We start from the raw sequence: 56,920 nt of genomic DNA, 5'->3' as shown, positions 1-56,920 counted from the left end.
CCGGCAGAGAGCCGGCGATAGAAGCGCCCGGTCGGCGTCTCGCCGGTGACGACGAAGAAGTCCGGGCGGAGCAGCTTGTAGGTGACCTTGCGGGGACTGTTCGGATTGACGGCGGTCGCCTTCTCGAACAGTGCGGCGAGGTCTTCGCCCGGCGGCGAGGCGGTGGTGTCGAGCGTGACTTTCTCGTCGGTGCTCTGCCAGCGACTGCCGCCGGAAGGCGTCGCATCCCGTCTCGGGAGGAGCTTCGTCGGGATGCCGATCTGCACGCCGGTCTTCTCATCGACCAGGATGCGGAAGCCGGCCAGGTCGCGCGCCGCTTGCGCAGTCCTTGCGAGCGCGACCCGCTCGGTCGGAAGAAGCACGCCGTCGGCCAGTCCACGCGCGCCCTTGAAGGTATTGATCGCCCGGAAGGTCAGGGGGCCGAAGGCGCCGCTGACCGCGCCGTTGAACTGGCCGGCCCAGATCAGGTCGCTCTGGATCGCCTTGCGCTCGGCCTCGGGCATCGCCTCGAAGCTCGCCTGCGCCGCCGCCATCTGCGGATTCGGAGCCTGCGCCTGCGCACCCGGAGCTTGCGCCCAGGCACCCGCATGCGGCGCACCCAGCAGCGCGAGCGCCAGCGCGGCGGCGCGGGCTCGTCCGATTCGCAGATGGGTCTGGCAGGCGCGGAGCATCATCTCGTCCTCGAGCGGGGGCGGAGCGGCTGCATTGAGCGTCAGAACGCGCTGCGCCGCAACCGTGGCAAGGCAGGTCCGATACGAGTTGTGCCGACTTGCGTCCCGCCGGCGCAACCTGCATTCGCATGACTTGAACGCCGACGGCGCGGTGATAGCCTGCCGGCCCCGTCTCACGCCGTCATCGGCCTGAAGCCTTTGCCGCCGATCCTGGCGGACAGGCCGACGAAGAGGAACGACGATGACCCTGCTTTCCCGTCTCGTGCTCGCCCTCTGCCTGACCTTCTCGGCTGCGCCCGCCTTTGCCCAGAAGGCCTATGTTCGCAACGACCTGCTCGCCGACGGGCAGCGACTGGAGGAGCGGCTGAAGCGCGAGGTCGCCGCCGGGAATCGTTCTGCCCCTGACGCCGTCCGCGCCGGCGAGATCGCGCTCGCCCGCGGCGATGCCCGCTCCGCGCTGCCCCAGGCCAATGCCGCGATCGTCGCGGATGCCGGCAATGCCGCAGGCTGGCGCCTGATGGCGCGCGCCGCCAACGCGATCGAGCCGCGCGACTATCGCGAGCGCTGGGAGCTGCGCGAGCGCGCCATCGCCGCGGCCTATCTCGCCTACAGCCGAGCGACCACGCGCAATGACRAGGCGGCCTCGCTCGGCGTGCTCGCCCAGACCTTCGAAAAGAACGAGTTGTGGCGCCCGGCGCTGACCACCTATCGCCTCAGCCTCGATCTTGCCGCCAACGCCTCGCTGCAAACAGCCTATGAGAGCCTGCGCGAGAAGCGCGGCTTCCGTCTGATCTCCAACAAGACCGATTCCGACGCCGCGAGCCCGCGCGCCTGCTTCGAGTTCTCGGAAGCCTTGGCGCGCGGCCGCGTCGATTTCGCGCCCTATGTCGCGATTTCCGGCGGCAGGAACGCGCAAGGATCGGGCGATTTCGCTGTCAGCGCCGAGGACCGCCAGATCTGCGTCGACGGGCTCAAGCATGGCGAGCGCTATGCCATCGTCATCCGCCAGGGCGTGCCCTCGGCCATTCCCGACGAAACCCTCCTGAAATCGGCCGATTACGAGATCTATGTCCGCGACCGCACGCCCTCCGTGCGCTTCACCGGCAAGAACTACGTGCTGCCGCGCAGCGGCCAGCAGGGAATCCCGGTGGTCTCGGTCAACACCGGCAAGCTCGACCTCGAGGTCATGCGGATCGGCGACCGCAACCTGATCAACTCCGTCCATTCCGACGATTTCCTCGGCCAGCTCGGCTCCTGGTCCGCAAAGCAGATCTCGGGCGATAAGGGCCAGAGCGTCTGGACCGGCACGATGGACGTGAAGTCCGAGCTCAACCAGGACGTCGTCACCGCCTTCCCGGTCGGCGAGGCCGTGGGCGCGCTCAAGCCCGGCGTCTATGTGATGTTCGCCAAGCCCGCGGGCGGGCCGGCGGCAGCGCCTGCCAGCGACGACGGCGATTCCTATGACGACGGCTCGACGCGGGCGACGCAGTGGTTCGTCGTTTCCGATCTCGGGCTGACCTCCTTCACCGGCGCCGACGGCGTGCATGTGCTCGCCCGCTCGCTCGCCGATGCCAAGCCCGTCGCCAATGCGGAACTGCGCCTGATTGCCCGCAACAACGAGGTGCTGGGTACGGCGAAGACGGACGGCAACGGCTATGCCCGCTTCGACGCAGGGCTCGCCAAGGGCCAGGGCGGCAATGCACCCGGCCTCGTCACCGCCTCGTTCGCCGAGGATTACGGCTTCCTCGACCTGAAGCAGACCGCGTTCGATCTCTCCGACCGTGGCGTGAAAGGCCGCGTCGCCCCCAGCGGGCTCGACGCCTTCCTCTACACCGAGCGCGGCGTCTACCGTTCGGGCGAGACGGTCTATCTCACCTCCCTGCTGCGCGACGCCAAGGGCGCCGCTATCACCGGCCTACCGCTGACCATCGTCGTCAAGCGGCCTGATGGCGTCGAGTATCGCCGCCGCCAGGTCGAGGACCAGGGCGCCGGCGGGCGTGCTCATTCGATCCCGCTGATTTCGGGCGCAGCGACCGGCACCTGGCGCGTGCTCGCCTATTCCGACCCGAAGGGGCAGGCGATCGGCGAGACCTCCTTCCTCGTCGAGGACTATGTGCCCGAGCGGCTGGAGCTGACGCTCTCGCCCAAGACGCCGCTCCTGCAGGCGGGCGAGCCGGCGGAGCTCAACGTCGCCGCGCGCTATCTCTACGGCGCGCCGGGTTCCGAGCTAGACGTCACCGGCTCGATGACGATCCGCGCGGCGGGGGCGAGCGCCATCCCCGGCTTCAAGGACTATCAGGTCGGCCTGACCGACGAGGCGTTCGAGCCGGTCCAGAGCGAGTTCGAGGAGAGCGCCAAGACGGACGCCGCCGGCAAGGCGGTGATCACCAACCCCGTCCAGCAGCCCGACACCAACCGCCCGCTCGAGGTCGAGATGACCGTGCGCGTCGGCGAGCCCGGCGGGCGCGCCATCGCCCGCTCCGTCACCCTGCCGATCGTGCCCAAGGGCGCCGCCATCGGCGTCAAGAAGCTGTTCAGGGACGGCGATCTCGGCAACGGCCAGACCGCAAATTTCGAAGTCATCATGGCCACCGGCGACGGCAAGCGCATCAGCCGGGCGAATGTGAAATGGGTGCTCTCGAAGGTACGCCGCAACTACCAGTGGTTCTTCCAGGACGGGCGCTGGAACTACGAGGGCATCAAGACCACCCGCCGCGTCGCCGATGGCGAGATCGCGGTGGCGGAAGCTGCCGGCGCCAAGATCGCCGCGCCGGTCGAGTGGGGCAATTACCGGCTCGACGTGACCTCCGACGGCAACGAGGCGGCCGAGACCTCGGTCTCCTTCAGCGTCGGCTATGAGAGCGACAAGACGGCGGATACGCCGGATGTGCTCGACGTCGCGCTCGACAAGGCCGCCTATGCCGATGGCGAGAGCCTTCAGGTCCGCCTCTCGCCGCGCTTCGGCGGCAAGGCGACACTCGCCGTCGTCACCGACAAGGTGGCGGATATCCGCACCATCGACATCACTGATGGCGGCACCACCGCCTCGATCCCGGTGAAGGCGGAATGGGGTGCGAGCGCCTATCTCGTCGTGCTCGCCCATCGCCCGATGGACACCGCTGCCAAGCGCCTGCCCGGCCGCGCCATCGGCCTCGCCTGGTTCCAGATCGGCAAGGAACAGCGCACGCTGTCTGTCGATCTCGGCGCCCCGCAGCTGGTGCGCCCGCTCTCGACGCTGTCGCTGCCGGTCAAAGTGACCGGCATGAAGCCGGGCGAGGATGCCTTCGTCACGCTGGCCGCCGTCGATATCGGCATCCTCAACCTCACCCGCTACGAGAGCCCGGACCCGAGCAAGTTCTTCTTCGGCCAGCGCCAGCTCGGCCATGAGTTGCGGGATCTTTACGGCTATCTGATCGACGGCATGCAGGGCACCCGCGGCGCGATCCGCACCGGCGGCGACGCTGCGCCGCAGCTCGAGGGCGAGAAGCCGACGCAGGAGCCGCTCGCCCGCTATTCCGGCGTGGTCAAGGTCGGGGCCGACGGCACGGCGAAGATCGATTTCGACATGCCCGCCTTCAACGGCTCGGTCCGCGTCATGGGCGTCGCCTGGTCGGCCGGCCGCACCGGCCAGGCCAGCGCCGACGTGATCGTGCGCGACCAGATCGTCGCGCAGGCGACGCTGCCGCGCTTCCTCGCCATCGGCGACCAGTCGCGCTTCCATCTCCAGGTCGACAATGTCGAGGGACCCGCCGGCGCCTATACCGTCGATCTCGACGTGAAGGGCCCGGTGCTCGTCGCAGCCGACGCCACCCGCCGCACCATGCAGCTCGGCGCCGGCGCCAAGACGCAGATGACGATCCCGGTCACCGCCGCGGGCCTCGGCCGCGCCGAGTTCGACGTCCGGGTCAGCGGGCCGAACGGCATCGGCACGGTGCAGAACCTCGCGGTACGCGTGCAGCCCTCGGCTGCGACCATCGCACGCCGCGTCGTCCGCGCGATCCCCGGCAATGGCGGGGCGATCACGGTCTCTTCCGACCTGCTGGCCGATCTCGTGCCGAATTCCGGCCAGGTCTCGGTGAGCGTCTCGCCCTTCGGTTCGCTCGATGTGCCCGCTTTGCTCAAAGCGCTCGACCGCTACCCCTATGGCTGCACCGAGCAGACCGTCTCGCGCGCGCTACCGCTGCTCGCGGTCAACCAGCTCGCCTCGCTGGAACAGCTCGCGCTCGACGACAAGGCCGACGAGCGCGTCGTCAACGCGATCGAGCGCGTGCTGGCCCGCCAGGGCGGCAACGGCTCCTTCGGGCTCTGGGGCGTCGGCGGCGACGATCTCTGGCTCGACGCCTTCGTCGCGGACTTCCTGACGCGCGCCCGCGAGAAGCAGTTCGCCGTGCCGCAGATCGCCTTCAATCTCGCGCTCGACCGCCTGCGCAACCAGGTCGTCAACACCAGCGAGATCAACAAGGAAGAGGCGGCCGGCATCGCCTATGCGCTCTATGTGCTCGCCCGCAACGGCCGGCCGGTGATGGGCGATTTGCGCTATCTCGCCGACAACAAGCTCGGGGATTTCGCGACGCCGCTCGCCCGCGCCCAGATCGGCGCCGCGCTCTCGGCGCTGGGCGATCGCGGGCGCGGCCGCGCCGCCTTCGGCAGCGCGCTCGCACTGCTGCAGCAGGCAGGCGATGACGGGCTGTCGCGGCCCGATTACGGCTCGCGCCTGCGCGACGGCGCCGGCGTGCTCGCGCTGATCGCCGAGTCGAATGGCGAGCGCGCCGACATCACGCGCGCGGTCTCGATCCTCGACGCCACCCGCAACAGCGCCCGCTACAGCTACACCTCGACGCAGGAGCAGATGTGGATGGTGCTGGCGGCGCAGGCCATGGCCAAGGACGCCGAGGGCATGACGCTGACCGTCGACGGCGCGGCCCGCAAGGGCGCCCTCTACCGCACGATTCCCGCCGGGGCACTGGAGGCGAAGCCGCTCACCATCGCCAATCCCGGCGCGGCCAGCGCACAGGCCGTCATCACCGTGGCGGGCATCCCGACCGCGCCCGAGCCAGCGCTGAACCAGGGTTTCGGGCTGGAGCGCGTGATCTACACGATGAAGGGCGAGCGGGCCGATCCCGCGCGCCTGCGCCAGAACGAGCGCTATGTCGTGGCGCTGACCGTGACGGAAGGCGCGCCGCGCTATGGCCGGCTGCTGCTGGTCGATCCCGTCCCGGCCGGGCTGGAGATCGAGAACGCCAACCTGACGGAGGGCGCCTCGGTCGCCGGGCTCGACTGGCTGAAGCAGGAGGTCTCGCCGGTGCATACCGAAGCGCGCGACGACCGCTATGTCGCGGCCTTCGAGCGCTCGGGCTCGAAGGGCGACAAGCTCTCCTACACCGTCGCCTATATCGCGCGAGCGGTCTCGCCCGGCCGCTACGTCTCGCCCGCCGCCGTGATCGAAGACATGTACCGGCCGGACCGCTTCGGCCGCACGGGCTTCGGCACGGTGGAGATCAGTTCGGCGCGGTGATGACCGGCCCCGGACCAGACCGCCCGTTATTCTCGGGCGAAGCGAAGCGCAGACCCGAAAATCTCGATCAGGAGATGCTCGGGTCAAGCCCGAGCATGACGGCTGACATTCCCGTCATCGCGAGCGCAGCGAAGCGATCCGGGGGCGGCAGGGCGGCGCGCTGGATTGCTTCGTCGGTGGCGCTCCTCGCAATGACGGGCGCCGCTGCCCTCATCCTCTACGCCCGCTCGCTGCCCCCGCTCGACCTCTCGGCCGCAGCCGATCGTTCGACCGTGGTGCTCGACCGCGAAGGCAAGCTGCTCCGCCCCTTCCTCACCAATGACGGGCGCTGGAAGCTGCCTGTCACCTCCGAGGACGTGGACCCGCGCTACCTCGCCATGCTCAAGGCCTTCGAGGACAAGCGCTTCGACGATCATCGCGGCATCGACCCGCTCGGGCTGCTGCGCGCCGCCGGCCAGATGCTGGCGAATGGCCGCATCGTCTCGGGCGGCTCGACGCTGACCATGCAGGTCGCACGCCTGCTGGAGCCGCGCGAGGACCGCACGCTCGCGGCCAAGCTTCGGCAGGCCGTGCGCGCCATCGAGCTGGAGCGGCGCTTCGACAAGGCTGGCATTCTCGACCTCTACCTCACGCTCGCGCCCTTCGGCGGCAATCTCGAAGGCGTGCGCGCCGCGAGCTTCGCCTATTTCGGCAAGGAGCCGAAGCGGCTCTCGACGGCCGAGGCCGCCCTCCTCGTCGCCCTGCCGCAATCGCCGGAGACGCGCCGGCCGGACCGCTTCACCGAGGCCGCCCGCAAAGCGCGTGAACGCGTGCTGGAACGGGTCGAGCAGGCGGGCTTAGCCACCCGCGACGAGGTTGCCACCGCCCGCGCCGAACCGATCCCGACCGCGCGCCGCCCGTTCCCGAATCTCAGCCCCCATATCGCCGAGCAGGCCGTGGCGGAGGCCCCGACCGAGCGCGTCCAGAAGCTCTCGCTCGACGCGCGGCTGCAGGCGTCGCTCGAAGGTCTCGCCCGCGAGCGCAGCCTGGGGCTGGCGCCGCAGGTCTCGATCGCGATCCTTGCCGTCGACAACGACACCGGCGAAATCCGCGCCTCGGTCGGCGGCGTCGACTATTTCGCGGCGGAGCGGGCCGGCTCCCTCGATCTGACGCGGGCGCTGCGCTCGCCCGGCTCGGCGCTCAAGCCGTTCATCTACGCGCTCGCCTTCGACAACGGCATCGCCCATCCCGAGACGATGCTGGAGGACAGGCCGGCACGTTACGGCATCTATATCCCCGAGAACTTCGACATGACCTTCCAGGGCATGGTCAGCGCGCGCAAAGCCTTGCAGCTCTCGCTCAACGTGCCAGCCGTCGAGCTGCTTTCGGCGCTCGGCCCGCAACGCTTCCTCTCGCGGCTGCGCGATGCCGGCATCGCCATCGCCATGCCCAAGGACAGCGGCGCCCCCGGCCTCGCCGTCGGCCTCGGCGGGCTCGGCATCACCCTGCAGGACCTGACCCGCGCCTATGTCGGGCTGGCCCGCGGCGGCGAGCTGGTGCCGCTGCGCTTCCGGGCCGCATCCGCCACTTCCCTCGGCCCTCATCCTGAGGAGCCGCCCTCGGGTCCGGCCTTTGGCCGGCCCAAGGATGAACTCCGCGGCGTCTCGAAGGATGTTCCAGCGCCCTCCGGAGCATCCTTCGAGACGCAAGGCTCACGCCTTGCTCCTCAGGATCAGGGCTCGCATGGCGGAGCTCGCCTCGTCGACCCCGTCGCGGCCTGGTACGTCGCCGACACCCTGCTCGGCGCGCCGCCCCCGCTCAACGCGGTGCCCGGACGCATCGCCTACAAGACCGGCACCTCCTATGGCTATCGCGACGCCTGGGCTGTCGGCTTCGACCGCAAGCACACGATGGGCGTCTGGGTCGGCAGGGCCGACAACGGCGCCGTGCCCGGCCTCGTCGGACGCACCGTCGCGGCACCGATCCTGTTCGACGCCTTCGCGCGGCTCGGCATCGACCCGCGTCCCTTCCCGCAGCCGGCGGATGCGATCATCGCCAGCACCGGCCATCTGCCGCCGCCGCTCCGGCATCTCAGGCAGGACGTGCCCAAAACCGTGACGGCGATGACGACGCCGACGCTCAAGCTCGCCTTCCCGCCGGACGGCGCGCGCATCGACCTGTCCGCCGCCGCCCTCGACGGCAAGGGCCAGCTCAACCTCAAGGCCGCCGGCGGCTCGCCGCCCTATACCTGGCTGGTCGACGGCACGCCGGTGACGGAACCCCAGCGCCGGCGCGAAACGCAGTGGCAGCCACCCGGCAAGGGCTTCATGCGGATTTCCGTGATCGACGGCACCGGCGCGAGCGAGAGCGTGTCCATCAGGCTGCAGTAAGCGCGCCGAAAGCCCCGTCCAGGCGCGCCTGCGGGGTTTCTGGCTTGTGAGCATCCGGGGATGCGCGGAGCCTGGCGGCGTTCGCAGTCGACGGCTGCGTGCCGATGTCGAGTCGATGTCGATGGTGTCGAACAGCGACGACCTCGCGCTGCCCGGCTCCGCGCACGGGTATCTGGGGGTCCGCTTCGCTTGGACGCCCGGCGAGGGCGGAGGCCTGCCTGTTCGGCCTGTGCGAAGTCGGCACCTCCGCGCCTGACGGACCCGCAACGGTCCGGCGCGCGCGAAACCCGCAATCCCCTCCGGCCTGCGATGCCTCGCGAAGCCCCCGGTCGGAAGGGACGCGGGGAGAATAGGCATGGGGCGGAGCAGCGGGGATAAGTTTGCCTGCAATCGGGAGCGTCATGCCCGGGCTTGACCCGAGCATCTCATGCCGAAAGAGGCTCCTGCGCCGTCACGTCCGGCGATTCCCGGGCCTCCGCTACGCTTCGCCCGAGAATGACGTAGGTGCCCTACTCCGCCGGATGCGGGTGCGCCCCGTGCGCCTCGTCATGCGCGCCGTGGCGCGAGCCGTGGACCTTGCGGGCCAGGTAGCTGTAGGCGACCGGCACCACATAGAGCGTCAGCAGCGTGCCGAAGGTCATGCCGCCGACGATGACCCAGCCGATCTGCGAGCGGCTTTCCGCGCCCGCGCCATGGGCGATGGCGAGCGGCACCGCGCCGAGCACCATCGCGCCCGTGGTCATCAGGATCGGCCGCAGGCGCAGCTCCGCCGCCTCCACGAGGGCGTCGATCATCTCCTTGCCCTCCTCGCGCAGCTGGTTGGTGAACTCCAGGATCAGGATGCCGTGCTTGGTGATCAGGCCGACCAGCGTGATCAGGCCGATCTGGCTGTACACGTTCATCGTCCCGCCCGTGTAGTAGAGCGCGGCGAGCGCGCCCGTGAGCGAGAGCGGCACCGAGACCATGATCACGATCGGATCGACGAAGCTCTCGAACTGCGCCGCCAGCACCAGATAGATGAAGCCGAGCGCCAGCAGGAAGACGAGGAAGATGCTCGCGCCCGACTGCTTGAACTCGCGGCTCTGGCCGGAATAATCGACCTGGACCGAGGACGGCAACACGCGGGCCGTCGCATCCTCCAGCACCTTGAGCGCGTCGCCGAGCGAGTAGCCGGGCGCCGGCAGCGCCGTGATCGTGGCCGAGCGCAGCTGGTTGAAGCGGACCAGCTCCTTGGGCGCGACGGTCTCCTCGATCCTGACCAGGCTCGACAGCTGCACCACGGCGCCGCTGCGGCCCATCAGATAGATCGATTGCAGCGCCTGCGGCGTGTTGCGCTCCGAACCGGCGACCTGCAGCATCACGTCGTACTGCTTGCTGTTCATGTTGAAGCGCGTGACCTGGCGCCCTCCGAGCAGCGTCTCCATGGTGCGGCCGATGACATCGACGCCGACGCCGAGGTCGGCAGCGCGCTGCCGGTCGATCGTGACCCGGATCTGCGGCTTGTCGAGAATCAGGTTCGTCTCGACGTTCGAGAGCGCCGGAGAGTCGGCGACCTCCCGCATCAGCTGATCGACATAGCTCTTGAGCTGCGCATAGCTCTCCGAAGAGCGCAGCACGAACTCCACCGGCTTGCTGTTGGCGTTGCCCTGGCCGAGCGAGGGCGGGTTGTTGGCGAAGAGGCGGATGCCGGGGATCTGTCCGAGCTCGCGGGTAATGTCGGCGACGAGATCCTGCTGCTTGCGCTCGCGCTCCTCCCAGGGCTTGAGCCGGGCAATGGCGATGGCACGGGTCACGTCGGGGAAGCCGACGATGACGAGATAGGTATCCACCTCCTGGAGCTTGCTGAAATACTCCTCGACCCGCCGGGCGTAGCTCGCCGTGAAGGACATGGTCGCCCCTTCCGGCGCGACGCCGATCACGTTGATCGTGCCGCGATCCTCGACCGGCGCCAGCTCCGCGCGCAGATGCGTGAAGAAGTAATAGCCGCCGCCGGCGACGCCGACCGCGAGCAGGACGATGAGCGGGCGCACCGTCAGGGCGGCGCGCAGCGAAGCCTTGTAGCCCCGCGACAGCCCCTGGAAGCCACGCTCCAGCACGTTGTACAGCCAGCTATGCTTGTCGTGGTGGCGCAGGAGCTTGGCGCACATCATCGGCGTCAGCGTCAGCGCGACGAAGCCCGAGACCAAGACCGCGCCGGCGAGCGTGAGCGCGAACTCGATGAAGAGCTTGCCGGTGCGGCCGGTCGAGAACGCCATCGGCGCATAGACCGCCACCAGCGTCAGCGTCATCGCCACCACCGCGAAGGCGATCTCGTTGATGCCGCGGATCGCCGCCTTGGTCGGCTCCAGGCCGTCCTCGATATGGCGGTGGACGTTCTCCAGCACCACGATGGCGTCGTCGACGACGAGGCCGATGGCGAGCACCATCGAGAGCAGCGTCAGCGTGTTGACGGTGAAGCCGAACGCATACATCAGCGCGAAGGAGCCGATCAGCGAGACGGGGATCGTCACCAGCGGAATCAGCGTCGCCCTGAGCGAGCGCAGGAAGACGAAGATAATGAGGACGACGAGGACGATCGCCTCGATGATCGTCTGGAACACCGCCTTGATCGAGCGGTCGATGAAGATCGAGCTGTCGTAGGAGACCGCGATCGACATGCCGTCGGGCAGATCCTCGATGATCCCCGGCAGGGCGGCGCGCACGCCGGACGAGACGTCGAGCGGGTTCGCGGTCGCCTGCTTGACGATGCCGACCGTCACCGAGGGCGAGCCCTTGAACCAGGCCGCGTTGCGCTCCTCGAGCGCGCCGAGCTCGACGCGCGCGAGATCCTTCAGCTTGATCGGGAAGCCGGCGGCATCCTTCACCACGATCTCGCGGAACTGCTCCGGCGTGACCAAGCCGGTCTGCGACAGCACGGTGAACTCGCGGTCGCTGCTCTCGATCCGGCCCGACGGAATCTCGATGTTCTGGGCGCGAACCGCCGCCTCGATCTGCTGGACGGTCACGTCATAGGCCGAGAGGCGCGAGCGATCGAGCCAGATGCGCATCGCATATTGCCGCTGGCCGAGGATGCGGACCTCGGCGACGCCCGTGATGTTCTGGACGCGCTCGGCGATGAAGCGATCGGCAAAGTCGGTCAGCTCGAGCGGGCTATGCCGCGTGCTGGTCAGAGACAGATAGAGGACCGGCTGCGAATCCGCCTCGACCTTGGCGATGATCGGTTCGTCGATCTCTTCCGGCATGCGCCCGCGCACACGGCTGACGCGGTCGCGCACGTCCGACGCGGCGACATCGGGGTCGATGTCCGGCCGGAAGCGCACCGAGATCTGGCTGCGTTCCTGGCGGCTGGCCGAGGAGATGATCTCGATGCCCTCGATGCCGGCGATCGAGTTCTCCAGGATCTGCGTGACCTGGGTCTCGATGATCTCGGCCGAGGCACCGCGATAGATCGTCTGCACCGAGACGATCGGCTCGTCGATATTCGGATACTCGCGGACGGTCAGGCGGCCATAGCAGACGATGCCGATCAGCATCACCAGCAGGCTCAGCACCGTCGAGAGGACGGGCCTGCGGACGAAGAGTTCGAAGAGGCTCATCAGAGCTGGCTCGTCTGGACAGGCTTTTCCTTGATGGAGATGGTGCTGCCGTCACGCAGCCGCATCTGACCGGCGGTGATGATCTGCATGCCGGGCTTCAGCCCGCTGACCACCTCGACCTTGCCGGGCAGCCGCTTGCCGAGCTCGACCGCGACGCGGCGCGCCTTGCCGTTCTCCGCCACGTAGATCATCTTGCCGACACCGTCCGGGACCACCGCCATCTCGGGGATGATCATGGCGTTCTCGCGCTGGTCGACCGTGATCGACAGCCGGGCGAAAAGGCCGGGCTTCAGGGCGAGGTCGCCGTTCGGAACGTTGGCGCGCAGGCGGATCGCGCGGCCGTTGACGTCGACGACCGGGTCGATCGCGAAGATCTGGCCCGTGAAAGTCCGGTCCGGAACGGCATCGACGCGCACCTGGACGGGCTGGCCGACCTTGACGCGGCTCAGATAAATCTCCGGCACCCGGAAATCGACCTTGATCGGGTCGATGCTGGTCAGCACGATCAGCGGCTTGCCGACGGAGACATAATCGCCGATGCCGACCGAGCGCAGGCCGACGACGCCGCTGAACGGCGCGACGATGGTCGATTGCGCGAGCTTGGCCTTGGCAAGCTGGACGCGCGCCTCGCTGGAGGCGAGCCGCGCCGTCGACTCGTCGAGCGCGACCTGCGTGCCCGAGCCGCGCTGCACCAGCGCCCTCAGCCGCTCGTTGGTGTCGCGCGCCAGCCCGAGATCGGCCAGCGCCTGCTTCAGCTCGGCATCGAGGATGGCGGTATCGAGCTTAACCAGATCCTGACCGGCCTTGACCCGCTCGCCCTCCTTGAAGCCGAGAGCGACGACGCGGCCGGCGATTTCGGAAGCGATGATCACGGATTCATCCGCGGCGAGCGTGCCGAGAGCCTCGACCTCCTCGTTGACGGTCATCGTCTCGACGGAAGCCACCTCCACCGGCACGGCGCGCGGCCCGGAAACGGCGCTGGCCTGGGCCTGCTGCGTGCCGGCACGCTGGTTGCGGTAGGCGTAAGAGCCGCCGCCGGCGAGCGCCGCGACCACGACGAGGAGAACAAACCGCTTCATAAGACTGGACGCTCCGATACCGCGCGACTATCTTAGACTGGACAGTCTAGTTTGATAAGAGGCCACCTGCGCGGGGGAGCATGGCTGATACCCCTCTCCGCCGTCACCGGGCGACCTCTCTCAACGAACCGGCAGACGCCGAGGCAAGACCCGTGCCGAAACCCCTCCGGCGAAACGGCACCAAGACCCGCCTGCTCGACTCCAACCAGACCGAAACGAACCCGGCCAAATCCCCTTCCGCCGAACGCGCGCGCCCCGACAAGCACGACGCCATCACCCGCGCTGCCGCCGAAACCTTCCTCGCGGAGGGGTTCGAACGCGCGAGCCTCGACCAGATCGCCCATCGGGCCGGTGTTTCGAAACAGACGATCTACAGCCATTTCGCCGATAAGGAAGCGCTGTTCAAGGCGATTTGTGYCGGCCTCACGGAAACGTTGACTCTGCCGCTCGAGCAGGCGTCGCCCGCCGCCGATCTGCGCAGCGCCCTGGTGCGCCTGGGCGAGGACATGCTCAAGCTCATGCTGCGCCCGGCCTCCCTCGATCTGCACCGGCTGGTGGTCAGCGCCTCGCCGCGCTTTCCCGAGCTCGGCCGCGTCGCCTATGAGGCTGGCGCCAAGAGAATGAGCGCCGCGATCGTGACGCTGCTCATCGAACGGTCACGCGTCGGCGACGGCGTCGCCCGCCCGCTCGGCCTCGCCGAAGCTGATCTCCTCGCCGAGCAGTTCGTCGGCATGCTGCGCGGCCTGCATCAATTGCGCGGCCTTCTCGGGGTCAAGCCGATGCCGGCCGCCCAACGGAAAGCCTATGTGCGCGCCTGCGTCGATGCGCTGCTGAACTCGCTCTGACAAGGCCTTCGGGGCCGCCCAACCGCGCTTTCGGCCACTGTCACGCCGCTGTCATCAGCGGCCGCTAGCTCTCGTCGCCATGGAGACGCGTTGCCCCCCCGGCTTGGGCCGGACGGGGCTGCGCTCATGCCCGCATCGTGCGCGAGAACCCACCACATGCTGCGTATCGAAGGTCTGACCAAGCGCTTTGGCGACAAGAACGCTGTCGACAATGTCTCGCTGTCGATCCCGAAGGGAGAGATGGTTGGCGTGATCGGCAGGTCCGGAGCCGGCAAATCAACCCTGCTGCGCATGCTGAATCGGCTGGCCGAGCCAACCTCCGGCCGGATCGCCTGCGAGGAGCAGGAGGTCACGGCGCTGAAGGGGGCCTCGCTGCGGCGCTGGCGCCGTGACACGGCGATGATCTTCCAGCAGTTCAACCTCGTCGGCCGCTTGGACGTGCTGACCAATGTGCTGCTCGGGCGCCTGAACCACCGCTCCGCCGCCCTGACCCTGGTCAAGAGCTTCTCGGAAGACGACAAGATCCGCGCCATTGCGGCGCTCGAGCGTCTCGATATGGGGCATCTGTTGGCACAGCGCGCCGAGACCCTGTCCGGCGGCCAGCAGCAGCGCGTCGCCATCGCCCGCGCGCTCGTCCAGGAGCCGCGCATCATCCTCGCTGACGAGCCGATTGCCTCGCTCGACCCGCGCAACACCCAGGTCGTCATGGACGCGCTGTTCCGCATCAATCGCGAGGACGGCATCACCGTGATGTGCAACCTGCACGACCTCGACATCGCTGCGAAGTATTGCGACCGGCTGATCGGCATGTCGGCCGGCAAGGTGGTGTTCGACGACGTGCCGCAGGCGCTGACCCGCGAGGTCGCGGCCGAACTCTACGGCATCGAGGCCAAGGATGCCGGCGCCGAGGCGCTGGATGCGCTCGACGCCATCGCCGCCTCCGAAGCGAAGCGCGCGCGCCAGAAGATCGCCTGACAAGCGAAGGATCGCCGGCGCGGCCGGAGGCCGCCGCTGCGAGAAGACCAGCCCGACAGCAACCAGGAGCAGACCCAATGCTGACCCGTCGCCATACCCTCAAGCTCGCTGCCGCCGGCCTCGCGGCCGCCGCTGCCCCGGCCTTCGCCCAGGACTGGAAGGCGAAGTATCCGGAGCTCGTCTTCGCGATCATCCCGGCAGAGAATGCTTCGGGCGTCGTCGAGCGCTACACCCCCTTCGTGAACTACCTCGCGAAGGAACTCGGCACCAAGGTGACGCTGCGCATCGCCAATGACTACGCCGCGATCATCGAGGGCCAGCGCGCCGGCAACATCCATATCGGCATGTACGGCCCGGCTTCCTTCGCCCGCGCCCGCATGACCGGCGCCAAGGTCGACGCCTTCGCGATCGAGACCAATCTCGACGGCACCAAGGGCTATCATTCGGTCTTCTACGTGAAGAAGGACTCGCCCTACCAGAAGGTCGAGGACCTCAAGGGCAAGAATCTCGGCCTCGTCGATCCGAACTCCACCTCTGGCAACAACGTGCCGCGCTTCGTCCTCAACCAGATGAAGATCGAGCCGGAAACCTTCTTCTCCAAGGTCGTCTACACCGGCAGCCACGAGAACGCGGTCATCGCGCTGCAGCAGGGCACCGTCGACATCGCCGCCAACTGGTGGAACGACGAGCAGGAATCCAACCTGCAGCGCATGGCCCGCAAGAACATGGTCAAGGCCGACGACTTCCGGATCATCTACAAGTCCGAGCAGATCGTGAACTCGCCGATGGCCTACCTCACGGACCTGCCTGATGACCTCAAGGCGAAGATCCGCGACGCGGTGCTGAACCTCGCCACCAAGGACAAGGCCGCCTTCGACAAGATCTATGAAGGCAAGCAGGGCCCGCTCGTCGCCGTCGACAACAAGGCCTACGACCCGATCATCGAGCTCAACAAGTTCGTCGACGACCTGCGGAAGAAGAAGTCGTCGTAAACAGCACGCACGCGCGCCGTCATGGTCGGGCTTGTCCCGACCATCCACGTCTTCCCTGCCTTTTGCAGCTTTCAAGACGTGGATGCTCGCCACAAGGGCGAGCATGACGGTTGCGGCGCGACTTGGCGCCCTCTCCGGTAACGGACGCTCATGACCCTCGCGATCGACCGCAACGACCCGGCCATCCGGGCCCATGCCGAGACCTATCGGCAGGCGGCCGTGGCCAAGCGCCGGCAGGCCTTGATCGGCGCCGCCGTGTTCATCGTCTGCGTCCTGCTCGCAGCGCGGGGCTCGGAAGTCGATCTCGCCAAGTTCGCCGAGAACATCCACCGCTTCCCGAAATACATCTTCGAGACGCTGCCGACGCTGCGCCTCTCCAGCCTCGGCGCCGACCTCGCCGAGTGGTACTGGGGTCTGAAGGGCTGGCTGAAGCTGCTCTGGCAGACCATCCTGATCGCCTATGTCGGCACCGTGCTTGGCGCCGTCGGCGCCTTCCTGTTCTGCTTCGCCGCGGCTGCCAATCTCGGCCGGTCCGCCTGGCTGCGCTTCGCGGTCCGCCGCTATCTCGAATTCTGCCGCACCGTTCCCGAGATCGTCTTCGCGCTGATCTTCGTCATCGCCTTCGGGCTCGGCCCGCTGCCCGGCGTGCTCGCCATCGCCATCCACACCATGGGCGCGCTCGGCAAGCTCTTCTCCGAGGTGGTCGAGAATATCGACCTGAAGCCGGTCGACGGCGTCACCGCCGGCGGCGGCAGCTGGTGGCAGATCGTGCGCTTCGCCGTCGTGCCGCAGGTGCTCTCGAACTTCGCCAGCTATGCGCTGCTGCGCTTCGAGATCAATGTCCGCGGCGCCTCGATCATGGGCTTCGTCGGCGCCGGCGGCATCGGCCAGGACCTGATCGAGGCCATCCGCAAATTCTACTTCACCGACGTCAGCGCCATCCTGCTGCTCATCATCGTCACGGTGATGCTGATCGACTACGGCACCGAGCGGCTGCGCCACGCCCTCCTCAGCCTGGAGCATGGCCGATGAGCCTCGCCTTCACCACGGCCGAGCGCGCCGATATCCTCACCCGCCACCAGGCTGCGATCCGCGGCTCGCTCAAGACGAAGCTCGCCACGATCGGCACCATCGTCGCCCTGCTCGGCCTCTTCCTCTACGGGCTGACGACGCTCGAGACCTCGCTCTGGAAGATACTCGCCGGGCTCGGCAATCTCGGCTCCTTCGTCGCCCTGATGCTGCCGCCCAATCCCGGTTCCTGGACCCGCGCGCTGATCTTCGTGCAGGCGCTGTTCGAGACGATCGCCATCGCCTTTCTCGGCACCGTTCTGGCGGCGACGCTCGCTTTGCCCTTCGGCTTCCTCGCGGCCCGCAACGTCGTCGCCAACCGCGTGGTGCACTTCCTTGCGCGGCGCTCGCTCGACACGGTGCGCGGCGTCGATGCCCTGATCTGGGCGCTGATCTGGGTGAACGTCGTGGGCCTCGGCCCCTTCGCGGGCATGCTCGCGATCATGACCAGCGATCTCGGCGCGTTCGGCAAGCTCTATTCGGAGGCGATCGAGGCGGCCGACCGCAAGGCGGTCGAGGGCGTCGCCTCCGTCGGCGGCGGGAAGGCGCATGAGATCCGCTTCGGCCTGCTGCCGCAGGTGCTGCCGGTGATCGCGAGCCAGGTGCTCTATTTCATCGAGTCGAACACCCGATCCTCGACGATCATCGGCATCGTCGGCGCCGGCGGCATCGGCCTCTATCTCGCCGAGACGATCCGGACGCTGGAATGGCAGCAGGTTTCCTTCCTGATCCTGCTGGTCCTGGCCGCAGTCTCGGCCATCGACTTCCTGTCAAGCAAGCTGCGCTTCGCCATCATCGGCAAGCGGGCGAGGTGAAACCCCTGCCGTCCTTCTCGGGCGCAGCGAAGCGAAGACCCGAGAATCTCTCGCCGGAAGAGGCGCCCAATCGTCCTGAGATGCTCGGGTCAAGCCCGAGCATGACGGAGCCCTTCAATCCCCGAACGGCTCGATCACCATTTCCACGCGCTCGGCGGCGAAGACGCTCGCGACGAGATGCACCGGCGTCAGGTCCGGCAGCGCATCGACCGCCGTCGAGATCATCACGGCAGCCTCGGGCGCGATCTCGAGCAATTCCGCCTCGCGCTCATCGGCGAGCCGCGCCGTCAGGCGCGTCGACAGGCGGACATAATCCGTGATGCCATAGATCTTGAAGGCAGCCGTGATCGAACCGGCCGCCGCGCGATAAGCCTTGTCGAAATCGGGAAAGCGCTCGACCGAGAGCCAATGCGTGCCCGTGCCCATCGGCACGCCGTCGGCAAGGCTCACGCCGCGCACGCACCAGAGCGGCGTCCCGGTCTTCAGCTTGAGCGCAGTGCAAGCCGCTGTCTCGCCGACGACCACCTCGGCCGAGAGCATGCGGCTGGTGCCGGTGATGCCGAGCCTGCCCATATTGGTGCGCATGCTGACGCGCCGGCCGATCGGATAGGGCAGGCGCGGCGCCGTCACCTGCGTGCCGCGGCCGCGCGAAACCGTCACCAGCCCCTGCTCGGCGAGATGGCGGAACGCCTGCCGCACCGTGTGGCGATGCACGCCATAGCGCTCGGCCAGCGCGACCGAGGCCGGCAGCGTATCGCCGAGCTTGTACTCGCCACGCGTGATCGCCTCCGCCAGTTCGTCGGCGATGCGTCGCCAGGCCGTACCGCCATCCTTTTCCGCGAGTGCTGCGTCCGTCATCAAAATTTCATCCGAAAAGTATAGACCTTTGTCATCAACTCCCCTAGCATAGTCTAGACATTCGGAACTGACCAGCGAGCCCGCGCCGATGAGCCAGAAGACCCCGAGACAAAGCTGGATGGCGACGCTGGCGCGCGCCTCCCGCGCCGAGATCGAAAGCCTGCTCGGCGATCCACCCAACCATGACGTGCTGAAGGCGCCGGAAACCGGCACCGTGATGGTCGAGGGCCGCGCCGGCGGCGCCGGGCGCCGTTTCAACCTGGGCGAGGCGACCGTGACGCGCTGCGTCGTGCGCCTGTACAATGGACGGATGGGCTTCTCCTATGCACTCGGTCGCGACGGCCGGAAGGCAAGGCTCGCCGCCCTGCTCGACGCCCGCCTCCAGGACGAGGCCGAGGGCAGCGATCTGCATCGGGACGTCGCCACGCTCGCCGCGCAGCAGGCATCGGCCCGCGACCTCGCCTCGCGGAAGGCCGCGGCGACCAAGGTCGACTTCTTCACGCTGGTGCGGGGCTCGTGATGTCGGCACAGGGCATGATCGCACCCGGCTTCTCCGAACCGGTCTTCCAGTCACAGGCCGCCTTCCGTGCACTGCTCGCCGCCCTCTCCGAGCCTGGCACGCTGCAGCGCGTGGCGGCCGAGATCACGCCGCCGGAAGGCCTGGCGACCGCGACGGCCACAGCGCTGCTGGCGCTCGCCGACTACGAGACGCCGGTCTGGCTGTCGGAAGCCCTGCGCAACGGCGCGGCCGGCGCCTGGCTGCGTTTCCATTGCGGCGTGGCGCTGGTCGACGATCCCGCGAAAGCCGCCTTCGCCGTGATCGACGGCGCGGCGGGCGAGCCCAGCCTCTCCGCCTTCAATCTCGGCACCGACCAGTTCCCGGATCGCTCGACCACCGTGATCGTGCAGGTCGCGGCGCTGGAAGGCGGCCCCGCCATCACGCTCGCCGGCCCCGGCATCCTCGGCTCGCGCGATATCGCGCCGCAGGGCCTGCGCCCCGGCTTCGTAGAAGAGCTGCGCGAGAACGGCGCGCTCTACCCGCTCGGCGTCGATGTCCTGCTCGCGCATGGCGAGGGCCTGATCGGCCTGCCGCGCTCGACGCAAATCGAGGAGGTTCGCTGATGTATGTTGCCGTCAAAGGCGGCGAGGCCGCCATCCTCGCCACGCATGATCTCGTCGCCGAAGCCCGCCGCGGCGACCCGGCCGTGCCGGAAATCAGCGTCGCCCAGATCCGCGAGCAGCAAGCGCTGGCCTGCGCCCGCGTCATGAACGAAGGTTCGCTCTACGATCAGGACCTCGCTGCTCTCGCGCTGAAGCAGTCGCAGGGCGACGTGATCGAGGCCGCCTTCCTGATGCGCGCCTATCGCACGACGCTGCCGCGCTTCGGCTCTTCCGAGCCGCTCGACACCGCCGCGATGGCGATCCGCCGCCGCGTCTCCGCCACCTATAAGGATCTGCCCGGCGGGCAGGTGCTCGGGCCGACCTATGACTACACGCATCGGCTGTTCGACTTCGCGCTGATGGACTCCCCTGCCGAGATGGCCGGGCTCGACCGGGCCATCTCGGGACGGGAAGGCGCCGGAGCCTCCGTGTCGGGAGATGCTCGGGTCAAGCCCGAGCATGACGGTCTGAAAGCCCCGCTCGACGCTCGCATGCCGCGCGTGCCCGACATCCTCGGCGCAGAAGGGCTGATGGAGGCGGAAGTACCGCCGGAGGGCGATCCGCGCCCCTTCGATCTCACCCGTGACCCCGTCTCCTTCCCGGCCGATCGCGACGTGCGCTTGCAATCCATGGCGCGCGGCGACGAGGGCTTCCTGCTCGGCCTCGGCTACTCCGTGCAGCGCGGTTTCGGCGGCTCGCATCCCTTCGTCGGCGAAGTCCGCGTCGGCGAGGTCGCGGTCGAGTTCGTGCCGGAGGAGCTCGGCTTCGCGGTCGATCTCGGCGACGTCACGCTGACCGAATGCCAGATGGTCAACCAGTTCCAGGGCTCGAAGGAAGTGCCGCCGCAGTTCACGCGCGGCTACGGCCTCGTCTTCGGCCATAGCGAGCGCAAGGCGATGTCGATGTCGCTGGTCGACCGTGCCTTGAAGGCGCGCGATTTCGGCGAAGCCGCCAACTATCCGGCACAGCAGGACGAGTTCGTCCTCTACCATGCCGACAATGTCGAGGCGGCCGGCTTCGTCGAGCATCTCAAGCTGCCGCACTATGTCGATTTCCAGGGCGAGCTCGAACTGATCCGCCGCATCCGCCGGGAGCGCGAGGAGCGGCTTGCACGGGAACAGGAAGCCAAAGAGCCTGATACGATGCCGGAGGCTGCGGAATGACCATCCATCAGATGCCGGCGGACGATGCAAAGCCGGCTTATAACTATGCCTATCTCGACGAGCAGACCAAGCGGATGATCCGCCGTGCGCTGCTCAAGGCCGTCGCGGTGCCCGGCTATCAGGTGCCGTTCGGCTCACGCGAGATGCCGCTGGCCCGCGGCTGGGGCACGGGCGGCATCCAGATCACCGCCGCGATCATTGGCCCGGCCGATACGCTGAAGGTGATCGACCAGGGCGCCGACGACACCACCAACGCCGTCTCGATCCGCAAGTTCTTCGAGCGTACGGCCGACGCCCGCACCAGCGAGGTGACGGAGGAAGCGACGATCATCCAGACCCGCCACCGCATCCCGGAGGCGCCGCTCAAGGCCGGGCAGGTCATGGTCTATCAGGTGCCGACGCCGGAGCCGCTGCGCCGACTGGAGCCGCGCGAGGCCGAGACCCGCAAGATGCACGCCTGGGCCGAATACGGGCTGATGCAGGTCAAGCTCTACGAGGACATTGCCCGCTATGGCGAGATCACCAAGACCTATGACTATCCGGTCATGGTCAACGGCCGCTACGTGATGGCGCCCTCACCGATCCCGAAATTCGACAACCCGAAGATGCATATGTCGCCCGCGCTCCAGTTGTTCGGCGCCGGCCGCGAGAAGCGCATCTACGCGCTGCCGCCCTATACCAGCGTGCGCAGCCTCGATTTCGAGGATCATCCCTTCCGCATCCAGAGCTGGACCCAGCCCTGTGGGCTCTGCGACGCGGGCGACAGCTATCTCGACGAGGTCGTGATCGACGACCAGGGCGGGCGCATGTTCGTCTGCTCCGACAGCCATTACTGCGAGACCCGCCGGGCGGAAGGCCATCGCGGCACGATGCTGGGCGATGCGGCCGCGAGTGGCCTGGTCGATCAGCCGTCATTGCGAGGCGGCGAAGCCGACGAAGCAATCCAGGGGAACGTAGAGCGCTACGATACCGGATTGCTTCGCTCCGCTCGCAATGACGGGCAGGGAGACGCCCAATGACCATCCATATTCCGCTCCGCGAAGCCGACCTCGAGCCAGCGCCCCTGCTCTCGGTCGCCAATGTCAGCCGCTTCTATGGCGAGCGCATCGGCTGCGCCGACGTCTCATTCGACCTCTGGCCGGGCGAGGTGCTCGGCATCGTCGGCGAATCCGGCTCGGGCAAGTCGACCCTGCTGCGCTGCCTCGCCGGCATCGACAAGCCCGACGCGGGCGAAGTGCTGTTCCGCGGCGGCAGCGAGCCGCTCGACATCTACTCGGTCTCCGAACAGGAGCGCCGCCGCCTGATGCGCACGGCCTGGGGCATCGTCCATCAGAACCCGCGCGACGGGCTGCGCATGGATGTCACCGCAGGCGGCAATGTCGGCGAGCGCCTGATGGATCGCGGCGACCGGCATTACGGACAGATCCGCGAGCGCGCGCTCGACTGGCTCCAGCGCGTCGAGATCGCAGGCGCCCGCATCGACGACCGGCCGCGCCAGTTCTCCGGCGGCATGCAGCAGCGCCTGCAGATCGCCCGCGTGCTGGTCTCGGAACCGCGCCTCGTCTTCATGGACGAGCCGACCGGTGGCCTCGATGTCTCCGTGCAGGCCCGCCTGCTCGACCTCTTGCGCGTGCTGGTGCGCGATCTCGGCCTCGCCGCGATCATCGTCACGCATGACCTCGCCGTCGCGCGTCTCCTGACCGACCGTTTGATGGTGATGAAGGACGGCCACGTCGTCGAGCAGGGCCTGACCGACCAGGTCCTCGACGATCCGCACCACGCCTATACGCAGCTTCTCACCTCGGCGGTGATGAGTGTGTGAGGAAGGTAGAGCGTCATTCTCGGGCGGAGCGCAGCGCAGACCCGAGAATCTCATGCAGGAACGGGCGCCCCTCTTTCCTGAGATGCTCGGGTCAAGCCCGAGCATGACGAGCCCTCGCCCGTCACACCCTCGTCACCTCGCCGGCACAAGGCACTGACCCCATGACCACGATGATTCAGGTCGAGAACGTCGCCAAGACCTTCACCCTGCACAACCAGGGCGGAGCGCGGCTGCCCGTTTTCGACAACGTCAATTTCCATGTCGAGGCCGGCGAGGCGCTGGTGCTGGCCGGCGCGTCCGGTGCCGGCAAGTCGAGCCTGCTGCGTATCCTCTACGGCAATTACAGGCCGACGAGCGGCGCGATCCGCATCACCCATGGCGGCCGGCCCGTCGACATCGTCGCCGCCGTGCCGCGCACCGTGCTCGACATCCGCCGCCGCACGCTCGGCTTCGTTTCGCAGTTCCTGCGGGTGATCCCGCGCGTCTCGACGCTCGACATCGTCCGCGACCCGCTGCTGGCGCGCGGCGCCACGCCGGAGACCGCGACCGAGCGCGCCAAGGCCATGCTCGCCCGGCTGAACCTGCCGGAGCGGCTCTGGAACCTCGCGCCGGCCACCTTCTCCGGCGGCGAGCAGCAGCGCGTCAACATCGCCCGCTCCTTCGTCGACCCCTCCGCGATCATGCTGATCGACGAGCCCACCGCCTCGCTCGACGCCGCCAACCGCGATGTCGTCGTCGACCTCATCGCCGAGGCGCGCGCCGCCGGCTCCGCCATCGTCGGCATTTTCCATGACGAGGCGGTTCGCGAACGCGTCGCGACGCGCTATCTCGACATCACCGCTTTCCGGAAGGCCTGACGATGCAAACCGTTCTCACCAATGCCAAGCTCATCCTCGAGAACGAGGTCGTCACCGGCACCATCGCCTTCGACGGGACCGGCATCACGGCAGTCGATCAGGGCAAATCCTCGCTGCCGGGCGCCATCGACGTCGGCGGCGACTACGTCGCGCCCGGCCTCGTCGAGATGCACACCGACAACATGGAAAAGCACTTCATGCCGCGCCCGAAGGTCTTCTGGCCGAACGGGCTCGCGGCAGCGCTCGTCCATGACGCGCAGATGGCCGCGGCCGGCGTCACTACCGTCTACGACGCCGTCTGCGCCGGCACGCCCTTCTCGGCCAAGGACTATCGCAAGGACATCTTCGCCGACGTGATGAAGTCGCTGGCCTACGGCAAGAGCGAGAACGTCTTCCGCATCGACCACCGCATCCATATGCGCTGCGAGCTGACGAGCCCGCAGCTGCTGGAAGACATCGCCCCCTATCAGGACGACGAGCTGGTCCAGCTGGTATCGCTGATGGACCACACGCCCGGCCAGCGCCAGTGGCGCAACCTCGAACATCTCAAGACCTATGCGGTCGGCAACGGCAAGACGGTCCAGGAGTTCGAGGAGGACGTGGTCGTGCGCCAGCGCGAAGGCGCCGCCAATGTCGCGAAGAACTGGGCCGCCGTCGTCGACGTCTTCCGGTCGCGCGGCATCCCGCTCGCCACCCATGACGACACGATTCCCGAGCATGTCGAGGAAGGCGTCGCCTCGGGCGCCGTGATCTCCGAGTTCCCGACCACGATCGAAGCGGCCGCAGCCGCCAAGAAGCACGGCCTCGCCACCGTCGCGGGTGCGCCCAACGTCGTGCGCGGCGGCTCGCATTCCGGCGGCGTCTCGGTCTCGGAACTCGCCGAGAAGGGCCTGCTCGACGGCCTCTCCTCGGACTATGTTCCGGCGAGCTTGCTGCAGGCCGTCGTCAGGCTCAATGCCGAGCACGGCATCGCGCTGCCGGAGGCGATGGGCATGGTGACCTGGAAGGTCGCCGACATCCTCGGCCTCGGGGATCGCGGCCACCTCGAGACCGGGCTGCGCGCCGATCTCGTCCGCTTCAAGGTGCTCGGCGCCACGCCGGTCATCGGTACGGTCTGGTCGAAGGGCGAGCGCGCATTTTGAGCAAGCCGCGCTACGCCGTCTATTACGCGCCCGCTGCCGAAAGCCCCCTCTGGCGCTTCGGCAGCACGACGCTCGGCTATGACGCGCTCACCGGCGAGGAGCTGACCTTTGCCGTTCCGCCCGGCTGCGATCCGGTGCGGTGGCCGGCCTTCACCGAGGAGCCGCGCCGCTACGGCTTTCACGCCACGCTGAAGGCGCCCTTCGAACTCGCCGACGGCCGCAGCGAGGAGCAGCTGCGCGCCTTCGCCCGCAACTATGCGGCCGGCCGCGAGGGCGTGACGCTGGCGGGCCTGAGCGTCACGGCGCTCGGCTCCTTCGTCGCACTGACGCCGTCCGAGCCGAGCGAGGAGCTGCAGCGCTTCGCCTTCACGCTGGTGCAGGCCTTCGAGCCTTTCCGCGCGCCGCTTGAGGAAGCGGACCGGGCGCGACGCCTGAAGAGCCCGCTCACCCCTGCGCAGCACGCCTATCTCGAAGCCTATGGCTATCCTTATGTGGGCGACGCCTTCCGCTTCCACATGACGCTGACGGGCTCCCTGCCAGGCGAGCACGCGGCACCCGTCAAGCAGGCGCTGGAAGCCGCCTATGCGCAGACCCTTCCGGCCGGACCGGTCAAGCTCGACCGTTTCGCCCTGTTCAAGCAGGACGGCCGCGCCGGCCGCTTCCGCCTGATCGATTCCTACCCGTTCGGCTGAGGCGCTCGTCTCGCCATGTCGCTCTGCCATGCCGTTTCCCCGTCATTGCGAGGAGCGGCAGCGACGAAGCAATCCAGGAGGGCCGGGCTGGACATGTCACCCTGTCCTCCTGGATTGCTTCGCTGCGCTCGCAAGGACGCCCCGGTTCGGGCGCTAAGCCGGCAGACGGCCCAGCCCGCGCAAAACGGCGAGCAGCTCTTCGGCCGCCTCGACGACGCTGCGATCGTTCATGATCGTGACGATCTCGGCACGTTCCGCCGTCAGCGGCGCCTCGCGCTTCAGCCGCGCCGCGATATCGGCCTCGCTCTCGCGCCCGCGCGCAGCGAGCCGCTGTGCCAGCACCGGCACCGGGGCGGTGATGTTGAGCACCACCACGCGCTCCGCCAGCCGCTCGGCCGCCGCGATGACCGCGCGGGATATGTTGACGATCACCACAGCGCCCTCGGCGATGCCTGCAAGCTCCGCCGCCGGGATGCCGTAGCTCAGACCATGCGCCCGCCAGCTCAGCGCGAGCTTGCCGCTGGCCTCGGCCTCCCGAAAGGCCGCCTCGTCACAGGAATCGTGATCCTCGGCGCCGGCCATGGCCTGACGCGTGATCAGCCGGCGGGCGAAGCGGAAGCGCGGGTCGCAGGCGAGCCCGGCCCGGCCCGCATCCATCAAGGTGTCCTTCCCCGCCCCGGAAGGCCCGACCACGAGGACGAGCGCGCCCGCTGCTGAAACGGGCGCCGCAAGATCAGGAGAGTGCAAGGACATGGCTGCGAAGAAGCTGGGACTCGAGGCGGTGATCGACCCGACCGCGCAGGTGAGGCAGGCGACGCTCGGGCGCTACACCGAGATCGGCGCGCGCACCGTCTTCGTCGAGTCGACGATGGGTGACTACTCCTATGTCGTGAACGACGCGAATGTCATTTACACGACGATCGGAAAATTCTGCTCGATCGCGGCGATGACGCGGATCAATCCGGGCAACCATCCGATGCAGCGGGCGAGCCAGTCGCATTTCACCTATCGCGCCTCAGCCTATTTCGAGGACGCGCAGGACGACGCCGCTTTCTTCGACTGGCGCCGGGCGCATGCGGTGACGATCGGCCACGACGTCTGGATCGGCCATGGCGCGATCGTACTGGCCGGCCGTAACATCGGTACCGGCGCCGTGGTCGCGGGCGGCGCCGTCGTCACCAAGGACGTCGCTCCCTACACCATCGTCGCCGGCAATCCGGCCCGGCCGGTCCGGCAGCGCTTTTCCGAAGATGTCGCCGAGCGGCTGCAAGCGCTGGCCTGGTGGGACTGGGACCATGCCCAGCTGCGCGGCGCGCTGGACGATTTCCGCCATCTGCCGGTGGAGGCGTTCCTCGACACCTACGAAGCCCTGAAGCAAGGCGCCTGAGACATCCGGCCGCAACCGGATTGACCGAGATCAGCGGGCTCCCTCATCGGCTGTTAACCTCGATCGGCGAGACAGCCGGAAGGTTCGGATCGTCACGGGCCACAGTTGGGAATTTCGGCTTCATGTCCGCATCGGATCACCTCGCCAGGCGGCTGGCGTTCATCGGCCTCGACAGCGCAGCGCAGGGCCATATCCGGGACGCGCGCGAGGCGTTGGGGGCAGCGATTCCGGGGGCGCTCGACGCCTTCTATTCCAAGCTCCGCGAGTTTCCCGAGACCCGGAGCTTCTTCAGCAGCGAAGAGCATATCGAGGCCGCCAAGCAGCGCCAGGTTCAGCATTGGGGCGGGATCGCCACCGGAAGCTTCGACGAGAACTACGTCAACGCCGTCACCCGCGTCGGCAAGGTCCATGCCCGGATCGGCCTCGAACCACGCTGGTACATCGGTGGCTACGCGCTGATCCTCGAGAAGATGCTCGCCAGCATCCTGGAAGCGCGCTGGCCGAAGAACGCGCTCGGCCGGCGCATGTCAGGCGCCGAGGAGCGCGCTGCTGAGGTCGGCGCCATCGTCAAGGCGGCGCTGCTCGACATGGACTATGCCATCACCGTCTATCTCGAGGCTTCGGAAGAAGCTCGCCTCAAGGCCGAAGCCGAGGCGCACGCCATCGAGCAGGCCAAGACGGCCGAGCGCGACCTGGCGATCGCCTGCGTCAGCAAGAGCATGGCCGCGCTCGCCGAGGGCGACCTGACCCATCGCATGAGCACCGAGATCCCGGCCGAATATGGCCAGATCCGCGAGCACTTCAATGCGGCGATGGCGCGTCTCCAGGAGATGGCCGCGACGATCAAGGCGACCTCGGTCGCGATCGCGGCCTCCTCGCAGGAAATCAACAGCGGCGCGCAGGACCTGTCGATGCGCACCGAGCAGCAGGCTTCCGCGCTCGAGGAAAGCGCCGCGACGACCGAGCAACTCGCGGCTTCGGTCAAGACCTCCTCGCAGGCCTCGCGCGAATCCGTCGCGCTCGCCGACGAGGCCGCCAATGTCGCCCGCACCGGCGGCGACATCGTCAAGGACGCGGTCGACGCGATGGCCCGGATCGAGGGCGCCTCGAAGCGGATCTCCGAGATCACCGACGTCATCGACGGCATCGCTTTCCAGACCAATCTGCTCGCGCTGAACGCCGCGGTCGAGGCGGCGCGCGCCGGCGAGGCCGGCCGTGGCTTCGCCGTCGTCGCTGCCGAGGTGCGGTCGCTGGCCCAGCGCTCCGCCGACGCTGCCAAGGACATCACCAGCCTGATCGCCTCCTCCGACGCGGAGGTGGCCGAAGGGGTCAAGCTGGTGCGGCAGGCCGGCCAGACACTCGACCGGATCGTTTCCGCCTCCGCAAAGGTGTCGAGCACGGTCGAGGAAATCGCCTCCGCCGCCGGCGAACAGGCCAACGGCATCGACGAGATGAGCCAGACCGTCAGCCATATGGACGAGATCACGCAGCAGAACGCGGCGCTGGCTGAGCAGAGCGCCGCCTCCGCGCGCACCCTGCTCGACCAGATCGACCAGCTCAATCGGCTCGTCGCCGCCTTCCGGACGGAGCCGCGGCCTCAAACAGGGCGGCGCAGCGCGGCCTGAGCGCCGCGCCTCGGCGCAAGCTCCGCTTATTGATTGTGCGCGAATTCTCTTCGTTCGGCTGATCCCAGCCGAACGGAAAGCGCGCTAGCCCACGAGGCGCCAGACCGAGCTGCGCTTGATCTCGGCGTCCTCCAGCGCGCGCGTCACCGGCACTTCGTAGGTTGCGACCGTCTCCAGACGTCCCTTCGGCAGATAGCTGCGGCCGGGATCACCGATCAGCACCGTCGCGCCGCGGGCGGACAGGGCCGAGAGCCAGGCGATGACGCGCTCGGCCATGTCGCGCTCGTAGCAGACGTCGCCGGCACAGACGACCTCCCAGCCCTCGTCGCGGCCGACGAGGTCGTCGGCCCGCGCCGTCACGGGGACGCCGTTGGCCACTGCATTGATGCCGATCGCAGCGACCGCGAAGGCATCGATATCGCAGGCTTCGACCCGCGCCGCCCCCGACTTTGCGGCAGCGATCGCAACCAGTCCGGAGCCGGAGGCGAAATCGAGGACGCGCCGTCCCGCCACGATCTGCGGGTGATCGAGCAGGTAGCGTGCCAGCGCCTGTCCCCCGGCCCAGGCAAAAGCCCAGAACGGTGGCGGCAGGCCGATGACGGCAAGCTCCTCCTCGGTCTTCTGCCAAAGCTCGGTCGCTTCCTGCGCGACATGCAGGGCGATCTCAGCGGCATGCGGCACCGGCAGCAGCCGCGTATGCGCGCGGATGAAGCCCTCCCGATCGAGCTTCGACCCTGCCTCGCTCATGCGACCTTCTCCGTCGCAGGCGCGGCGAGAAGCCCCTGGTAGAGCGCTTTCACGGCATTCATCACGTCGCGCTCGGTATGGCCGTCGAGCAGGCGGGCACGGGCATTCGCCCCCATCCGCTCCGCGAGGCCCGGCGCCCGGGCGAAGACGGTCAACGCCTTGGCCAGCGCCGCGGCGTCGTCGGCCGGCACGACCATGCCATCCTGTCCCTCGCGGACGAAGCTGCGGCAGCCCGGCACATCGGTCGTCAGGATCGGCCGGCCGCATGATGCGGCTTCCAGAATGGTGCGCGGCAAGCCTTCGCCGCCGCGCGAGGGCAGGATGCAGAGATGATGCGCCTTCCAGACCGCCTCGACATCCCGCGTCGGGCCGGCCCAGTTGATGCCGGGCCGCGCGGCCCATTCCTTCAATGTCGCCTCGGGGATCGCCTTCGGATTCGACGGATCAGGCGCCCCATGGATGGTGAGCTCGACCTTCGTCCCCTCGGCACGGGCGAGCCTCACCGCCTCGACCGCGAGATCGACGCCCTTGGACCAGAGCATGCGCGCCACCAGCGCGACCTTGAGCGGCGGCGCAGGCGGCATCGGCGACGGCATCAGAATCAGCGGATCGACTCCGGCCCCGCCGACGATCGCGACCTTGCCGGCATCGTGCGGATCGAGCCCGAGCGTAACCGGATCGTCCGGGTTCTCGAAGAGGAAGCGCACCTGCCGGCCGTCGATCGCGCCGCGCAGCCAGGCGATCGCGGCGAAGCGCGCCGCAGCGGCCAAGGCCCCTTGCTTTGCGCCGAGGAAGCCGAGGCCGGTCAAGGCATAGACACGTCGGTCGATGCCGGCGAGCTTGCCGGCCAGACCGGCGAGCGCGATCGGCTTCAGCGCGATGCAATGCAGGACGTCGGGCTTTTCCGCCGCGATCAGCCGCCTCAGCGCAGCGATCTGCTTGACCAGCGCACGCGGATCGAGGCTGCGCCGCTCCGCCTCCAACGCGATCAGCCGCGCCCCGGTCGCTTCGATCACGCGCCGATGGCTGCGTTCGCGGGCGATGACGGCAACGTCGAGGCCAAGCTCGCGCGCCGCCCGCGCCATCGGCAGGAAATGCGAGGCGAAGAACCAGTCCTCGGTGGCGACGAAGAGGAGTTTGGGGCGCGGCATCGCGCCATCAGGCCGATGCGGCGGCGCAGGTCAAGAGCGCCGATGGCTCAGAGTCCTTTCGGACACTTCCGGTCCCCCATCCTGAGGAGCAAGTGAAGCTTGCATCTCGAAGGATGGTCCAGAGGGCACGGGAGCCTCCTGAAGCATCCTTCGAGACGCCGCTGTCGCGGCTCCTCAGGATGAGGGCTGGAGACGAGAGCACGGGATCGGAAGGACGCGGATCAGGGCCGCGCCGTCGCGACCGGCAGGACGCGCGCCAGCGCCGCCGCGGGATCGATCCGCCCGGCGCCGAAGACCGGGTCGCGCCCCTTGGAGCCGAGGTCGGTCGCGCTCTCGCCGAGGATGCGGCGGGCGCTGTCGGGGTCGAGTTCCGGCTGCTTCTCCAGCAGCAGCGCGATGAGCCCGGAGACATGGGCGGCCGCGATCGAGGTGCCCGAGGTGAAGGCGTATCGGCCCGCGGGCTCCGCCGTCAGCACGTCCACGCCGGGCGCCGCAACGGCAACGTAACTGCCGCGGTTGGCATCGATGAAGATCTTGTCGTCGGCATCGGTCGCGGTCACGGCGATGACGCTCGGGTCGGCGCCGGGATAGAGCGGTGCCGAGCGGATGCCGCCGTTGCCGGCGGCCGCCACCGCGATGACACCGCGCTCCTTCGCCCCGGCGAGCGCCTTGGACAGCAGGCGGTCCTGCGGCCCGGCGAAGCTGAGATTGACCACCTTCGCCCGCTGCTGAACCACCCACTCCAGCGCCGTCAGGATCTGGAAGGACTTGCCGTTCGCCGAGCTCGCCTGCGGGCCGCCGAAGGCGCGGGCGACGATCAGCCGGGCGCCCGGCGCGACGCCCTGCAACTCGCCATGCGCGACGATCGCCGTCGCCATGGAGGTGCCGTGCGCGTGCGGAGTCGCCAGCCCATCGACGGCATCGAGATAGGCGAGGACCGAGCCGCTGATCTCGGGGTGCTCCATGTCCACGCCGGAATCGATCATGCCGACGCGGATGCCGCGCCCGAGCGCGAGCTTGCGGGCTTCGCCGAGGCGCAGCTTGTCGACGACGTATTGCGGCGGCAGCACGCGCCGGACCGCGGCAGTGCCGCGCGCCGCCGTCGCGGGATCCCCGAGCCGCAGGCCCGGAACCGGCGGTCCGCTGGCATCGGAAGACGCCGTCGTCGGCGCGGTCGAAGCGTTCGTGGCGCCGGGCCCGGCCGAGGCACCCTGCTGCAGCTCATACAGGAAGTTGGGCTGGGCGCCGGCGATGCTGCTGTCGTCGCCCATCTGGGTCAGCACGGCCCGGAGGTCGCGGCCGGCTTCGAGCTTGGCGCGGATGATGGTGACGTTGGCCAACTCGAAGCGCTGGCGGGCGATCAGGGTCGCGCCGTAGCGACGCAGCACGACGTCGGCCTCGGCGTTGGGAGCTAGCTCGAACAGCACCTCGTCCGGGACGAAACGAGTCTCCTCCGGCGCCGGGACGATGGCGCGCTGCTGGCGCATCCACGACCCCGGAGGCACGCGCATGGAACGGTTGGGCCCACTGGCGGCGGGCTGCTGGGGGGCGATGGCGGGAGCCTGGGCGAGAGCGGTGGCGGGAGCCAACGCGACCACCCATGCGAGCAATGCGGCACCCGCCAGGCACCGCGTCAGCACCGTCCTGCTCGTGAAACCGGATCGCAGCATGGCCTGGCCCTCCTGCCGCAGAACATCATGCCATGGCGCCCGCGAGAGGCGCCAGAGCATCACGGCGCGGGCGCGACGAAGCTGACGATCGCGCTCTCGCTCTTCATCCGCGTCGCGATCGCATCGACCTGGGCAGCCGACAGCGAGGCATCTCCGACCCGCACCTTGAAGAAGCCGTTGGCGCGCGGCCCGTCGACGACCGAGGCGTCGAAACGCTTGAAGAAGGCGGCGATCTCGCCGGCCTTCGCCTCCGGAGCGAAGCTCAGCAGGACATAGCGCTCGGAAGCCCGCGAGCCCGGCGCCGAAGCCGTCTGGTAGCCGGCACCCCCATCGTGCAGCGCAAGTCCGGTGATGGCGACGCCCTGCAGCGCAATCAGCGCGATGGCGGCCGCGCTGGCATAGGCGAGCCGGCGCGGCGGCTGCGCCGCCAGCAGGCCACCGAGCCAGCCAAGGAAGCCGCGGCCCATGCTGTCGGTCGCCCGCGTCAGCAGCGGCGCCTGATGGGGGGCCGTGTCGATCTCCGCCATCAGCTTTTCGAGGGCACGGTGCGACGGGGCGCCGAGGCTCTCGTTGAGCAGAACCGTCTCGGCCATGTCGTCGCGGATGATGTCGAGCCGGGCGGCGAGCTCGGCGTCGCCGGCGAGCGCGGCTTCGACGCGGCGCTTGTCGGCGTCCGAGATGCGGCCATTGGCAAAGAAGGGCAGCAGCTCCTCGAGCTCGCGGCGCTTCGGATCGCTTGCGATGCTGTCGGTCATCACGCCACTCCTCCGGCGGCTCGGCCGCACTTCATAAACGTCAACGCCTCAGGGCCAGCCACGGTCGATGCCGGCAGCCTTGAGCATCTCGCCCAGCTTCTTGCGGGCGTGGAAAAGCCGTGTCTTGACGGTGTTCTCGGGAATGCCGACGATCCGCGCGACCTCCTCGAGGGAGGTCTCGTGGTAATAGACGAGATCGACGACCTCGCGGTGCTCGGCAGAAAGGCGTTCGAGGCAGGCACGGATCGCAAGGCCCTTGTCCTGCTTCTGGAGCACGATCTCGGGGCCGTCAGATTCGTCCTCGATGCTGCCCGCATAATCCTCGTCGAGCTCGGCATCGCGGCGCTTCCGCAGGAGCGACCACGCCTTGTTCCGGGCGATGGCGAGCAGCCAGGTCGAGACCGAGGCGCGCGCCTCGAAGCGATCCGCCTGTCGCCAGAGATCCATGAACACGTCACTGATCACATCCTCGGCAAGCGTCTCGTCGCGGACGAGCCGCAGCACGAAACGGTAGACCCGCACCTGATGCCGTGAAAACAGCACCTTCATCGCGAGCCGATCGCCCGAGGCGATCCGTTTGACGAGATCCTCGTCCGATTCCGTATGCATTGCCCCTCGAAGGCCAGGCATCCCGGCTCGCACCCATTCGTCGCGGCGAGCGGGGAAAAGGTTCAACCCGGGCGCACATTAATCTGCGCGAACGGATTTGCCGATAGGTCATCAGGGGAAAGGACGCGCTTTTTTGCCCGTAAACCAGCCAATACAGGGCTGTCGAACCGCGGCGCGGTTAAGCGGATATGAAAAGGGGCGCCCGCGGCGCCCCAGATCGCATTGATGACATGCGCGAATTCTTGGCGCCCGGCTGACATCAGCCAAGCGCAAAGTGCACGACGGCACCGGACCGAAAAGAGGAATCCACTCTTCGGAAAATCCGATGCGATGACAGATCCACAGATCACCGTTATCGCGTCCGGCAGGACGCGCGGCGACCTAGCGGCGTTTGCCGGCCGTGCGCATCTGCATGTACTGGACCGCTTCCAGCAGCACCTTGCGCGGACGCTCGGCATCACGCTTGGCCTGCTCCGCCTTGCGGGCGGCTTCGCGGGCGATCTCTTCCTGGCGCTTCTCTTCTTCAATCCGCGCGCGCTCGAGCGCCTCGAGGCGCTCCTTCTCGGCCCGGATCTTCGCCTTCTCGGCTTCGCGCTCGGCGCGAGCCTGAGCGATGGCTTCCCGCTCCTCGCGTCGCTGCACCATGACCGGGTCATCGACCTTGGGCCGTGCCTTGAAACGCTCAAGCAGCGCCTGCTTGGCTTTGGCGGAATTGGCCTGACGGTCGGTGAAGCTGCGGTCGTTCGGGTTCTTCAAGGGTGATCTTCTCTCGGGTTGTTACGGGTTGTTTCTCGGCCCGCGCGGGCGCCTTAAGCCAGATCGAGCCAATTTGGTATCGAAATCAACGCGCGGCACCCCCGCTTCCAGCGCGGAGCGGGCGGCTTTTCGGGCGTGGCGCCGCGATCAGCCCTTCGTGGCGCGCCTGCTTGAGGGCCGCCTTGCGGGCCCGGCGCACGGCAGTGGCCTTCTCGCGGATGCGGCGCTCCGAGGGCTTCTCATAGGCCGTATGCCGTTTCACTTCGCGCATGATGCCTTCACGCTGAAGTTTCCGCTTCAGCACGCGCAAGGCCTGATCGATGTTGTTGTCGCGAACGAGAACCTGCATCGAAGCTCCTCTCTGCGGTTGATCGATCGCCGCGCGCCGATCCCGGCGCGAAGTGGCGATCAATCGCATTGGTGAAGCATAGGATTCGTCCGAAAAGTGGAATCCACTTCTCGGTCCGATGCTCCGGTACATTCCTGTGGCGGGCCGCGGGAATGGACTATCCTGTCGTGAGTCAGTAACCGCGCATGTCTCCGAAGGCTCGCGAGGCGAGGGGTCGGAGCGGAACGGCGCGGCCGGCAGACACTCGATATGGGCCTGACGGGGCCGTTTTTCAACGGGATCGGCCGCTACGGCATCGAACCGAGAAGTGGATTCCCCTTTTCGGAAAAATCCGATGCAGTACGAAATAGATAGATCACCGCTATCGCGTCCGATAGGGCGCGCGGCGATCCAATGCACGCGGAGCACGCCGGCCCCGATGGTCCCACCGCTTTACAATCGCCCGGTTTTCCCCAACAGGCAGGAGGCTCGCTGCAACAGATCGTGTGTCCCGTGAAGACGCCTTCGCTTTCCGATTTCCGCCGCATCGTCGTGAAGGTCGGCTCCAGCCTGCTGGTCGACCGGGCTCGCGGCCGGCTGCGCCATGCCTGGCTCGCCGCCCTCGCAGAAGACCTCGCCGAACTGCACCAACGCGGCGCTGACGTCCTCGTCGTCTCCTCCGGCGCGATCGCGCTCGGGCGCACCGTGCTCAACCTGCCCTCGGGCCCGCTGCGGCTGGAGGAAAGCCAGGCCGCCGCCGCCGTCGGGCAGATCGCGCTCGCCCGCAACTGGGCCGAGGCGCTGGCCGCCCATGGGCTCACCGCCGGACAGATCCTGCTGACGCTGGCCGATACCGAGCAGCGACGCCGCTATCTCAACGCGCGCGCGACGCTCGGGCGCCTGCTCGACCTGCGCGCCATCCCCGTCATCAACGAGAACGACACCGTCGCCACCACCGAAATCCGCTATGGCGACAATGACCGGCTCGCCGCGCGCGTCGCGACCATGGCCGGCGCCGACCTGCTGGTGCTGTTCTCCGACATCGACGGACTCTATACCGCGCCACCTGCCAAGGACCCGTCCGCCCAGCACATCCCCGTCGTCGAGAAGATCACGCCAGAAATCGACGCCATGGCCGGCGGGGCGGCTTCCGAACTCTCGCGCGGCGGCATGCGCACGAAGATCGAGGCCGGCAAGATCGCCGCCGCCGGCGGCACACACATGCTGATCGCCGATGGGCGAGCCAAGAATCCGCTGGCGAGCGTGGCTGCCGGCGGGCGCTGCACCTGGTTCCTCTCCGGCTCGACACCCGCCACCGCGCGCAAGACCTGGATCGCCGGCACGCTGGAGCCGCGCGGCACGCTGCATGTCGATGCCGGTGCGGCCCGCGCGCTACGCGGCGGCGCGAGTCTGCTGCCGGTCGGCGTCAGCCGCATCGAAGGCGAGTTCGCGCGCGGCGATGCCGTGCTGATCCGCGACCCCGACGGGCAGCTGCTCGGGCGCGGTCTCGTCGCCTATGATGCGAGCGAAGCCGCGCTCGTTCTCGGCAAGGCCTCGCGCGACATCGAAAGCGTGCTCGGCTACCCCGGCCGCGCCGAGATGATCCACCGGGACGACATGGCGCTCGGGCTAGGCTAAGCTTTCTTCCGGGCCGGCTTTTGCCGGCGGGTTTTTGGGCTGGGTGAGATGACGGGCGACAGCGCATTGCGCATCATCGCGACAAACGAGAACGGCGATGTCCGGCTCGTGATGCATGAGGTAGGCCGGCGTGCCCGCGCCGCCGCACGCAAGGTCGCGCTCAGCCCAACCGAGCAGCGCAACGCCGCTTTGATCGCCATGGCCGATGCGCTGCGTGCCCGCAGCGCCCGCATTCTCGCCGCCAATGCGCAGGATCTCGCCGACGGCAAGGCGGCAGGTCTCAGCGCCTCATTCATGGACCGCCTCGCCCTCGACGAGAAGCGCATCGCCGCCATCGCCGACGCCGTCGCGGAGGTTGCCGACCTGCCCGACCCGCTCGGCCGCGTGCTGGCGGAATGGACCCGCCCGAACGGCCTGCGCTTCGAACGCGTCGCCACGCCGCTCGGCGTCATCGCCGTGATCTTCGAGAGCCGCCCCAACGTCACGGCCGATGCCGGCGCGCTCTGCCTGAAGAGCGGCAATGCCGCGATCCTGCGCGCGGGCTCCGACTCCTTCCGCTCCTCGACCGAGATCGCCGCGGCGATGCGCGAGGGGCTGGAAGCCGCCGGCCTGCCGGGCGATGCGATCCAGCTCGTGCCGACGCGTGACCGCGCCGCCGTGGGCGAAATCCTCGCGGGCCTCAGCGGCAATGTCGACGTCGTCGTTCCGCGCGGCGGGAAAAGCCTCGTCGCCCGCGTCCAGAGCGAGGCGCGCGTGCCCGTCTTCGCCCATCTCGACGGCAACTGCCATGTCTATGTCGATGCCAAGGCCGATCTCGCCATGGCGCGCGAGATCCTGCTCAACGCCAAGCTGCGCCGTACCGGCGTCTGCGGCGCAGCCGAGACGCTGCTCGTCGACGAGGCCTGCGCCGCGACCCATCTCGCCCCGCTTGTCGCCGCCCTGCTCGATGCCGGCTGCGCCGTGCGCGGCGATGCGGCAGTACAGGCCGTCGATGCGCGCGTGACGCCCGCCAGCGAGGAAGACTGGTCGACGGAATATCTCGACACGATCATCGCGGCGAAGGTCGTGCCGGGGCTCGACGCCGCAATCGACCATATCGAGCGCTACGGCTCGCATCACACCGATGCGATCGTCACGGCCGACGCGGCCGCCGCCGCCCGCTTCCTGGCTGAGGTCGATTCCGCGATCGTCGTCCACAATGCCTCGACCCAGTTCGCCGATGGCGGCGAGTTCGGCTTCGGCGCCGAGATCGGCATCGCCACCGGCCGGATGCATGCGCGCGGCCCCGTTGGGGTCGAGCAGCTCTGCTCGTTCAAGTACCGCGTCCATGGCGCGGGCCAGACGCGCCCCTGAGCCGTGCAGCACGGATGACGAGCGAGCATCTGCGCCTGCCGCCCCATGCGCCGGGCCTGTGTATCGGCCTGTTCGGCGGCAGCTTCAACCCCGCCCATGACGGCCACAGGCTGGCGAGCTTGACGGCGCTGCGCCGCCTGCAGCTCGACCGCATCTGGTGGCTGGTCACCCCCGGCAACCCGCTGAAGGACAATGCGAAACTGCCGCCGCTCGGCGAGCGCCTGCGGCAGGCGCGCGATATCGCCGCCCATGCCCGCATCAACGTCACCGGCATCGAGGCGACGCTGCGCACCCGCTACACCGCCGATACGCTGCGCGCGCTGAAGCGGCGCTGCCCGGGCGTCAACTTCGTCTGGATCATGGGCTCCGACAATCTCGCCGGCTTCCACCGCTGGGCCGAGTGGCGGACGATCGCCCGAATGATGCCGATTGCGGTGATCGACCGGCCGGGCTCGACCCACAGCGCCATGGCCTCGCCCGCCGCCAACTGGCTGTCGCGCTGGCGCATCCCGGAGAATCAGGCCGCGAGTCTGCCGCGCACCCGGCCTCCGGCCTGGGTTTTCCTGCACGGCAAGCGCTCGACGTTATCCTCCACCATGCTGCGCCGTCAGGCCGGCCGCGATTGAATTCCACGGCCGTCCGGCTTATTTTGGCTGCATCGCGCCGAGAGCGCATCTGAATTGAGAGGATACGTCACTGAACCGTCAAACCCTTGGTGAGGCCGAGCCGAAGCCGCTTCCCCAGGCCGCTATCGCGGACAATCCCTCCGCCGATAGCATCGCCCTTGCCCGACATGTCCTCGAAGACATGAAAGCCGAGGACATCACGGTGATCGACCTCGTTGGCAAGACGTCGCTGGCCGACGCGATGATCATCGCGTCCGGCAACGTCAACCGCCACGTCGCCGCCATCAGCGAGGCCCTGGTCGAGGCACTCAAGAGTGCAGGGAAGCCATCGCCGCAGGTCGAGGGCATGCCAGCTTGCGACTGGGTGCTGATCGATACCGGCGATATCATCGTCCATGTCTTCCGGCCCGAAGTGCGCCAGTTCTACAATCTCGAGAAGATGTGGGGCACGGACCGGCCGAACGAACGCCTCGCGAACTGACGACGCCAAGAGATGCGGCTCGCGGTCATCGCCGTCGGCCGGCTCAAGGATGGGCCGGAACGCGAGCTCTGCGAGCGCTATCGTGAACGCGGGGTCGCGCTCGGCCGCGGCATCGGGCTGAGCGGGCCCGACATCGTCGAGATCGCCGAAAGCCGGGGCCGCCGCCCCGAGGAGCGCAAGCGCGAAGAAGCGCAGGCGATCCTCGCCAAGGCGCAGCCCGGCCTGCTGATCGCGCTCGACGAGCGCGGTCGCCAGCTCGGCAGCGAAGCCTTCGCCAGCCGCATCGCCGCCGCCCGCGACGCCGGAACCGGCCATGCCAGCCTCATCATCGGCGGCGCCGACGGCTTGAGCGAGGATATTCGCGACAAGGCCGACATCACACTCGCCTTCGGCGCGCTGACGATCCCGCACCAGATCGTGCGGGCGCTGGTGCTGGAACAACTCTATCGGGCGATGACGATCATCGCCGGGCACCCCTATCATCGCGCATGAACTTCGCCGCGCTGCTGATTCGCTCCGGGCTGCGCCGTCTGGCCCCTGCTGCCCTGCTTGCGGCGGTCTCGCTCGGCGGGGCTGCTCTTGCGCAGCCCAAGCCGGCCGATCCCGAGGCTCTGGCCCGGGAGGCGATGCAGAAGCTCGTCGAGAAACAGGAGCGTGAAGCCGAACTCAAGGCAATCGAGCAGCGCCTCGCCGGAAACGCAGAAGCCCGCGCCAGCCTTGAAAAAGAAATCGCCGCGATCCGCGCCGACCGTGCCGCGCTCAACAAGGCCCTGCTCGACGCCACCGCGAAGACACAGGCCGGCGAGGAGCGGCTGGGCGCGTTGGAAAAGCGGCTCGCGCTGCTGCAATCCAGCGAGACGGCCATCCGGCGCTCGCTCGAGGGCCGGCGCGGCCTGATCGCGGAGGTGCTGGCCGCCTTGCAGCGCATCGGCCGGGCCCCGCCTCCTGCGGTGCTCGTACGGCCAGAGGACATCCTCGAAGCCGTGCGCGCCTCGATGCTGCTCGGCGCCGTCGTGCCCGATCTGCGCCAGGAGATCGAAATTCTCGCTACGGATCTAGGCGAGCTGGTGCGGCTGCGCGACAACATCGCCACCGAGAAGCTCAAGATCGGCACGGAGATGGAGCAGTTCGTCGGCGAGCGCCAGCGCCTGGCGTCGCTGATCGAGGCCCGGCGGGACCGCGAAGCCAGCGCCGCCAAGGATGTCGAAGCCCAGCGCGCACTCGGCAACGAGCTCGCCGGCCAGGCCCGCTCGATGCGCGACTTCGTCGAGAAGATCGAGAAGGAGATTTCCGTCACCAACAGGGCAGCGGAGGCGGCGCGCCAGGCAATCGAGCAGGAAACGCGCGAGCAGCGCGAGCGCATGACGGCGCTCGCCTTCAAGGACCCGGCGCGCCTGGCCCCCAAGATCGCCTTTTCCGACGCCAAAGGCCTGCTCTCGCTGCCTGTCGCAGGATCACGATTGCGTGGTTTTGGCGACCCTGACGGCGCCGGCGGCACAATCCGCGGAATTTCACTGGAAACCCGGCCAGGCGCCCTAGTTTCGGCGCCTTCTGACGCTTGGGTGGTGTATGCGGGACCGTTCCGTTCGTTCGGGCAACTCTTGATCCTGAACGCAGGGGGTGGATACTACATTTTGCTTGCGGGCATGCAGCGGATCGATGTCGCGCTCAATCAGTTCGTCCTGGCGGGGGAGCCGGTTGCGGCGATGGGCGAAACATCGGAAGCTGCCGCGACGACAGTAGGGGTGGGAACCGGGCAGCCGGTCCTCTATATCGAATTCAGGAAAGACGGTGTCTCGGTCGACCCGACGCCGTGGTGGACGAAATGGCAAGGCGAAAAGGTTCGCGGATGATGCGCAAGGTTTCCCTCGTTCTCGCCGGCGCCATCATGGGCGCGGGCCTGACCGGACTCGCCACTCAGACCAGGCTGCTCAGCTCGACCAGCGCGGTGGCCGCTTCGGCCGAGGTCTATCGCAGCCTGAACCTCTTCGGTGACATCTTCGAGAAGATCCGCACCGATTATGTCGACAAACCCGACGAGCAGAAGCTGATCGAGGCCGCCATCAACGGCATGGTCTCCTCGCTCGACCCGCATTCCTCCTATCTCGACGCCAAGGCGTTCCGCGATATGGACACAGACATGCGCGGCCAGTTCGGCGGGCTCGGCATCGAGGTGACGATGGAGGACGGCGTCCTCAAGGTGGCCAAGCCGATTCGGGACACGCCCGCATCCAAGGCCGGCATCCTCGCCAACGACATCATCCGCCAGATCGACGGCACCGAGGTGAAGGGCCTTTCCCTCACCCAGGCGGTCGAGAAGATGCGCGGGCTGATCAACACCCAGGTCACGCTCAAGATCGAGCGCCCGGGCAAGACCGACCCGCTGGAGTTCACCCTGACCCGCTCGACCATCGTCGTGCCGGCGGTCGAGGAGCGCGTCGAGGGCGATATCGGCTATATCCGCATCGGCACCTTCTCCGAGCAGACCTATGACGGCCTGCGCAAGGCCATCGACAAGCTCTCGACCGAGATCGGCCAGGACAAGCTCAAGGGCTATGTCATCGACCTGCGCAACAATCGCGGCGGGCGCCTCGACCAGTCCGTGCTCGTCTCCGACGCCTTCCTCGAGCGCGGCAAGATCGTCTCGACCCGCGGCCGCAACGCCGAGGAGACCCAGGTCTTCAACGCCAAGTCGGGCGATCTGACCAAGGGCAAGCCGCTCGTCGTGCTGATCAACGGCTCCTCCGCCTCGGCGGCGGAGATCGTCGCCGGCGCGCTGCAGGACCACAAGCGCGCGGTCGTGATGGGCACGCGCTCCTTCGGCAAGGGCTCGGTGCAGACCGTGATCCCGCTCGGCTCGAATGGCGGCCTGCGCCTGACCACGGCGCGCTACTACACGCCGTCGGGCAACTCGATCCAGGCCAAGGGCATCACGCCGGACATCGAGGTCCAGCAGGACATCCCGCAGGAGATCAAGGACAAGCTCGTCGACAACAAGGGCGAGGCCGCGCTCAAGGGCCACCTCAAGGCCGGCGAGGGCGAGGAGCAGTCCGGCTCCGCTTCCTACGTCCCGAACGATCCGGCGAAGGACACCCAGCTGATCGCGGCCTTCAACCAGCTCCGCGGCATCAAGAAGGATTCCGCCCAGCTGGTCGAAAAGCCCTCCGAGAAGCCTGCCGCCGAGCCCGCCCCGGCGCCGGCCACCCCGGAAGCCCCGAAGCAGCCGAACTGAGCCCGCAGGAGAGCCTTCGGGCTCGACGCCGGGCTGCTTAGGCGACAAGACTAGCGCGCGGGCCACTGATTCGGGCCCGCGACGCAACCTTGAGGACGGCTGACCTTGGCCGGAACGCCGCTGACGGAGCTCAATCGGCCGCTCGGCCAGGATAGAGCCATGCCCTCCGGCAAGCCGTGGGGCCGTTGGCTTGCGATTGCTGCCGCCGGCTGCGTCGGCAGCGTGATATTCGGTCTCGTGCTCGTCGCCGCGCTACGCCGCGATCCCGATGGCGGAGAGCCGGTCGCCTATGCGGCGATCGAAAAACGCGCCGCTCCCGTTTCCTCCCTCCCGCCCAGCGCCGATGCGGCCCTATCCGCCGCGCGCGGCCCCGCAAGCGCCGCCCAGCTCGAGAACAGCGCCKGCGTGACCGTCGTGCGCGCGGGCGAGGATGCGCCGGGCGCGATCGTCATCACCGTCCCGGACGAAGCGGGTGCGATCAAGCTCGCGCCGGCCCCCGACAATCGGCTGGTGGAGCGCAGCCGCTACGGCCTGCTGCCGAAGCTCGGCCCGGACGGCGCGACCCCGGCCAAGATCTATGCTCGCCCGCTCGGACCGGAGCCCTCGGTCAAACCGGCCGGGCGCATCGCCCTGCTCGTCGGCGGCCTCGGCATCAGCCAGACCGGCACGGCCGATGCCATCGCCAAACTGCCGGGGCCGGTCTCGCTGGCCTTCGCCCCCTATGGCACCGAGCTCGAACGCACCGTCCAGCGCGCCCGCGGCGAGGGGCATGAGGTGTTCCTTCAGCTGCCGATGGAGCCCTTCGACTATCCCGACAACGATCCCGGCCCGCATACGCTGCTGACCGGCCCGAAGGCCTCGGACAATCTCGACAAGCTGCACTGGTCGCTCGGCCGCTTCACGGGCTATGTCGGCATCGTCAACTTTCTCGGCGGCCGCCTGACCTCGGACGAGAACGCGCTGTCGCCGCTCCTGCGCGAGCTTGCCGGGCGTGGCCTCATGGTCGTCGATGACGGCTCCTCGCCGCGCAGCCTTCTCGCCAGCTCCGCCACGCGTGCCCAGATCCCGGCCATCAAGATCGATCGGGTCATCGACGGCGTCACTCGCCCCGATGCCATCGACAAGGAACTCGCGGCGCTGGAGGCGCTGGCGCGCGATCAGGGCGTCGTCGTCGCCGCTGCCAGCGCCCTGCCGGTCTCGATCGAGCGGATCAATCGCTGGGCCCAGTCGCTGGAAGCCAAGAAGATCGCGCTCGTTCCCGTGAGCGCCGCCCGCGGTTTCCGCAATCCCAAGACCACCGGATCAGTTTCCGCCGGACCGCTGCGATGACCGAGAAAGCTCCCGAAGGCTACCGCCCCTGCGTCGGACTTGCCCTGTTCAATGCCGAAGGGCTCGTCTTCATCGGCCGGCGCGCCAACAAGACTCAGCGCGAGCATGTTGCGCCGGGCCATGCATGGCAGATGCCGCAGGGTGGTATCGACAAGGGCGAGACGCCGCTGGAGGCGGCCCGTCGCGAGCTGGCCGAGGAAACCAATGTCACCTCGGTCGAGTTGCTAGCCGAAGCCCCGGGCTGGCTGAGCTACGACCTGCCTGACGATATCGGCAAGGAAGCCTGGAAAGGCCGCTGGCGCGGGCAGGCGCAGAAATGGTTCGCCTTCCGCTTCGTCGGCTCCGAGGCGGAGATCAACATCCTGACGCCGGCGGGAGGGCACAAGGCCGAGTTCGACGCCTGGCGCTGGGCGCGGCTCGACGAGACGCCGGAGCTGATCATTCCCTTCAAACAGGGCGTCTACCGGCAGGTCGCCAGGCATTTCGCGCCCTTCGCGGGCGGCTGAGCCAGCCGGCACCGCGTCAGCCCATCATGTAGACGACGCGCACGATCCAGTAGAGCTGATAGGCGATGTGCACGGACGCCAGCGCGATATGGACGCTGCGCCGCGCCGAAAAAAAGGCCACGAGGCAGAGCAGAAGCCCGATCGGTACCTGCACGAGATAATCGCCGCTGAGCTGGCTCCAGCGCTCGGTGCCCTTGATCAGCGTATCGACGATATCGAGCAGGAAGGCCGACGCCAGCAGGCCGAAGAACCAGCGCCGGCGCTTGATGAAGAAGTCCTCGTAGCCCGCATATTCGGAGATGTTGTCCGGGAAGAGCAGCGCCGCGAGCAGATAGAGCACGACGGCATAGGCGATCAGGAAGAGATAGATCCCGAAGCTCCAGGAGGGGATGCGCGAGAGGCCCAACTCCCACCACCAGAACAGCACCAGCTCCAGCAGGATCGAGCCGACCCAGAGCATATGGAGCAGCGACAGGCGATAGCGGTCGGGATGCTGGATGAAGCTGGCGATGCCCGTCAGCATCCGGGTGATGCCGAGACCGATGACCATGCCCATGACGATGCGAACATGGGGGAAGAGCTCATGCGGCGAAATCGTCTCCATGAGATCTGCTTAGGACACCGCGCCGGAAAGGGGAATCCATCGCCCTAAACGCGGTTTTCAAGAGGTTTCGGAGCAGAGGCGCTTCGACGTTCGGGCCCGACGCCGAAATGGCGTCCCGGAAGGGATTCGAACCCCTGACCTACGGTTTAGGAAACCGTTGCTCTATCCTGCTGAGCTACCGGGACGCACGGAACTTCGTGTAGCATAATCGCGATGCGGGTGAAGTCCCTTCTTGCAACTGTCATGATCGCGACCCTGCCCGGCGTGCCGGCCGCGGCAGCGTCGAACTGCACGGCGGCACCGCCGGTGGCAACCGCGGCTGTTCGGCTCGCCGATCTCAACCCTGCCGGCGACCCGGTCCTGAGCGAGGGCAGGACGCTGCGCCTGGTCGGGCTGGCGCCGCGCCAGAACGGCGAGGAGGCCGCCCGCTTTCGTGCCGGCCTGGAACCCTTCCGCGATCGCTCGCTCGATCTCGCCATCCTCGGCGAGCCGGACCGCTGGGGGCGCTGGCCATCGAAGCTCTTCGTCCCCGCGGATAGCCCGGGCGGCGAGCCGCAGGAGTTGGTCCTCATCCTCCAGCGCAATGGCGCGGCCCTCCCGCTGCCCGAGCCACTCGCGTCGCCCTGCCGCGCCGCCCCCGTTCAGGCAACGTTAAGTTCCACCCCCTCACCCTCCCGGCCAGTGGCCACCGACGGCCATGATCTCGCCGCTGTAAAGGCGCAGGAAGGACGCTACGTCATGCTGGAAGGCCGGATCGCCTCGGTCGGCGAACGCTCCCAGCGGACCTATCTGAACTTCTCTCGCCGCCCTGGGGAGGCTGCTTCGATCGTCGTCTCGCGGGTCTTGTGGCGGGAATTGAAGGGCGCCGGCTGGACCGCAGCCAGCCTCAGCGGTAAACGCGTGCGCGCCTATGGCGTCCTGTCGGGACGCGACGGCCTCCTGCTGGAGGCGACATCCCGTGCGGCGCTGGAATTGATCGACTGAGGATATGCTGAAGCTCTGGCGGACATCGCTCTCGCGGCATTCGAAGCGGCTGGCGGCCATCGTGCTGCCCGGCCTGCTGCTCGTCGGCTGCCTGGGCGACCAGAGCCCGCTCATGCCGGCGGGCACGAGCTCGAGCGACGAGATCGCCCCGCGCATCAACACCATCCAGCGCGCTTCGGATCAGGAGCATCAGCGCCTGCTCTCCGCCTTCGGCGGCGAATATCGCGCGCCCAAGGCCCGCGCGGCGCTGGACGAGGTCGTCCAGAGGCTCGCGAAGGCCGGCGAGGGCCAGATCGGCCACTATGAGATCACCATCCTGAACTCGCCGGTGGTCAATGCCTTCGCCCTGCCCAATGGCCGGCTCTACGTCACCCGCGGCCTGCTCGTGCTCGCCAACGACACCTCAGAGATCGCGTCGGTGCTGGCGCATGAGATCGCCCATGTCACCGCCCAGCACGCCGTCGAGCGCGCCGAGAAGGAGGCGGAATCGGCGCTGGTGAGCCAGGTCGTCTCACAGGTCCTCAAGGACCCTTCCCAGGGTGCTGCCGTGAAGGCCGGCTCGAAGCTCTCGCTCGCCCGGTTCTCGCGCCAGCAGGAGCTCACCGCCGACCAGATCAGCGTGCGCAACATCGCGCGGGCCGGCTACGATCCCTATGGCGCCAGCCGCTTCCTGGCGACGCTCGGCCGCAACACCGCCTTCCGCAACAGCGGCCAGAACCAGAGCGCCGACGACAAGCGGCTCGACATCCTCTCCAGCCACCCGCAGACGCCCGAGCGCATCGCCGCCGTGACCAATGCGGCGCGCCAGATCGGCGCCCCCGGCATCGGCGAGCACGATGCCAATCGCTGGCTCAACGCGATCGAGGGCCTGGCCTATGGCGACGACCCGCGCGACGGCGTGGTGCGCGGCCGGCGCTACCTCAACAGCACCCTGCGCATCGGCTTCACCGCGCCCGAGGGCTTCAGCCTGGAAGCGGCGCAGGACATGGTGATCGGCGTCAGCGCCAGCGGCTCCCAGGCGCTGCGCTTCGACTCGGTGACGTTGAAGAGCGGCCAGACGCTGGAATCCTACGTCGCCGCCGGCTGGATCGAGGGGGTCGTGACGACCGGCATCGAGAAGATCGAGATCGCCGGGCAGCCGGCCGTGATCGCCCATGGCAAGGGCACGGACTGGATGTTCCGCCTCGCCGCCGTGCAGGTCGGCGAGCGCGTCTACCGCTTCATCCTCGCCGCACGCGGCGCGAGCGACCCCGAGCGGGCGATGCGCGCCATCGCCGACAGTTTCCGCGTCCTGACCCCGGCCGAGGCCCAGGCCGTCCGGCCGATGGTCGTTCGGCTGGTCGCGGCCGAGCCCGGCGACAATGTGGCGAGCATGGCCGAGCGCATGCCGGAACAGGACCGTCCCGGCGAGCTCTTCCAGCTCCTGAACGGGCTCGACCGCAACACCGCGCTGACGCCGGGCCAACGTTACAAGATCGTCGCCGAGTAACTTTCCTTCACGAGGCTGAGAGCCATCGCGCTATTGGCCAATCTGCCGCTATGATCGGCCGCCACCGCCCAAAGGGAGACAGGAATGGCGCTCGATCGCAGGATCGTCGACCTCTACGACGAATACACCCACAAGCCGCTCGACCGACGCATCTTCATGAACCGGTTGCTGGCCATCGCCGGCTCCGCCGCCGCTGCGGAAGCGGCGCTCGCCTTGCTCGAGCCGAACTACGCGCGGGCACAGCAGATCGCGCCGGGCGATGCCCGGATCACGACGTCGCGCCTCGACACCATTGTCGATGGCGTCGCCATCAAAGGCTATCTCGCCACACCGAAGGCCGAGGCAAAGCGCGGCGGGGTGCTCATCATCCATGAGAACCGTGGGCTCAACCCGCACACCGAGGACATCACCCGGCGCATGGCGTTGGAAGGCTTCACCGCGCTCGGCCTCGATTTCCTCACCCCGCTCGGAGGCACGCCGAGCGACGCGGACGCCGCCCGCGCGCTCTTTCCGCAACTATCCACCGACGCCGTCGTCAGACAGGGCCGCGCCGCCCTGAAGTACCTCGCCACCCGCCCGGACGCCAACGGCAAGGTCGGGGCCGTCGGCTTCTGCTGGGGCGGTGGCGCGGTCAACGACCTCGCCGTCTCCGCGCCGGAGCTTGCCGCCGGCGTCGTCTTCTACGGACGCTCGCCCGATCTCGCCAAAGTACCGCTGATCAAGTCCCGCCTCCTGATCCAGCAGGCCGGACGCGATACGCGCCTCGTCCAGATGCTGCCCGACTACGAGAAGGCGCTGAAAGCCGCCGGCATTCACTACGATGCGGTCGTCTATCCGGATGTCGACCACGCCTTCATGAACGACACCAGCGCCGAGCGCTACAACGCGGCGACGGCCAAGCAGGCTTGGGCCCGGACCATCGCTTTCCTCAAGGCGGGAACGGGCACAACCTGAGCCCGCGGGCGAGAGGGCAACAAAAAACCCGGCGGTCGCCCGCCGGGTTTCGCATCCTGGAAGGAAAGACGCCGCTCAGGCAGCCTCTTCCTGCAGGTCTTCGTTGTCGTTCTCGAGCTCCCCGTCGGCGGCGTCGGCCTCGGACTTGCTGGCGCGGCGCGGCGACTTGGCGAGCTGCCCTTCGATCTTCTTGAGCGCCTCGGTCTCGGTGACGTCGTCGACCACCGCGATCTCACGGGTCATGCGGTCGAGAGCGGCCTCATAAAGCTGGCGCTCGGAGTAGGACTGCTCGGGCTGCGCCTCGGAGCGGTAGAGATCGCGCACGACCTCGGCAATGGCGACGAGATCGCCCGAATTGATCTTGGCTTCGTATTCCTGCGCGCGGCGCGACCACATGGTGCGCTTGATGCGGGCGCGGCCGGTGAGCGTGGTCAGCGCCTTGGCGACGGATTCGGCGTCGGCGAGCTTGCGCAGGCCGACGCTGGCGGCCTTCGCGGTGGGGACTCGCAACGTCATCTTGTCCTTGGCGAAGCTGACCACGAACAGTTCGAGTTTGAAGCCTGCGACTTCCTGTTCCTCGATCGCCGTGATCTGGCCGACGCCATGGGACGGATAGACGACGTACTCGCCCGTCTTGAAACCCTGGCGCACAACAGCTTTCTTCGCAGTGGACATGCCGTTACGACTCCTGACCGGCCCGCTCAACGCGAGCACGAGATGATCTGTCTCCGTCCGGCTGGCCGGAGACTTTCCGCCTGACGCGACGCTGGAAAGGCACCGCTTCACGCTCCCTTAGTCGATCGTTTCATTTCACCCTGGATAAGAACGACAATTAAAATCCGGCACGAAGGCCGGTCATCATGTCGTCCGATCTTTTGGGGGCACCCCATTTGTGGGAATCTCGCAGGGGCATGCGGAACCAATTCGACTAGGGCTAGCTTGTAGCACAAAAAACACGCCGAATCAAAGGTAAACGCCGAGAGGCGTTCTCCCGTGAGGGCATGGCAAAGCCGTGGTTAACGCAGCGCGGGGGGCGCGAGAGGGTCTAAATCAGTCGCCTTCGCCTGGTTCCGCGGAGAACATCTCGAGCTTTCCAGGCACGCCGTCGAACTCCTTTGCGTCCGCCGGCGCCTCCTTCTTCTGGGTGATGTTGGGCCAGCTCGACGCGTATTTCCCATTGAGCTGCAGCCAGCTTTCGAGGCCAGGCTCGGTGTCGGGCTTGATCGCCTCGGCCGGGCATTCCGGCTCGCAGACGCCGCAGTCGATGCACTCGTCCGGATGGATGACGAGCATGTTCTCTCCTTCATAGAAGCAGTCGACCGGGCAGACCTCGACGCAATCCATGTACTTGCACTTGATGCAGTTCTCGGTGACCACATAGGTCATGGGTCGGCCCTTCCAACGCTTCTAAACAACCCCATAAACCCTTGCCCGACGCAGGTTTCAAGGCTGTTTTGGTGATCTTCGGCAGAACGTTTTTTCATTTCGAAGGCGCCGCGGAGACGATTTCCATCCCCAGCCCGATTTCGGCGCCCGCCGATGGCAGGGCGCGGATTTAGTCCTCGCCGTCCGCCTCCGCAAGCGGCGCATCGCCGCTGCCGCCGTCGAGCCGCTCATAGAGCTGCCGCGCGGTCTCGAAAGGGCCGCGCCGCTCGGCGAAGCCCAGAACCCTCACGACCATGGTGGCGTGCGGCAGCGCGAGTGTCAGCACCGCACCGACCCGAATGCCCTGCGCCGGATTCTCGGCACGCCGCCCCTCGATTCGGACATGGCCGTCCTCCACCAGACGCACAGCGGAAGGCCGCGTCCGCGCGAAGCGCGCGAACCAGAGCCATTTGTCGAGGCGTTGGCGATGCTCCTGCAAGCGGTCAGCGCCTCCCCGATCCCGTCAGTTCTTGCTGCCTTCGAGCTGTGCCTTAAGTGCGGCCAGCTTCGCGAAGGGCGAATCCGGGTCCGGCTCGCGATTGGCGGGACGCGGACGCGGCGGCTGCTGGAAGCGCTCATTGCCGCGTTCCTCGCGCCGCGGACCGCCAGGGCGGCCTTCGCGCTTGAAGTCCGGCCGCGGGCCACGACCGCCCTCGGGACGCCCCTGCCGCGGCGGCTGGTCATCGCGACGCGGACGCTGATCCTCGCGGCGGGGACGCTCCTGGCGCTGGGCCTGCGCCCCCTCGCCCTCGGCGCGTGCGGCAGCCGGCCGCTGCTGGCCGGGGCGCTGATCCCGACGCTGACCCTCCGGACGGCCTTCGCGCTGCGGCCGTTCGCCGCGGTGCTGGTCGCCGTCGCGGCGCCCGCGCTGGGCATGCTCGGGCCGGCGCCCGCCCTGATGGCGATGCGGCCGCCAGACCTCGACGAGTTCGGGCTCGGCAGGCGCGGCTTCGGCCACGGAAACTTCGGCCGCGGGAGCATCGATCGCGAGAACCTCGGCAGCCCCCGCCTCGACGGCTTCGGCCGCCACCGGGAGGACCGCGAGCGCATCGGCCGGGACCGGCTCCTGCACCTGCTCCAGCTCGGTCTCGGTCAGGACCGGCGTATCGGCCGTCTCGACAGCCGGCGCTTCGACGGCGGGGGCCTCGCCCTCCGCCAGCGCATCCTCGTTCAGCGCCGCGGCAGGCTCGCTCGTGCCCTCGGCCTCTGCGGGAACCTCCGCAGTCTCGCCCGCGGCGGATGTGGTTTCGGAGGGAGCTTCAGCAGCGACAACGGGCTGTGCCGGCTCGGTCGCGGCCGGCGGCGGCGCCAGCGGCACGGTGATCGCCGGACCCGGGCGCTTCACCGAGACATAGCCGAGCGAGCGCAGGATCGAGGCGAAATCCTCGCCCGCGCAGCCGACGAGCGAGGTCATCGCGCCAGTGGCGACGAAGCCGTCCTGATCGGCAGCGCCGGCGGGCGGGGTGCCCTGCGTGACGCCCGGACGATAGGCGATCGCCGGGCGAATGAGATCGGCGAGGCGTTCCAGAATGTCGACGCGCACGGCCCGCTCGCCGCAGACGCGGTAGCCCGCCGCGCGATACAGCCCCTTCGGCACGGCCTTGTCGACCGGGAAGGAGGTCCGGCCCGACGCGGCCAGATGGGCGATGTCGTCGAGCCCGGCCGTCTCCGGCCCGCCATGCTTCAGCGCCCAGAGCTGGGCGGCAAGCGCACGCGGCGCCGGCTTCAGCAGCGCCGGCATGTAGATGTGGAAGGCACCGAACCGAATGCCGAGCTGGCGCAGCGCGGCACGGCCCTCCTGGTCCAGCGCCTTCATCTCCTCGCCGACCTTGGAGCGCTCGAGCACGCCGAGCGACTCGGCCGTCTGATAGGCGATGCCGCGCGCAATGCCGGTGACGCTCTCGGCCGCCTCGAGAATCTGGATCGCGCCGAGCAGGCGGGTGATGTGATTCTTCAGCCAGAGACTGAGCCGGCCTTCGACCTGCTCACGCGCAGGACCGGACAGATGCTCCTCAACCAGCAGGCGCAGGCGCGGCTCCAGCACCTTCTCGCCGGCAACCAGGCGCGCCACCGGCTCGCCGGTCCAGCGCACCAGCCCGTCATGCGACAGCACGAAGGCATCGTCGCCTGCCAGCACGACGCGCGCCGCTCGCGATTCGATCTCGGCGCCGAGCGCCTTCATCGCCGCCAGGTTCAGAGCCTTGACCTCGGCCCCACCCGCTTTCGGGTCCGCTGTGAAGCGGAAGCCCTGCAGCATTCCCACGTGCTGGCCCTCAACGAGCACGTCGCCCGTCGCGGTGACCTCAGCCTCCAACATCGCATTCTCCCGCAAGCGGCGCATCAGCACGCTGGTGCGCCGATCGACAAATCGGCTAGCGAGACGCTCGTGCAGAGCGTCCGACAGCTTGTCCTCTACAAGACGAGCCATCCCCTGCCAATGCTCTGGATCAGGCAACCAGTCAGGACGATTGGCAACATAGGTCCAAGTCCTCACCTGCGCGATCCTGGCGGAGAGCGTATCGATCTCGCCATCGGTGCGGTCGAGCGAGGCGAGTTGCACCGCATACCAGTCGGCATCGAGCCGGCCATGGCGCATCAGCCTGAGATACAGCGTCGTCGCGAGATCGGCGTGCTGCATCGGCGATATCTTGCGATAATCGGGGAGGCCGCAGACCTCCCAGAGCCGCTCGACCGCAGCACGCCCATGCGCCAGCGACGCGACATCCGGGTCCCTCGCCAGCACCTCCAGCGTCGTCATGTCCTCGGCGATCAGCGCCCTGGTCAGGCCGGGTTCCGAGGGCTGGATGTTGAGCGTGCCGGTGAGGCCGGCGATCGAGCGCAGGTCCAGGTCGGAATTGCGCCACTGCATCTGGCGCACCGGCTCGAAGCGATGATTCTCGATCGCCTCGACCAGTTCCGCGTCGAAGGGCGGGCAGCGCCCGCTGGTGCCGAAGGTGCCGTCGCGCAGATGCCGCCCGGCGCGACCGGCGATCTGGCCGAATTCGGCCGGATTGAGCTTGCGGTAGTGATGCCCGTCGAACTTTCTGTCCGCCGCGAAGGCGATGTGATTGACGTCGAGGTTGAGCCCCATACCGATCGCGTCGGTGGCGACGAGATAATCGACGTCGCCGGACTGGTAGATCTCGACCTGCGCGTTGCGGGTGCGTGGGCTGAGCGCGCCGAGCACGACGGCCGCCCCGCCCTTCTGCCGGCGAATCAGCTCGGCGATGGCGTAGACCTCCTCGACCGAGAAGGCGACGATGGCCGAGCGCGGCGGCAGCCGGGTGATCTTGCGGTCGCCGGCGAAGGTCAGGCTGGACAGGCGCGGGCGCGAGACGACGTTGACGCCGGGGATGAGCTGCTCGATCAGCGGGCGCACCGTGCCCGCGCCGATCAGCATGGTCTCGGCCCGGCCGCGGCGGTTGAGCAGCCGATCGGTGAAGACATGACCGCGGTCGAGGTCGGAAGCGAGCTGGACTTCGTCGATCGCGACAAAATCGACCGCGAGGTCGCGCGGCATCGCCTCGACCGTGCAGACCCAGAAGCGCGGCCGCTCCGGCTTGATCTTCTCCTCACCGGTGACGAGGGCGACAGCCTCGGGGCCGACCTTGTCGACCACGCGCTGGTAGACCTCGCGCGCCAGCAATCGCAGCGGCAGGCCGATCATTCCCGTCGGGTGAGCGACCATGCGCTCGATGGCGAGATGGGTCTTGCCGGTATTGGTGGGGCCGAGCACCGCCGTCACACCATGGGCGCGGGCGGCGGGCGGCAGCGAACGAAACGGAAGCAAGGCGACGGAGCCGATCATCTCGCCCGCCCATGCGGGCGGGAGCGTGGACAGGAATCAGGAACGAGCCTGGCGAGAACGACTCTGGAACGAAGCGAGGCCGAATCGCGGACTCCGGCAGAATCGGGATTTGTTCCCCTTTCGGGGCTGTCCTCCCTTCGGCATGGGCCATCCCGGCATAGCGCGCCCTCCTGCAGAACCGTCGTGGCGGCGGCGCGAAAGGCCGCTCGGCACGATTCCTATTTAAGTCCTTCCGCCCCTGAAACGAGGGGCAATCGACATTTTCGCCCGCTGCCCCGCTTCAATGGCGCGCGTGGCTACACTGCCCATGATCGGCCAGCGCCTCGATGATCGCGCAGTCGCTGGCGGCGACGCCCCCCGAACAGGTGGTCGCGATCCGCTCCAGCTCCTTCTCCAGCGAACGCAATTTCGCGATCTTGTCCCGCACCTCTTCAAGGTGCGAAACCGAGATCGCATGCGCCTCGTCGCAGGCGATGCCGGGCGTATCGGAGAGTCTGAGCAGCGTGCGGATATTGTCGACGGCGAAGCCGAGATCCCGCGCATGCTTGATGAAGGCGAGCCGTTCGGCATGGCGCCGGCCGTAGCGGCGCTGATTGCCCTCGGACCGCTCCGGCGGCGGCAGGAGTCCGACCTGCTCGTAATAGCGGATCGTCTCGACCTTGACCCCGGTGCGTTCCGCCAACGTGCCGATCGGCATCACGCGTTCGAGCCTGTCCGTCACGGCCATGGCGTCACCTCTAAAGCTGTAGTCTCTACAGCTTTAGATAAGTCGCGGCGTGCCCGTGGCAAGAGCATTTCGCGCGAAACGAACCGCACCGTCATTCCCGGGTGGAGCGAAGCGCAGGACCCGAGAATCGCGGACAGGACAAAGCTCCGCAGCCCCCGCGTCAGGACTACGCCACACCCATCGCCAGCAGGTCGTGGACGTGGACCAGCCCGACCGGCCGCTCCTGCTCATCGACCACGATCAGCGCGGTGATCCGCATGCGGTTGACCAGTTCCAGCGCCTCGACGGCGAGCGTATCGAGCCCGATGCGCCGCGGGTTGGCGGTCATGATATCGCGTGCGCGCAGCGAGCCGCCGCCCATCGCCGCCTTGCGGCGCAGATCGCCATCGGTAACGACGCCGGCGAGCTTGCCGTCCAGATCCATCACGACGGCGCAGCCGAAGCTCTTCGCCGAGATCATCGCGATGACGTCCGGCAGCAGCGTGTCGAGCCCGATCAGCGGCAGATCGGCGCCGCGATGCATGATGCTCTCGACGGTCTTGAGCTGGGCGCCGAGCTTGCCGCCGGGGTGATAGACGAAAAAGTCCTGCCGCGAGAAGCCGCGCGCTTCCAGCAGCGCCACCGCCAGCGCGTCGCCGAGCGCGATCTGCATCGTTGTCGAGGTGGTGGGAGCGAGCCCGTTCGGGCAGGCTTCCGTCGCCTTGGGCAGGACCAGCGCGACGTCCGCTTCCTTGCCGAGCGTGCTCTCGGGGTTCGACGTGAAGGCGATCAGGCCGACCCGGAACCGCCGGGTGTAACCGACGAGCGCGGCGAGCTCCGCCGTCTCGCCCGACCATGACAGCGCAATCACCACGTCCTCGGGCTGCACCATGCCGAGGTCGCCATGGCTCGCCTCGGCCGGATGGACGAAATGGGCGGGCGTGCCGGTGGAGGCCAGGGTCGCGGCGAGCTTGCGCCCGACATGGCCGGACTTGCCCATGCCCGAGACGATCACGCGCCCGGTCGCAGCCCGGATCATCGCGACGGCATCGGCAAAGGGCTGGCCGAGCCCGTTGGCGAGCGCGTCATGGAGCGTGTCGAGCCCCGCGCGCTCGGTGGCGACGGTGCGAAGGGCGGAGGCGCGGATATCGGCGATCATGGCCGGCGCTGTAGCACGGGGAGGCCCGCGATTGCCACCGCCGAGGCTAAGCAGACATTCCTTGGCAAGCCACCGAATGGTCTGCTTGGGCCTTTTGTCTTGTCGCAGATTCCTGTCGGAAAATCGTGAGACAGTTTTCCGGAAGCTGCCTGGCCAGGCCGCTTCGTTGACGGGTCCTTAACCCTGTTCGTTCTAACTCCGTTAACCATGCGCGCCCCTCCAGGGCGCGTGAGCTGTTGCCTGGAGCCTGGCGAACCCCGTGTCCGGTCGCACGACGATCCTGCTTCTGTCCGGCACCGCCCTGGCCGGACTCGCGTTCGGCTGGACGACGGCCGTGGCGCAGCGGGCAACCGCGCTCAGGACGGGCACGCCGGCCTATATCGCGCAGCAGCCGGCCCAGCCGGAGACGCCGCCCGCACCGACCTCCGCCGACCCCGATGCCCTGCGCGATCCGGCCGCCCCGGCCCGGAACCAGGGCTCGGCCGTCTCGGCGCGCCAGCCTTCCCGCGCCAGCCAGCCTGTCCAGGCGCCGGCCCTGCGCGGCGTTACGCAGCGCCAATTCCGCCCTCCCCCGCCCGTGGTGGCGACGCTGCCGCAGCCGGCCCCGCCTCTCCCGCCTCCGCCACCCCGGCGCCGCACCGCCGCGGAGGAGGACCCCTATGCCGCGCTGGGGGTGCGTATCGGCTCGGTGACGCTACGGCCGGGCTTCACCAACTCGATCGGCTACGACACCAACCCGCAGCGCATTGCCCCGCCCGGCGTGAAGGGCTCGCCCTTCGCCCGTTACGAGGGCGATCTCGACATCCAGTCCGACTGGAACGTGCATCAGCTCAGCGGCCGGCTGCGCGGCGGCTATTTCCAGTATTTCAGGGATAGCCAGGCCTCGCGCCCCGATGCCGAAGGCAATCTCGACCTGCGCCTGGATGCCACGCGCGACACCCGCATCCTGCTGGAATCGCGTCTGCGGCTCGATACGCAGCGCCCCGGCTCGCCCGATCTCACCTCCGCCGTCGAGGGCCGGCCGCTGGTCTGGCAATATGGCGGCTCGGCCGGCGTCAGCCATGACTTCAACCGGCTGCAGCTGACCCTGCGCGGCTCGGTCGATCGCAGCGACTATGAGAACGCGCAGCTCACCAACGGCGCCATCCTCTCGCAGCAGGACCGCAACCAGACGCAATACGGCCTGCGCCTGCGTGCCGCTTATGAGGTCACGCCGGGCTTCAGGCCGTTCATCCAGGGCGACATCGACCAGCGCGAATTCGACGACAAGATCGATTCGAGCGGCTATATGCGCTCGTCGAACGGCCTGAGCGGCCGCATCGGCTCGACCTTCGAGATCAGCCGCCAGCTCACCGGCGAGATCTCAGGCGGCTATCAGAACCGCAGCTACGAGGACCCCCGCCTGAAGAACCTGCGCGGCTTCGTCGGCGATGCGGCGGTGCTGTGGTCGCCGACGCCGCTCACGACGGTGACGCTGCGCGGCTCGGCCACGCTCGGCGATACCACCGTCGCCGGCTCCTCGGGCACGACGGTGCGCACGGTGGCGCTCGAAATCGCACATGCACTGCGCCGCAACCTCACGGTCACCGGCTTCACCGGCTTCACCCGCACCGACTATGAGGGACAGAACCTGCGCGAGGACCAGATGAATGTCGGCGCGCGGATCGAATACAGGCTGACACGCACCTTCGCGATCCGCGCCAGCTTCACCCATGAGCGTCTGAACTCGACGTCGCCGGGCAACGATTACACCGCGAACGTCTCGATGGTCGGGCTCAGGGTGCAGTTCTGAACCGCGCCGTCATGCTCGGGCCGGGCCCGAGCATCTCATGACCGGCCGTTCCTGCGGGAAATTCCCGGGTCTGCGCTTCGCTTCGCCCGGGAATGACGTTCCGCCTCACTCCATGCCTTCAAGCTCGATGATCATGCCCTCGATCATCCTGAGGCCGATCTGCCAGAAGCCGGGGTCCTTGGCATC

General features: G+C 68.2%; 50 protein-coding genes and 1 tRNA gene (2 of these 51 running past the window's edge). 30 read left to right on the top strand and 21 right to left on the bottom strand.

Features of this window, described 5'->3' with window-relative positions; all coding sequences use genetic code 11:
- Positions 1-674, bottom strand: the 5' portion of a protein-coding gene (locus AB4Z10_RS21005; protein ID WP_441472328.1) for a peptidoglycan-binding protein. It extends 781 nt beyond the left edge of the window; only the first 674 of its 1,455 coding nucleotides appear in the window; it begins with the start codon at positions 672-674; its stop codon lies beyond the left edge, outside the window.
- Positions 675-912: 238 nt separating this feature from the next.
- Here AB4Z10_RS21005 and AB4Z10_RS21000 point away from each other — a divergent pair, with 238 nt between their 5' ends.
- On the top strand, positions 913-6,186 hold the full coding sequence (locus tag AB4Z10_RS21000; protein WP_441472327.1) for an alpha-2-macroglobulin family protein: 5,274 nt from the start codon (positions 913-915) through the stop codon (positions 6,184-6,186).
- A gap of 74 nt (positions 6,187-6,260) precedes the next feature.
- Complete coding sequence (gene pbpC / locus AB4Z10_RS20995; RefSeq protein ID WP_441472326.1) at positions 6,261-8,555, top strand: penicillin-binding protein 1C; 2,295 nt, start codon at positions 6,261-6,263, stop codon at positions 8,553-8,555.
- Positions 8,556-9,064: 509 nt separating this feature from the next.
- On the opposite strand, the gene AB4Z10_RS20990 is transcribed toward pbpC, so the two are convergent.
- On the bottom strand, positions 9,065-12,151 hold the full coding sequence (locus tag AB4Z10_RS20990) for an efflux RND transporter permease subunit (protein WP_441472325.1): 3,087 nt from the start codon (positions 12,149-12,151) through the stop codon (positions 9,065-9,067).
- Positions 12,151-13,230, bottom strand: coding sequence for an efflux RND transporter periplasmic adaptor subunit (locus AB4Z10_RS20985; RefSeq protein WP_441472324.1), 1,080 nt, complete (start codon positions 13,228-13,230; stop codon positions 12,151-12,153). The genes AB4Z10_RS20990 and AB4Z10_RS20985 overlap by 1 nt, the downstream gene beginning before the upstream one ends.
- A 152-nt stretch (positions 13,231-13,382) precedes the next feature.
- Between AB4Z10_RS20985 and AB4Z10_RS20980 the strand changes: the two genes are divergently transcribed.
- The 5 genes from AB4Z10_RS20980 (at position 13,383) to phnE (AB4Z10_RS20960) (ending at position 17,925) form a co-directional block, all read left to right on the top strand.
- Entirely contained in the window at positions 13,383-14,075 is a 693-nt protein-coding gene (locus tag AB4Z10_RS20980) for a TetR/AcrR family transcriptional regulator (protein WP_441472323.1), read from the top strand.
- Positions 14,076-14,231: 156 nt separating this feature from the next.
- Positions 14,232-15,050 carry a phosphonate ABC transporter ATP-binding protein gene (phnC, locus tag AB4Z10_RS20975; RefSeq protein ID WP_441472322.1) on the top strand — a complete coding sequence of 273 codons (819 nt, stop codon included), beginning with the start codon at positions 14,232-14,234 and terminating at the stop codon, positions 15,048-15,050.
- A gap of 77 nt (positions 15,051-15,127) precedes the next feature.
- The gene (phnD, locus tag AB4Z10_RS20970) at positions 15,128-16,042 is read left to right on the top strand and encodes a phosphonate ABC transporter substrate-binding protein (protein WP_441472321.1); all 915 of its coding nucleotides are present in this window, start codon (positions 15,128-15,130) and stop codon (positions 16,040-16,042) included.
- A 150-nt stretch (positions 16,043-16,192) separates the two neighbouring features.
- A complete protein-coding gene (gene phnE, locus AB4Z10_RS20965; RefSeq protein ID WP_441472320.1) occupies positions 16,193-17,074 on the top strand; it encodes a phosphonate ABC transporter, permease protein PhnE in 882 nt (293 codons plus the stop codon).
- Positions 17,071-17,925, top strand: coding sequence for a phosphonate ABC transporter, permease protein PhnE (gene phnE, locus AB4Z10_RS20960; protein ID WP_441472319.1), 855 nt, complete (start codon positions 17,071-17,073; stop codon positions 17,923-17,925). Before phnE (AB4Z10_RS20965) ends, phnE (AB4Z10_RS20960) begins: the two co-directional genes overlap by 4 nt.
- Positions 17,926-18,039: 114 nt before the next feature.
- Here the strand turns inward: phnE (AB4Z10_RS20960) and phnF are convergent, their stop codons facing one another.
- Positions 18,040-18,783 (bottom strand): phosphonate metabolism transcriptional regulator PhnF, encoded by a 744-nt coding sequence (phnF, locus tag AB4Z10_RS20955; protein ID WP_441472318.1) that lies wholly within the window; start codon positions 18,781-18,783, stop codon positions 18,040-18,042.
- Between the two features lie 88 nt (positions 18,784-18,871).
- On the opposite strand from phnF, the gene phnG reads away from it, so the two are divergent.
- The 8 genes from phnG (at position 18,872) to AB4Z10_RS20915 (ending at position 25,620) form a co-directional block, all read left to right on the top strand.
- Complete coding sequence (phnG, locus tag AB4Z10_RS20950; protein WP_441472317.1) at positions 18,872-19,303, top strand: phosphonate C-P lyase system protein PhnG; 432 nt, start codon at positions 18,872-18,874, stop codon at positions 19,301-19,303.
- Positions 19,303-19,905: a phosphonate C-P lyase system protein PhnH gene (gene phnH, locus AB4Z10_RS20945; protein WP_441472316.1), complete on the top strand. Its 603-nt coding sequence runs from the start codon at positions 19,303-19,305 to the stop codon at positions 19,903-19,905. The genes phnG and phnH overlap by 1 nt, the downstream gene beginning before the upstream one ends.
- Entirely contained in the window at positions 19,905-21,107 is a 1,203-nt protein-coding gene (locus AB4Z10_RS20940) for a carbon-phosphorus lyase complex subunit (RefSeq protein WP_441472315.1), read from the top strand. Before phnH ends, AB4Z10_RS20940 begins: the two co-directional genes overlap by 1 nt.
- Positions 21,104-22,126 carry an alpha-D-ribose 1-methylphosphonate 5-phosphate C-P-lyase PhnJ gene (locus AB4Z10_RS20935; RefSeq protein WP_441472314.1) on the top strand — a complete coding sequence of 341 codons (1,023 nt, stop codon included), beginning with the start codon at positions 21,104-21,106 and terminating at the stop codon, positions 22,124-22,126. Before AB4Z10_RS20940 ends, AB4Z10_RS20935 begins: the two co-directional genes overlap by 4 nt.
- Positions 22,123-22,929 carry a phosphonate C-P lyase system protein PhnK gene (phnK, locus tag AB4Z10_RS20930; RefSeq protein WP_441472313.1) on the top strand — a complete coding sequence of 269 codons (807 nt, stop codon included), beginning with the start codon at positions 22,123-22,125 and terminating at the stop codon, positions 22,927-22,929. The genes AB4Z10_RS20935 and phnK overlap by 4 nt, the downstream gene beginning before the upstream one ends.
- Before the next feature lie 161 nt (positions 22,930-23,090).
- On the top strand, positions 23,091-23,786 hold the full coding sequence (gene phnL / locus AB4Z10_RS20925) for a phosphonate C-P lyase system protein PhnL (RefSeq protein WP_441472312.1): 696 nt from the start codon (positions 23,091-23,093) through the stop codon (positions 23,784-23,786).
- Positions 23,787-23,788: 2 nt separating this feature from the next.
- Complete coding sequence (locus AB4Z10_RS20920; RefSeq protein ID WP_441472311.1) at positions 23,789-24,928, top strand: alpha-D-ribose 1-methylphosphonate 5-triphosphate diphosphatase; 1,140 nt, start codon at positions 23,789-23,791, stop codon at positions 24,926-24,928.
- Positions 24,925-25,620, top strand: coding sequence for a DUF1045 domain-containing protein (locus tag AB4Z10_RS20915; protein WP_441472310.1), 696 nt, complete (start codon positions 24,925-24,927; stop codon positions 25,618-25,620). The genes AB4Z10_RS20920 and AB4Z10_RS20915 overlap by 4 nt, the downstream gene beginning before the upstream one ends.
- Before the next feature lie 153 nt (positions 25,621-25,773).
- Here AB4Z10_RS20915 and phnN read toward each other — a convergent pair whose 3' ends face one another.
- Positions 25,774-26,373, bottom strand: a complete 600-nt coding sequence (phnN, locus tag AB4Z10_RS20910) for a phosphonate metabolism protein/1,5-bisphosphokinase (PRPP-forming) PhnN (protein WP_441472309.1) — start codon at positions 26,371-26,373, stop codon at positions 25,774-25,776.
- Between phnN and AB4Z10_RS20905 the strand changes: the two genes are divergently transcribed.
- Together AB4Z10_RS20905 and AB4Z10_RS20900 are read left to right on the top strand one after the other, a co-directional pair.
- Positions 26,372-27,007, top strand: a complete 636-nt coding sequence (locus AB4Z10_RS20905) for an LbetaH domain-containing protein (protein WP_441472308.1) — start codon at positions 26,372-26,374, stop codon at positions 27,005-27,007. The two genes, phnN and AB4Z10_RS20905, sit on opposite strands and share 2 nt — an antisense overlap.
- 122 nt (positions 27,008-27,129) lie before the next feature.
- Positions 27,130-28,632 (top strand): methyl-accepting chemotaxis protein, encoded by a 1,503-nt coding sequence (locus tag AB4Z10_RS20900; RefSeq protein WP_441472307.1) that lies wholly within the window; start codon positions 27,130-27,132, stop codon positions 28,630-28,632.
- Positions 28,633-28,716: 84 nt separating this feature from the next.
- Here AB4Z10_RS20900 and AB4Z10_RS20895 read toward each other — a convergent pair whose 3' ends face one another.
- From AB4Z10_RS20895 to rpsU, 7 genes are all read right to left on the bottom strand, one after another.
- A complete protein-coding gene (locus tag AB4Z10_RS20895) occupies positions 28,717-29,379 on the bottom strand; it encodes a class I SAM-dependent methyltransferase (protein ID WP_441472306.1) in 663 nt (220 codons plus the stop codon).
- Positions 29,376-30,530, bottom strand: coding sequence for a glycosyltransferase (locus tag AB4Z10_RS20890; protein ID WP_441472305.1), 1,155 nt, complete (start codon positions 30,528-30,530; stop codon positions 29,376-29,378). The genes AB4Z10_RS20895 and AB4Z10_RS20890 overlap by 4 nt, the downstream gene beginning before the upstream one ends.
- 221 nt (positions 30,531-30,751) lie before the next feature.
- Positions 30,752-32,200 (bottom strand): S8 family serine peptidase, encoded by a 1,449-nt coding sequence (locus tag AB4Z10_RS20885; RefSeq protein ID WP_441472304.1) that lies wholly within the window; start codon positions 32,198-32,200, stop codon positions 30,752-30,754.
- Between the two features lie 59 nt (positions 32,201-32,259).
- A complete protein-coding gene (locus tag AB4Z10_RS20880; protein WP_441472303.1) occupies positions 32,260-32,955 on the bottom strand; it encodes an anti-sigma factor in 696 nt (231 codons plus the stop codon).
- 48 nt (positions 32,956-33,003) lie between these two features.
- The gene (locus AB4Z10_RS20875; RefSeq protein WP_441472302.1) at positions 33,004-33,564 is read right to left on the bottom strand and encodes a sigma-70 family RNA polymerase sigma factor; all 561 of its coding nucleotides are present in this window, start codon (positions 33,562-33,564) and stop codon (positions 33,004-33,006) included.
- 381 nt (positions 33,565-33,945) lie between these two features.
- Positions 33,946-34,320 carry a DUF6481 family protein gene (locus tag AB4Z10_RS20870; protein WP_441472301.1) on the bottom strand — a complete coding sequence of 125 codons (375 nt, stop codon included), beginning with the start codon at positions 34,318-34,320 and terminating at the stop codon, positions 33,946-33,948.
- 85 nt (positions 34,321-34,405) lie between these two features.
- A complete protein-coding gene (gene rpsU, locus AB4Z10_RS20865; RefSeq protein WP_441472300.1) occupies positions 34,406-34,669 on the bottom strand; it encodes a 30S ribosomal protein S21 in 264 nt (87 codons plus the stop codon).
- 483 nt (positions 34,670-35,152) lie between these two features.
- Between rpsU and proB the strand changes: the two genes are divergently transcribed.
- The 9 genes from proB (at position 35,153) to AB4Z10_RS20820 (ending at position 43,813) form a co-directional block, all read left to right on the top strand.
- Positions 35,153-36,286: a glutamate 5-kinase gene (gene proB, locus AB4Z10_RS20860; RefSeq protein WP_441472299.1), complete on the top strand. Its 1,134-nt coding sequence runs from the start codon at positions 35,153-35,155 to the stop codon at positions 36,284-36,286.
- Between the two features lie 48 nt (positions 36,287-36,334).
- Positions 36,335-37,639 (top strand): glutamate-5-semialdehyde dehydrogenase, encoded by a 1,305-nt coding sequence (locus AB4Z10_RS20855; RefSeq protein WP_441472298.1) that lies wholly within the window; start codon positions 36,335-36,337, stop codon positions 37,637-37,639.
- A gap of 14 nt (positions 37,640-37,653) precedes the next feature.
- Positions 37,654-38,265 (top strand): nicotinate-nucleotide adenylyltransferase, encoded by a 612-nt coding sequence (locus AB4Z10_RS20850; protein ID WP_441472297.1) that lies wholly within the window; start codon positions 37,654-37,656, stop codon positions 38,263-38,265.
- Between the two features lie 70 nt (positions 38,266-38,335).
- Positions 38,336-38,746: a ribosome silencing factor gene (gene rsfS, locus AB4Z10_RS20845; protein ID WP_441472412.1), complete on the top strand. Its 411-nt coding sequence runs from the start codon at positions 38,336-38,338 to the stop codon at positions 38,744-38,746.
- Between the two features lie 12 nt (positions 38,747-38,758).
- The gene (gene rlmH, locus AB4Z10_RS20840) at positions 38,759-39,238 is read left to right on the top strand and encodes a 23S rRNA (pseudouridine(1915)-N(3))-methyltransferase RlmH (protein ID WP_441472296.1); all 480 of its coding nucleotides are present in this window, start codon (positions 38,759-38,761) and stop codon (positions 39,236-39,238) included.
- The gene (locus AB4Z10_RS20835) at positions 39,235-40,599 is read left to right on the top strand and encodes a murein hydrolase activator EnvC family protein (protein WP_441472295.1); all 1,365 of its coding nucleotides are present in this window, start codon (positions 39,235-39,237) and stop codon (positions 40,597-40,599) included. The genes rlmH and AB4Z10_RS20835 overlap by 4 nt, the downstream gene beginning before the upstream one ends.
- Positions 40,599-41,978, top strand: coding sequence for a S41 family peptidase (locus AB4Z10_RS20830; protein WP_441472294.1), 1,380 nt, complete (start codon positions 40,599-40,601; stop codon positions 41,976-41,978). Before AB4Z10_RS20835 ends, AB4Z10_RS20830 begins: the two co-directional genes overlap by 1 nt.
- 159 nt (positions 41,979-42,137) lie before the next feature.
- Positions 42,138-43,307 carry a divergent polysaccharide deacetylase family protein gene (locus tag AB4Z10_RS20825; RefSeq protein ID WP_441472293.1) on the top strand — a complete coding sequence of 390 codons (1,170 nt, stop codon included), beginning with the start codon at positions 42,138-42,140 and terminating at the stop codon, positions 43,305-43,307.
- Positions 43,304-43,813 (top strand): RNA pyrophosphohydrolase, encoded by a 510-nt coding sequence (locus tag AB4Z10_RS20820; RefSeq protein ID WP_441472292.1) that lies wholly within the window; start codon positions 43,304-43,306, stop codon positions 43,811-43,813. Before AB4Z10_RS20825 ends, AB4Z10_RS20820 begins: the two co-directional genes overlap by 4 nt.
- Positions 43,814-43,829: 16 nt before the next feature.
- Here the strand turns inward: AB4Z10_RS20820 and AB4Z10_RS20815 are convergent, their stop codons facing one another.
- Both AB4Z10_RS20815 and AB4Z10_RS20810 read right to left on the bottom strand, forming a co-directional pair.
- A complete protein-coding gene (locus AB4Z10_RS20815; protein ID WP_441472291.1) occupies positions 43,830-44,417 on the bottom strand; it encodes a hypothetical protein in 588 nt (195 codons plus the stop codon).
- Between the two features lie 108 nt (positions 44,418-44,525).
- Positions 44,526-44,602: transfer RNA gene (locus tag AB4Z10_RS20810), tRNA-Arg, on the bottom strand.
- Positions 44,603-44,660: 58 nt separating this feature from the next.
- Between AB4Z10_RS20810 and AB4Z10_RS20805 the strand changes: the two genes are divergently transcribed.
- The 3 genes from AB4Z10_RS20805 (at position 44,661) to AB4Z10_RS20795 (ending at position 47,844) form a co-directional block, all read left to right on the top strand.
- A complete protein-coding gene (locus AB4Z10_RS20805) occupies positions 44,661-45,401 on the top strand; it encodes a hypothetical protein (protein ID WP_441472290.1) in 741 nt (246 codons plus the stop codon).
- A 4-nt stretch (positions 45,402-45,405) separates the two neighbouring features.
- Positions 45,406-46,890: a M48 family metalloprotease gene (locus AB4Z10_RS20800; protein ID WP_441472289.1), complete on the top strand. Its 1,485-nt coding sequence runs from the start codon at positions 45,406-45,408 to the stop codon at positions 46,888-46,890.
- Between the two features lie 84 nt (positions 46,891-46,974).
- Complete coding sequence (locus AB4Z10_RS20795) at positions 46,975-47,844, top strand: dienelactone hydrolase family protein (RefSeq protein WP_441472288.1); 870 nt, start codon at positions 46,975-46,977, stop codon at positions 47,842-47,844.
- A gap of 75 nt (positions 47,845-47,919) precedes the next feature.
- Here AB4Z10_RS20795 and AB4Z10_RS20790 read toward each other — a convergent pair whose 3' ends face one another.
- From AB4Z10_RS20790 to AB4Z10_RS20765, 6 genes are all read right to left on the bottom strand, one after another.
- Positions 47,920-48,519, bottom strand: coding sequence for a CarD family transcriptional regulator (locus tag AB4Z10_RS20790; protein ID WP_441472287.1), 600 nt, complete (start codon positions 48,517-48,519; stop codon positions 47,920-47,922).
- A gap of 375 nt (positions 48,520-48,894) precedes the next feature.
- On the bottom strand, positions 48,895-49,230 hold the full coding sequence (gene fdxA, locus AB4Z10_RS20785; protein WP_441472286.1) for a ferredoxin FdxA: 336 nt from the start codon (positions 49,228-49,230) through the stop codon (positions 48,895-48,897).
- 169 nt (positions 49,231-49,399) lie between these two features.
- The gene (locus tag AB4Z10_RS20780) at positions 49,400-49,708 is read right to left on the bottom strand and encodes an RNA-binding S4 domain-containing protein (protein ID WP_441472285.1); all 309 of its coding nucleotides are present in this window, start codon (positions 49,706-49,708) and stop codon (positions 49,400-49,402) included.
- Between the two features lie 24 nt (positions 49,709-49,732).
- Complete coding sequence (locus tag AB4Z10_RS20775; protein ID WP_441472284.1) at positions 49,733-53,077, bottom strand: helicase-related protein; 3,345 nt, start codon at positions 53,075-53,077, stop codon at positions 49,733-49,735.
- Between the two features lie 280 nt (positions 53,078-53,357).
- Positions 53,358-53,777 carry a MerR family transcriptional regulator gene (locus AB4Z10_RS20770; RefSeq protein ID WP_441472411.1) on the bottom strand — a complete coding sequence of 140 codons (420 nt, stop codon included), beginning with the start codon at positions 53,775-53,777 and terminating at the stop codon, positions 53,358-53,360.
- 193 nt (positions 53,778-53,970) lie between these two features.
- Complete coding sequence (locus AB4Z10_RS20765) at positions 53,971-54,942, bottom strand: KpsF/GutQ family sugar-phosphate isomerase (protein ID WP_441472283.1); 972 nt, start codon at positions 54,940-54,942, stop codon at positions 53,971-53,973.
- A 259-nt stretch (positions 54,943-55,201) separates the two neighbouring features.
- Here AB4Z10_RS20765 and AB4Z10_RS20760 point away from each other — a divergent pair, with 259 nt between their 5' ends.
- Positions 55,202-56,734 (top strand): outer membrane beta-barrel protein, encoded by a 1,533-nt coding sequence (locus AB4Z10_RS20760; RefSeq protein ID WP_441472282.1) that lies wholly within the window; start codon positions 55,202-55,204, stop codon positions 56,732-56,734.
- 105 nt (positions 56,735-56,839) lie between these two features.
- Here the strand turns inward: AB4Z10_RS20760 and AB4Z10_RS20755 are convergent, their stop codons facing one another.
- On the bottom strand, positions 56,840-56,920 hold the 3' portion of the coding sequence (locus tag AB4Z10_RS20755; RefSeq protein WP_441472281.1) for a M3 family oligoendopeptidase. 1,773 nt of this gene lie beyond the right edge of the window; only the last 81 of its 1,854 coding nucleotides appear in the window; its start codon lies off the right edge, out of view; it ends in the stop codon at positions 56,840-56,842.

The sequence above is a fragment of the Allobosea sp. RAF48 genome, from assembly GCF_052114025.1.
Taxonomy (GTDB): domain Bacteria; phylum Pseudomonadota; class Alphaproteobacteria; order Rhizobiales; family Beijerinckiaceae; genus Allobosea.
The sequence above is the reverse complement of the archived record's forward strand: the minus strand, read 5'-3'. Positions and strand labels throughout refer to the sequence as shown.

Excerpts from the sequence above, each read along its gene's own strand:
- pbpC (WP_441472326.1), top strand. The coding sequence starts at position 6,261 with ATGCTCGGGTCAAGCCCGAGCATGACGGCTGACATTCCCGTCATCGCG.
- AB4Z10_RS20990 (WP_441472325.1), bottom strand. The coding sequence starts at position 12,151 with ATGAGCCTCTTCGAACTCTTCGTCCGCAGGCCCGTCCTCTCGACGGTG.
- AB4Z10_RS20985 (WP_441472324.1), bottom strand. The coding sequence starts at position 13,230 with ATGAAGCGGTTTGTTCTCCTCGTCGTGGTCGCGGCGCTCGCCGGCGGC.
- phnC (WP_441472322.1), top strand. The coding sequence starts at position 14,232 with ATGCTGCGTATCGAAGGTCTGACCAAGCGCTTTGGCGACAAGAACGCT.
- phnD (WP_441472321.1), top strand. The coding sequence starts at position 15,128 with ATGCTGACCCGTCGCCATACCCTCAAGCTCGCTGCCGCCGGCCTCGCG.
- phnE (WP_441472320.1), top strand. The coding sequence starts at position 16,193 with ATGACCCTCGCGATCGACCGCAACGACCCGGCCATCCGGGCCCATGCC.
- phnE (WP_441472319.1), top strand. The coding sequence starts at position 17,071 with ATGAGCCTCGCCTTCACCACGGCCGAGCGCGCCGATATCCTCACCCGC.
- phnF (WP_441472318.1), bottom strand. The coding sequence starts at position 18,783 with ATGACGGACGCAGCACTCGCGGAAAAGGATGGCGGTACGGCCTGGCGA.
- phnG (WP_441472317.1), top strand. The coding sequence starts at position 18,872 with ATGAGCCAGAAGACCCCGAGACAAAGCTGGATGGCGACGCTGGCGCGC.
- phnH (WP_441472316.1), top strand. The coding sequence starts at position 19,303 with ATGTCGGCACAGGGCATGATCGCACCCGGCTTCTCCGAACCGGTCTTC.
- AB4Z10_RS20940 (WP_441472315.1), top strand. The coding sequence starts at position 19,905 with ATGTATGTTGCCGTCAAAGGCGGCGAGGCCGCCATCCTCGCCACGCAT.
- AB4Z10_RS20935 (WP_441472314.1), top strand. The coding sequence starts at position 21,104 with ATGACCATCCATCAGATGCCGGCGGACGATGCAAAGCCGGCTTATAAC.
- phnK (WP_441472313.1), top strand. The coding sequence starts at position 22,123 with ATGACCATCCATATTCCGCTCCGCGAAGCCGACCTCGAGCCAGCGCCC.
- phnL (WP_441472312.1), top strand. The coding sequence starts at position 23,091 with ATGACCACGATGATTCAGGTCGAGAACGTCGCCAAGACCTTCACCCTG.
- AB4Z10_RS20920 (WP_441472311.1), top strand. The coding sequence starts at position 23,789 with ATGCAAACCGTTCTCACCAATGCCAAGCTCATCCTCGAGAACGAGGTC.
- AB4Z10_RS20905 (WP_441472308.1), top strand. The coding sequence starts at position 26,372 with ATGGCTGCGAAGAAGCTGGGACTCGAGGCGGTGATCGACCCGACCGCG.
- phnN (WP_441472309.1), bottom strand. The coding sequence starts at position 26,373 with ATGTCCTTGCACTCTCCTGATCTTGCGGCGCCCGTTTCAGCAGCGGGC.
- AB4Z10_RS20900 (WP_441472307.1), top strand. The coding sequence starts at position 27,130 with ATGTCCGCATCGGATCACCTCGCCAGGCGGCTGGCGTTCATCGGCCTC.
- AB4Z10_RS20895 (WP_441472306.1), bottom strand. The coding sequence starts at position 29,379 with ATGAGCGAGGCAGGGTCGAAGCTCGATCGGGAGGGCTTCATCCGCGCG.
- AB4Z10_RS20890 (WP_441472305.1), bottom strand. The coding sequence starts at position 30,530 with ATGCCGCGCCCCAAACTCCTCTTCGTCGCCACCGAGGACTGGTTCTTC.
- AB4Z10_RS20885 (WP_441472304.1), bottom strand. The coding sequence starts at position 32,200 with ATGCTGCGATCCGGTTTCACGAGCAGGACGGTGCTGACGCGGTGCCTG.
- AB4Z10_RS20880 (WP_441472303.1), bottom strand. The coding sequence starts at position 32,955 with ATGACCGACAGCATCGCAAGCGATCCGAAGCGCCGCGAGCTCGAGGAG.
- AB4Z10_RS20875 (WP_441472302.1), bottom strand. The coding sequence starts at position 33,564 with ATGCATACGGAATCGGACGAGGATCTCGTCAAACGGATCGCCTCGGGC.
- rpsU (WP_441472300.1), bottom strand. The coding sequence starts at position 34,669 with ATGCAGGTTCTCGTTCGCGACAACAACATCGATCAGGCCTTGCGCGTG.
- AB4Z10_RS20855 (WP_441472298.1), top strand. The coding sequence starts at position 36,335 with ATGACGGGCGACAGCGCATTGCGCATCATCGCGACAAACGAGAACGGC.
- AB4Z10_RS20850 (WP_441472297.1), top strand. The coding sequence starts at position 37,654 with ATGACGAGCGAGCATCTGCGCCTGCCGCCCCATGCGCCGGGCCTGTGT.
- rlmH (WP_441472296.1), top strand. The coding sequence starts at position 38,759 with ATGCGGCTCGCGGTCATCGCCGTCGGCCGGCTCAAGGATGGGCCGGAA.
- AB4Z10_RS20835 (WP_441472295.1), top strand. The coding sequence starts at position 39,235 with ATGAACTTCGCCGCGCTGCTGATTCGCTCCGGGCTGCGCCGTCTGGCC.
- AB4Z10_RS20830 (WP_441472294.1), top strand. The coding sequence starts at position 40,599 with ATGCGCAAGGTTTCCCTCGTTCTCGCCGGCGCCATCATGGGCGCGGGC.
- AB4Z10_RS20820 (WP_441472292.1), top strand. The coding sequence starts at position 43,304 with ATGACCGAGAAAGCTCCCGAAGGCTACCGCCCCTGCGTCGGACTTGCC.
- AB4Z10_RS20815 (WP_441472291.1), bottom strand. The coding sequence starts at position 44,417 with ATGGAGACGATTTCGCCGCATGAGCTCTTCCCCCATGTTCGCATCGTC.
- AB4Z10_RS20805 (WP_441472290.1), top strand. The coding sequence starts at position 44,661 with ATGATCGCGACCCTGCCCGGCGTGCCGGCCGCGGCAGCGTCGAACTGC.
- AB4Z10_RS20800 (WP_441472289.1), top strand. The coding sequence starts at position 45,406 with ATGCTGAAGCTCTGGCGGACATCGCTCTCGCGGCATTCGAAGCGGCTG.
- AB4Z10_RS20795 (WP_441472288.1), top strand. The coding sequence starts at position 46,975 with ATGGCGCTCGATCGCAGGATCGTCGACCTCTACGACGAATACACCCAC.
- AB4Z10_RS20790 (WP_441472287.1), bottom strand. The coding sequence starts at position 48,519 with ATGTCCACTGCGAAGAAAGCTGTTGTGCGCCAGGGTTTCAAGACGGGC.
- fdxA (WP_441472286.1), bottom strand. The coding sequence starts at position 49,230 with ATGACCTATGTGGTCACCGAGAACTGCATCAAGTGCAAGTACATGGAT.
- AB4Z10_RS20775 (WP_441472284.1), bottom strand. The coding sequence starts at position 53,077 with ATGATCGGCTCCGTCGCCTTGCTTCCGTTTCGTTCGCTGCCGCCCGCC.
- AB4Z10_RS20765 (WP_441472283.1), bottom strand. The coding sequence starts at position 54,942 with ATGATCGCCGATATCCGCGCCTCCGCCCTTCGCACCGTCGCCACCGAG.